The sequence below is a fragment of the Arthrobacter sp. S39 genome, assembly GCF_004320525.1.
Classification (GTDB): Bacteria; Actinomycetota; Actinomycetes; order Actinomycetales; family Micrococcaceae; genus Arthrobacter.
The window spans coordinates 1-40,649 of record NZ_SIHX01000021.1 but is presented as its reverse complement, the minus strand read 5'-3'; the positions used below and the strand labels follow the sequence as shown (position 1 = coordinate 40,649).

Sequence of the window (40,649 nt, the reverse complement as noted above, 5' to 3'; positions counted from 1 at the left end):
ACCCGTTCGCCACTAATCCACCCACAAGTGGGCATCATCGTTCGACTTGCATGTGTTAAGCACGCCGCCAGCGTTCATCCTGAGCCAGGATCAAACTCTCCGTTGAAGTAAAACAAAAACAGACACAACACGCGCCCCCCGGGAAAACGGGAAACACACACTGCAAAATTTGAAACCAGCTGTAAAAACCAGACCACACCACGGGGTGGCGGACCTGGTCAATTCAACCAATTCAATACAATAAATTGGTATCAACAAACTTGGCACACTATTGAGTTCTCAAACAACAGACACACCCGGCACCACCACAACCATTTCAAACGGCCGTAGATCGCTCCGGAGCAACCTCTCAAACTTACCCGGTTTCCCGCTCCGATGCAAATCCGTATTTCAGGATCTTCATCGGCAGGAAACGCGTCCCCACCGAATTGAGGCGCTCTAATGAGCTACCAGAATTTGGTCTTGAATTTGGGGGTTTGGCCGCCCGTGGTAACCAGCTCTTCGCTGTCTCCCTCGCGGCGACTTAGAAAACAATACACCCACTCAACCCCCACCGCAAATCCACCCCGACGAGGGCCACTAACGCCGTCGCCCCGGGCCCAAAGCCGTCATCGGCACCCAAAGCCGGGTGCCGCCGTCGTAAATGGTTTCTGTGTGCTGCCGCACAACGGCCGGGAGGGGATCTCGACAGGCTCGATCACCGACCAGGGCCCGATCCCCGGACGAGACGGATCCCCTGTGGCCTTAAAAGCAGAAGGGCCGGCAACCAAATGGTTGCCGGCCCTTCTCAAGCAGCTGGAATCAGCGGTGCTGGATTACCAGGAAGACTTGGTGATGCCCGGGAGCTCACCGCGGTGAGCCATGTCGCGGAAGCGAACACGGGAGATACCGAACTTCTGGAAGGTACCGCGGGGACGGCCGTCGATGATGTCGCGGTTACGCAGACGGATCGGGGACGCGTTGCGGGGCAGCTTCTGCAGGCCGAGGCGTGCAGCTTCGCGTGCTTCGTCGGTAGCGTTGGCGTCGACGAGGGTCTTCTTCAGTTCGAGGCGCTTGGCAGCGTAACGCTCAACGATGACCTTGCGCTGCTCGTTGCGAGCAATCTTGGACTTCTTAGCCATGGTTTAGCGCTCCTCTCGGAATTCGACGTGCTGGCGGATCTTGGGGTCGTACTTCTTCAGAACCATGCGGTCCGGATCGTTACGACGGTTCTTGCGGGTTACGTAGGTGTAACCCGTGCCCGCGGTCGACTTGAGCTTGATGATCGGACGTACGTCCTTGTCCTTAGCCATTAGAGCTTCACTCCCCGAGCAAGGATGGCGGCGACGACTACGTCGATGCCGCGCACGTCGATGGTCTTGATGCCCTTTGCAGAAAGCTGCAGAGTGACGTTACGGCGCAGGGACGGAACCCAGTAGCGCTTCTTCTGGATGTTCGGATCGAACCGACGCTTGTTGCGACGGTGCGAGTGCGAAATGCTGTGCCCAAAGCCCGGCTCGGCCCCGGTCACTTGGCAGTGTGCTGCCATGACTTCTCCTCAAGAATTGAATGTAATGATCCGCATATCTGCTGCAGGATCATGCGTCTAAGTGCGACCCAAAGTGATCAGGGTGAACGGTTAGTCACGCAACTTGAGCCCCTAACTACCGGCTACCCTGGAGAAAATTACCGGGCCACCGGAGCAATTGCGCACGCTCCGCGCACTTAGCGCCTACCAAGTCTACGAGTTCAGGCAATTAAAGACCAATCCGGCCGCAGATGGTGTATAGGCGCCGGCGTTGCGGATGGTCCGATTCATTGCTTCCGGGCGGATAATTTCACAGCTGAATGAAAGCTTCGGCCCGCATCTTTGAATCATGAACACACAACTTTTGCCGGCTCCTACGGCGCACAAGGGACCTGATGGCGCCGGGCCGCGTGCGGGTTCCGGCGAGCGCGCCGGATCTGGCCGCTTCGCCGGCCAGCACCGGCTGCGCATGCTCCGGACGGACCTCCTGACTGTCGCCGCCTGGGCGTCGATGGCCGCCGCCGTCGCCCTTTGGCTGGCCGACGGCGGCGCTGCCAGCATCAGTTCACCCGCCTCCGCAGTGACGGCGGCCGGGATCGTGGCCGGCCTGGTGGGCATGGACCTGGTCCTGCTGATGCTGCTCCTGGCGGCCCGCATTCCGCTCATCGACCGGACAATCGGCCACGACCGCGCCCTGGAGTTCCACCGGGTGCTTGGCAAGCCGTCCCTGTACCTGCTCCTGGCCCACGGGCTCCTGGTAGCCGTGGGTTACGGGATGGCGGAGGGCCTGGACCCTGTCAGCGAGTCGGTTGCCCTGTGGGTGCTCGTGCCGGACATGTGGCTCGCGTTCGTGTCGATGGGACTGTTCATCGCCGTGGTGGTGACCTCTCTGGTGGCGGTCCGCCGGCGCTTCCCCTACGAGTTCTGGTACGCCGTTCACCTCCTGACCTACGTTGCCGTGGGCACCTCGATCCCGCACCAGTTCAGTGTTGGCGGCCTCTTCGCCGAGGGCACGTGGCAGCGCTGGTACTGGCTGGCCATCTGCGCTGTCACAGGCGCCGCACTGCTGTATTTCCGGGTGGTCCAGCCGCTGGCCGCCACCTCGCGGCACCGGCTGACGGTGAGCCGGGTGTGGAGCATTGCACCGGGCGTGGTGAACATCGAAATGACAGGGCGCCAGCTCAATCGGCTGACCGGGAACGGGGGCAGGTTCTTCGTCTGGCGGTTCCTGGCCCGCGGGCTGTGGTGGCACTCCCACCCGTTCAGTCTCTCCGCCGAGCCGCTCGCAACGGGCCCGGACGGTGCGGGCACGCTCCGCATCACGGTCCGCAACCTCGGCCGGGGTTCGGCCCAGCTGGCCAGTCTCCGGCCAGGAACAAAAGTGGCCGTGGAAGGGCCATACGGATTGTTCGGCACGGCGGCACGGAGCCGGGACAAAGTGGTGTTGATCGGCGCCGGTATCGGAATCACCCCGCTGCGTGCGCTGCTGGAAACTACCCCGTTTGCCCACGGTGACGCCACGGTCCTGCTCCGCGGGAGCACGAAGCAGGAGTTGTACCTCAGCGACGAGCTCCTGGAGATCTGCCGCCGCCGCGGTGTGCGCCTCTTCCACCTCATCGGCCCCCGCGCCCGCTGGGACTCCCGCAGCTGGTTGCCCGCAGACGCAGTCCGGAGCGGATACAGCCTGGCCGCGTACGCACCGGACATCGCGGAGGCAGACGTCTATATCTGTGGCCCAAACCGGTGGGCCGGCAACGTCATCGCCGAGGCCCGGGCTGCCGGGGCCGGGGCCGAACAGATCCATCACGAAAGGTTTGACTGGTGAAAGCACGAGGAGCAGTTTCTGCGGCCCTGGCTTCGGCGGGCATCCTCCTGGCCGGCTGGCAGGCCGGGGCCCAGGTGGTCGAAACCAGCAGCGCCGTCGCGGCATCCGCAGGTACAACAGGCACCGGGACCGGGACCACGGGGGCAGCCGGCACCGGTTCCGCGGGAACCGGCGCCTCCGGTGCGGCCGGGTCCGCGTCGAGTTCCGGCGCGGCAGCTTCCTCCGGCGCCTCCGGCTCATCCGGCGCGGCGGCAGCGTCTGCCACGTACAAGGGCGCCTTAGTCCAGACCCGGTTTGGCGCCGTCCAGGTGCAGATCACCGTCAGCGCCGGCAAAGTCACCGACGTAACGGCCCTCCAGCTCACCGATGACGACCGCAAGTCCGTCCAGATCAGCAACCGCGCCGCCCCGCTGCTGCGGAGCGAGGTGCTGGAGGCGCAGTCCGCCGACGTCCAGACCATCGGCGGTGCGACCGTCACCAGCGACGCCTACCTCTCGTCCCTCCAGGCAGCCCTCGATGCCGCGAATCTCTGACGCAGCAGCTCCCCGGCACCTCCGGACCGCGCTGAAGGCAAGCACCTTCCGCTGCATGGGCACGGTCATCAGCCTGACGCTGCCGTCCGGACGCGCTGCAAAAGGAACCGCTTTGGAAGGGCACAGCACGGAAGGGCACCTGGCGGAGGACGAGCTGGCGGCCACCGCCGCCGTCGTCGAACGCCTCTTCCGGGAACTGGACCAAACCTTCAGCCTGTACCGGCCGGATTCGGAGGCGAGCCGCCTGGCCCGGGGCGAAATCACCCTGCGCGGCGCCTCGGACGCGATGCGCGAACGGTACGCCGAGGCGCTGGAATGGCGGCTCCGCACAGAAGGGGCGTTCACGCCGGAGCGGGCAGACGGCGTGCTGGATCTTTCAGGACTGATCAAAGGGCATGCCATTCGGGAGGCCGGGACCTCGCTTCTGGCGCTGGGGCGGGAGGACTGGTGCCTGAACGCCGGCGGCGACGTGCTGGTCAGCGGCTCCCCGGTTCCCGGCACCGGGCAGCCGTGGCAGGCCGGGATTGTGGATCCGGCGGACCGCCACACGCTGCTGGCCGGCTATCCGCTCGGCAATGGACGACGGCGGCGCCGCGCCTTGGCGACGTCCGGTTCCGCAGAGCGGGGAGACCACATCTGGTCCCCGGCAGGTGCGGCCCCGGCGTTTGTGCAGGTATCGGTTGCGGCTGCCGACATCGTGACCGCGGACGTGTTGGCGACCGCCATCATTGCCGGCGGACTGCCCATGCTTGACCGGGCCACGGACGGCTGGGACGTGGACGTCCTCGCCGTCAGGGCCGACGGGACACTGCTGGCGACCCCCGGCTTTCGGGGCCAAGGGATTACAGCTATAGCCGTGTGAGCTGGGCGTACTTCGGCGCCAGGCCGTCGCCGGAGGACTTGCCGGTCACGCGGCGGACCACCCACGGGCCGGCGAATTCCTTGACCCAGCGGGCGTTGGCCCGGAGGGCATCCACGCGGCCGAGCTCCGGCACCGGCGTCATGGGAGGGACCTCGATGGAGTGGTCGTGCTCCAGCACATCGAGGACCCGCTTTGCCATGTTCGCGTGCCCGGCAGCCGACATGTGCATCCGGTCCTGGGCCCACATGCCCCAGTCGTAGTACTCGTTGAAGCGCCAGTAATCCACCAGCAGCGCGCCGTGGTCCCCCGCGATTCCGCGGACCAGCTCGTTGTAGATGGCGGTGCGTCCCCGCATGGTGCTGAAGACTTTGGAGCCGCGGGCGTCGAACCCGGTGAACAGGACCACCGTGGCGCCGGTCGCGCTCAGTTTGCGGATTCCGTCGTCGTACTCCGCCAGCAGATCGTCAATGTCGATCCGGGGGCGGAGGATGTCATTGGCTCCGGCGTAAACGGTCACCAGGGTGGGTTTAAGTTCGACGGCGGCATCCACCTGTTCGGCCATGATCTGGCGGAGCTTCCTGCCGCGGATGGCAAGGTTGGCGTAGCCGAAGCCCGGGTCTGCTGCCCCCAGCTGTTCTGCCACCCGGTCTGCCCAGCCGCGGACACCGTTGGGACGGGCAGCGTCGTCGTCCCCGACGCCTTCCGTGAAGGAGTCACCAAGGGCTACGTACCGGGCCGAAAAATCCATAGCGCCAGTGTGTCATCTGTTGCTGGGAGCAACCAAGTGCCGTTCCCGCACGCGGTCACGGCGTGCCTGGCGCCGGCTCAGGTCTCGCGGAGGATCCAGTGGTCGTCGTCAAGGCGGGCCACGATCTTCTCGCCGATCCTCGCCAGGTCCGCCACGTCCCGTTCCGTCAGGGCATCGAGGAACTTCGCGCGCACCGCCTCCACGTGCCCCGGCGCGAGGGCCACCAAAGTGGCCATGCCGGCGTCGGCCAGGTGTGCAGTGGTGACGCGCGCGTCACCCGGGTGTGGCCTCCGCTCCAGCCAGCCGCGCTTCTCCAGCTTGGTGACCACGTGCGACAGCCGCGACAGCGAGGAACTGGTGCGGGCGGCCAGTTCACTCATGGCGAGGAAGCGTCCCTCGGCCTCGGAGAGCATGGCCATGACGTTGTAGTCGAACAGCGACACCTTGCCTGCGGTGTGCAGCTGGTTGTCCAGGGCTGCCGGAAGCATGGTGTTGATGCTCAGGAGGGCCAGCCAGGCACGGCGTTCATCGGCGTTGAGCCAGCGCGGTTCGGTCATGGATTCATTCTAGGAGCAGGCCGTGGTTGAGCGTTCAAGTGACGCACCGGACGCGGCGGGCCCGTCCCGGTAGGCTGAGTCCATGTTTGTTGTGTCGTTGACCTACAAGGTGCCCGAAGACATTGTGGACTTCCACCGCCCCGCGCATATGGCCTGGGTCAAGGAAGAGTTCGACGCCGGCGTGTTCCTCGCGTCCGGACGCAGGGTTCCGGCGGTGGGCGGCGTCCTGCTGTCAGGCGCCGACCGCGCCACCCTGGATGCTTCGTTGGCCCGGGACCCGTTCTTCAGCAACGGCGTGGCAGAGTTCGAGATTATCGAATTCAAGGCCACCAGCGTCGCGGAAGGCTTCGAGAACCTCCTGGACACCTAGGCGCTGCCGGCGTCGGCCCGCCGCGATTCGGCCAGCTTTTTCAGGCCGCCTTTACGCGGCACCTTCACCGGCTCGGGCCAACGCGGACTGAGCGCGTCCCCCAGCGTGATGCCCCTGATTTTCCGGCCGAACAGCGGCAGCACCCAGTCGTTCACCCAGCGCCGCTGCCGCCTCTCCCATTCGCGCAGGCTGAGCCTGGCGGGCGGATCCCAGTCCTTGGGCCTGATCTTGTGTGGAACCCCCAGCTGGTCCAGGACCTGCCCGGCAAGGTACTTATGGCCGGCCTTGGACATGTGCAGCCGGTCCGAATCCCACATCCGCCGGTCGTGGAAAGCGTCCAGGCACCAGTAGTCCACCAGGACGGCGCCGTACTTGGCGGCGATCTCCCGTACGCGCTGGTTGTATGCCGCGTTCCGTTTCTTCAGCGGCTCCAGCAGGGCTGACACCTTGACGTCGAACCCGGTGAACAGCACCACGGTTGCCCCCGTGCCAGCGAGGCTGGCCACCAGGTTTTCGTAGTCGTCCATCAGGGCAGCCATGTCCGTGCCCAGGTCAAGGATGTCGTTCCCGCCGGCGTACAGCGTGACCAGCGTGGGCCTCATGGCCAGAGCCGGCTCAAGCTGTTCAGTGATGACGTGCCGGAGCCGCTTGCTCCGGATGGCCAGATTGGCGTACCTCCAGCCGGGCCGGGCTTTCGCCAGCTTCTCCGCTACCCGGTCAGCCCAGCCCCGCACCCCGTTGGGCAGCCGCTCGTCCCGGTCCCCCACGCCCTCGGTAAACGAATCGCCCAAGGCGACGAATACCCGCCGGCCCTCCAGCTCCGGAAGCAAAGGATTAGCACCCATCCGACGAAAGTAACCGCCCAAAGAGACGCCAAGGTAAACGGACAGCAACCGGCGGAGTCCGCGAATCGGGGCCGGATCGGTCCGATCAGCAGCTACTCAGGCCCTGTCATATTTTTGCGGCCGATGGTCACGATCAGGTAACGTTGGCGGCTGGCCCCAACGCAGGGCCCCGGGCGCCCGATCGATGGACCCCGCTGCGCCCCTTCGGCGCCTGCTAGCTCTGGCCCCGCCAAGGGGCCCAAAGATGCTTTCCGCACTCGTCAACGTCTCAAGTGCGTCAGCCGTTTCTTCCTGCCTAAGCCCGGAGGTATCTTGTTCAAGAAAATAGCCATCGTCATGACCGTGGGTGCTGTGTCCCTGACAGGATGCGGCCTAATCCCTACGACCAACGGGGCGTCTGACTCATCCTCGGCCGACAGCGCGTCTTCCCCTGTCACTCCAGCCCCAACTGCTACGGATACGGCGTCTCCTGCCCCCACGGCTTCGAGCAGCCAGGCCGTCGCTGCGGCCGCGGCAACCGAAGCGACGGCCGTCACCTCGGCGCCGGCGCCTGCCGCGGCCCCTGCGCCCGCGCCTGCGGCCGCCCAGCCGGCCAGCCAGGCTCTCGCGACGACCGGTGACGGTGCGCAGGCAGCTACCGCCTTTGGTTGGGGCCCGGTCCTGACGGGCGACGAATTCTCCTACACCGGGGCACCGGACCGGACGAAATGGAGTGTTTATAACAGTGCAGGGCATGCAGGCAAAGGCGTGCGCAGCCCCCAGGCCTGGTCCGTAGCCAACGGCGTGGCCACCGTTAGTGGAGATGCAGCCGGCACCACTGGCGGCATGTCCGCAAAGTTCGCGGAGCAAAGGTTTGGTCGTTGGGAAACCCGCATGAAAACCAATGCGCGTGACCCGAAATACCACCCGGTCCTGATCCTGAACAACAACAGTGCCCCGAACTGTGCCGAGATCGATTATGCCGAGGGCAGCTCAGTCACTTCCGTGATGAGGTTCTTCCTGCACTACGCCTGTGGTGGAGCGGATTTCCAGACCACAGCGGCGACGCCCGTCGATGGCACCCAGTGGCACAACTACGCGGTGGAGTGGACCCCGGCCGGCATCAGCGGATACGTCGACGGGGTAAAGACCTTCACTGACACGAACCCTGCCCACCAGCCCGCTGCCGTCATGAAGCAGACATTGCAGCTGGATTGGTTCCCGGACGGCTCCGCCACCAAGCCCTCGCAGATGCAGGTCGATTGGGTCCGCGTCTACCAGTAAGACTGGCCTCTCCCGCTGCGAGGCTCGGCGTACGCTACAGCTCGGCCTTGCCCTGCCGCCAGTAACCCATGAACGCAACCTGCTTCCGGTCGATCCCCACGTCCCGGACCAGGTACCGGCGCATGTCCTTGATGACTGCGGCTTCCCCGGCGATCCAGGCGTAGAAGGGCATGGCGCCGGCCGGCATGTCGGGGTTCTTGGTGGCCTCGATTTCGGCTGTTTCCATCCGCGCGGGGGTCTCCCAGAGGATGTCCACGTCCACGTTGACGTCTTCGGGCTCGGGGCCGGCGCCGCCGTCGGACGCTTTGATGCCAACCCAGCCGGGTTCAGGAACCGCCGAGCGCACTGCCTGCTGGAGCAGCTCCCCGTGCGGGCGTGAGCGTCCGATCGCCGCGCCGCGGGCCAGCCAGGTGATTTCGACGTCGGCCGGCGAGGTGAGTTCCAGGAAGTCACCGGCCTCGGGGACCTCCAGGAACGCGTGGCCGGTCATGTAGGACGGCAGGCTTTCCAGGATGGCGGAGATGGCCGGGACGGCCGTTTCGTCGCCGGCAAGCAGGATGCGCTGTGCCATTCCGGGCCGCCATTCGATGCCGCCGTAGATCTCGGCGGTGTAGCACTGGGCGTGGCGGTTGTTGGGGCCGATGATGGTGATCGCATCCCCCGGTTTGGCGTTCCGGGCCCAGTTAGCGGCCGGACCGCCGTGGCCATCGGCGTCGAAATGCATCACGAAGTCGACGTCGATCTCCGGGTAGACCGAATCCAGCCGCGACTGGCGGACCGTGTAGGTCCGCATGGAACCCCGTTCGGCGGGGTCCATGGCCAGCCACTCCCGGTACCAGCCGGACTGCGTCATTTCGAAGACCGGCAGCGGAAGCTCCGCGCCGTCCTCCGCCAGTGAGGGGATCATCAGCTTGATCCGCAGGTCACGGGTGTCTCCGTTCACGCCGAAGTCGCGCAGGCAGTAGCCGCCGAACGTGATGCGGCGGAAGTTGGGACTCAGCTCCTGCACGGAGGAGACGGTGACCTCAAAGGCCAGGGTCATGGGCTCGGTGGCGGCGATGTCGCGGGTTTTCATGAAACGAGCTCCAGTTCGGTGGCGGTGGTGTGGTGGCGGCCGATGGGAATGATCAGGGGCGTGCCCGAGACCGGGTCGGGTATCACCCGGGACTCAAGGCCGAAGACGGTGCGGACCAGCTTTTCGGTGACAACGGTGGTCGGGTGGCCCAGGGCCACCACTTCCCCGCCCTTCATCGCGATGACGTGGTCCGCGTAGCGGGCGGCCAGGTTGAGGTCGTGCAGGACGATGGCCACGGTGGTGCCGCGCTTGCGGTTCAGGTCAGTGATCAGGTCCAGGACTTCCACCTGGTGTGCCAGGTCCAGGTACGTAGTGGGTTCATCCAGCAACAGGACGTCGGTCTCCTGGGCCAATGCCATGGCGATCCACACCCGCTGGCGCTGGCCGCCGGAGAGTTCGTCGACGTTCCGCTCAGCGAGTTCCAGCGTTTCCGTCGCTTCCAGCGCGCGCTGCACCGCGGCGTCGTCCTCGGTGCTCCAGCTGCGGAAGAAGCCCTGGTGCGGGTAGCGCCCCCGGCCCACGAGGTCGCGGACGGCGATGCCGTCCGGCGCGGTGGGGTGCTGCGGGAGGAGGCCGAGGGTCCGGGCCAGTACCCGGGCCGGGCGGGAGTGGATGTCCTTGCCGTCCAGCGTCACCACGCCGGCCGCCGGTTTGAGGAGGCGGGACAGGCCGCGGAGGAGCGTGGACTTGCCACAGGCATTGGCGCCCACGATCATGGTCACCTTGCCCTCCGGGATTTCAGCCGTGAGGCCGTCCACCACGCAGCGCTGGTCATATTTCAGAGTGAGGTCCTGGGCCCTGAGAACGGCCATGTCAGGCATCCTTTCGGTTGGCTGTGACCAGGAGCCACAGCAGGAACGGGGCACCGAGCGCGCCGGTGATCACGCCGACGGGCAGCACGGTGCCGTCCAGCAGCAGGGGCGCCAGGTTGGCCGCGAAGTAGTCGGCCGCGAGGACGATCAGGGCGCCCACCAGGGCCGACGCCGGGAGGCTGGCCTTCCGGGTGAAGCGCCGAGCAATGGGGCCCGCCAGGAAGGCGACGAACGAGACGGGGCCGGCCGCCGCCGTCGCCACCGCGGCGAGTCCGACTGCCGTGATCACCACAGCGAGGCGGGTGAACCCGACGCGGATGCCCAGCCCGGCTGCGGCGTCGTCGCCGAGTTCCAGGATGCGCAGCGGCCCCGCGAGGGCGATGACGGCTGGGACCAGGACCAGGAGCGCCAGGGCCAGCATGCCGGCGCGGTCCCAGTTGGCGGAGTTGAGGGAGCCATTGAGCCACACGAGCGCGTCGGCCGCCGTACGGATGTCCGCGCGGGTCATCATGAAGTTGACCACCGCGTGCAGGGCGGCGGCGATGCCCACCCCGGCCAGAATGAGCCGATTGCCTGCGGCGTTCCCCCGGTTGCCGCCGCCCGAGCCCAGGGACGGTCCGCGCGAGATGGCGTAGATGAGGGCTGCGATGCCCAGCGCACCGCCCAGTGCCGCGCCGGACACGGCCGGACCGGTGGCGCCGAAGACCACGATGGCGGTGACCGCGGCCGCGCTGGCGCCGTAGCTGATGCCGATCACGTCGGGGCTGGCCAGCGGGTTGCGGAGCATGGTCTGGAACAGGCCGCCGGACAGGCCGAAGGCCACGCCAATCATGATGCCGATCACCGCCCGGGGCAGCTTGTTCTCCATCACGATGAAGCTGGCGCCCGGAATTTTCTCGCCGCCAGTGAGGTGCGCGATCAGGATCTTGAAAAAGTCCGGGATGGTCACCGTGTAGCTGCCCAGCAGGACGCCCGCGGCAAAGAGGAGAACGACGCCGAGGGCCAGGACTGCGGTCCGCCACTGTTGCGCTATCAGTTTTGGTCGTTTAGACCCGGTTTTGGCAACCGGAAGTGATAGGTCAACGGGGGGTTTGGTTTCGACGCGGCTCACAGCCCTGCTCCCTTGCCGCGGCGGATCAGCCAGACGAAGACCGGCGCGCCCACCAGCGCCGTCATGATGCCGGCCGGCACCTCGCCGGGAAGCAGCACCACGCGACCGATGATGTCCGCGCCGAGAAGCAGCGCCGGGGCCAGCACCAGGGAGAACGGCAGGATCCAGCGGTAGTCCGGGCCGGTGAGTGACCGGACCGCGTGCGGAATAACCAGGCCCACGAACCCGATGGGACCTGCCAGCGCCGTCGCGGAACCGCAGAGCAGCACAATGCCGAGGGCCGTCACGCCGCGGGTCAGGCCAACGCGCTGGCCGAGGCCGCGGGCGATGTCGTCACCGAGGGCAAGGCTGTTGAGGATGCGGCCGGTGGCCAGGATGATCAGCGCGCCAACGGCGAGGAACGGCAGGCCCGGCAGCACCACGGCCCAGTCGCGGCCGGCGATCCCGCCCACCTGCCAGAAGCGGAAGCGGTCCAGGGTGTCCTGGCTGGAGACGAGGATGACGCTCATCAGGGAATACAGTCCGGCGCTGAGCGCGGCCCCGGCGAGGGCCAGCTTGACCGGCGTCGCCCCGTCCCTGCCCATCGAAGCGATGAGGTAAACCACGACGGCGGCAGCTCCGGCGCCGATGAAGGCGAACCAGATGTAGCCGCTGAGGGAGGTAATGCCAAAGAGATAAATGCCGGTCACCACGGCCAGCGCGGCTCCGGCGTTGACGCCCATGATGCCCGGATCGGCCAGCGGGTTGCGGGCGACGCCCTGCATGGCGGCGCCGGCGAGTCCCAGGGCACCGCCAACGAGGATTCCGAGGACGGTGCGGGGGATGCGGGCGTGGACCACGGCGTGGTCGCCGTTGGCGGGGTCGAACTGGGTCAGGGCCTGCCATACGGTGGCCAGGGAGAGGCCCCTGGCGCCGATGGCCAGGGAAGCGGCAGCTAACAAAGCAAGTACGACGACGGCGGCCAGCAGCCAGGCAGCCTGCCTGGTCCTGGGTTTCCCGCCAGCGCGAACGTTTCCCCCGGCGCGAACGTACACTTGAGGCCCTTCATGCGACCCGTTTAGGGCCCCAAGTGTACGTTCGCGCTGTCCGGCGGGTGCCGCCGTCGTACTTTCCGTCATGAAACGGTGCTTACTTCACTGCATCCGCTGCGGTGGCCAGCTGCGGCAGGAACGTGTCCAGTGACCACGGCAGGCTCAGCGGGGAGGAAGCCGAGATGGACAGCGTCAGGGTGTTGTCCGAATCGGCAACCAGGGCGCCGGTCTTGATGGCCGGGATCTGGCCGAGCAGCGGGTCCGACTTGATGGAATCGGTGGTGGCGGCGTCCGGAACCCAGGTGACGAAGATGTCGGATTCGAGTTCATTGGCCTTCTCAGCGGACCACTGGATGAAGAACTCCTTGGAACCCTTCGAGTTGTCCTCCACAACGGACGCGAGCTTCATGCCGATCTCGCTGAGGAAGCGGGGGCGGTTGTCGTTGGCGGTGTAGACGTTGACGCCGTCAGCCGATGCGGGCTCCAGGTTGCCGTAGATGAAGCTCTTGCCTGCAATCTGCGGGTACTTGGCGACCTTTTCCTTGATGGTGGCCTCGGTGTCGGAGATGAGCTTGGTGGCTTCGGCTTCCTTGCCCAGCGCCTTGCCGATGATGGACGTTGAATCCTGCCATGAGGTTCCGTAGGCAACCTCAGGGTGGGCCACCACCGGTGCGATCTCGTTGAGCTTCTTGTAGTCCTCTTCGGTCAGGCCGGAGTAGGCGGCCAGGATGACGTCCGGGGTGAGCTTGGCGATCTCGGTGAAGTTGATGCCATCGGCCTCGGAGAACTGGACCGGAGCCTTGTCCGAGCCGAAGCCTGCGCCGAGATCCTTCAGCGCTGCGTCCTTCCACGGCGTGGAGCCCTGCTCGTTGCCGCCCCATTCGTTCTTGGGGACGCCCACCGGGACCACTCCGAGGGCGATGGCAACGTCGTCGTTGACCCAGGAGACGGTGACGACGCGCTTGGGCTGTTCCTTGATGGTGGTCTCACCGAAGACGTGCTTGATGGTGACCGGGAACTGCGAGCTGCTGGAGCTGGAAGTGCTGGCGTCCGACGTGGTGGACGCGGGTCCCGTGGAGCAGGCGGAGAGGGTGAGTGCCGCTGCGGCCAGCACGGCCGTTGCCTTGCCGGCTGACTTGAACAGCGTGCGGCGGGTGGCACTCGGGCCGGAGAAGAGGGGGGAAGTCACGGAACTCCTTAGGTGAATGATGCGAACCTAAGTAAGGCTAGCCTACCCTCCGGTGCATTACGCAAGGTTTGCGTATCTTAATTCCCCGACGTGACGAAGCACACAGCCCGCCACCCCACCGGGTCAGCGGAGCACGATGTCCACGGGGTTGGCCTCGGACCGCCACTCACCCTCCTGGCCCGGCCGGGGCCGGATCACCGGGGCGGTCAGCACGCCGGAGCGGTTGGTGCGCTTGTCCCGCAGGATTTCGGTCACCGAGCCCAGGTGCCGGGACAGGTCGATCACGTTCTCCGGCGCGGCCAGCAGCAGCTGGAACCCGAATTCGTGCAGCGCCTTGATGCCGGCACCCGCGAACTCCTCCGACGCCAGCACAAACGCCTCATCCATCATCACCGTGCCGTACGTGGTGAACCCCTGTTCAGCGATGCCCAGCTGGTAGCTCAGCGCCGCGGCCATGATGAACGCGGTGAAGCGCTGCCGCTCGCCGCCGGACATGGAGCCGGTGTCGGCATGCATGTAGACGTCGGTCCGCTTGCCGCCGCGCGGGCCGGTCACCTCGCGGTGCTCCTTGCACTGGATAAACAGGTGCCCGCGGACGTCCAGAACCTCGGCACGCCAGCGCCGATCCTCCGGGGTCTGCGAGCCGAGCCGCTTCACGAGCGTTTCCAGGGTTTTGTACCGGGCGGTGAGCTCGGCGTCGTCAGTTTCGGCATTTTCCGTCCTGCCGTGCCGGGTGTGCCGGGCCTTCAGCGCGTTCTGGATGGCGTCCTTGAACTGCTTTGCCGTGGCCGGCAGGGTCTGCTTGATGTCCAGTTCCAGGAAGCTGCCCTCATGGAAGTTGACCTCGGACAGGATGCCGTTCAGCGGCAGGATCCGGCTGGTGATGGACCGCCGTTCCTCGTCCAGCAGGTGCAGCAGCGTGCTGAACGACTCGTGTGTGCGCTGGTTGAAGAACTGCCGGAACTCGGTCTCCTGCGCGGGAAGGCCGTCGCTGACGATGGCGTGGTACCGGGATTCGAACTCCCCCGCGGCGCCGACCGAGGTGCCGTGGTCCGCGGAAATGGCGGTTCCCCACTCCCGGACGAAGCCTTCAAAGATGCGCGTCAGCCGCTCGGAGGTTGCCTGTCCGCGTGTCTCGGCAGCGTGCAGCTCCCCCAGCAGCGCCGTCCGGACGCGGTTGGCCAGGTTGTCCAGCTCGTGCATCTCGCTGACGTCGCCGAATTCAGTGAAGTACGGTTCCAGCGCTGTAACGGTGGCGTCCGACGGCGGCGCCTGCTCCAGGCGGGCCCGCGCGGCTTCCAGCAGCGAATCCGCGTTGCTCAGCTGCCGGTCGAGTGCCTTGTATTCACTCTGCAGGACGGCCGCGGCTTCGGTGCTTGCCTGGTGCTTCTGCCGCGCCGCCTCGATGTTGGCGCGCAGCGGTTCCAGGTCGGCCTGGGCAGCCAGGGCGTCCTTGAGCCGCTGCTCGATCCTGGCAAGTTCCTCCGCGGCAACCGCGGCCGATACCTGCTCCCAGGGGCGGTGATCCTCCGCAATCAGCCGCAGCGCATCGAGCTGCCGGCTCATGCCCTGGTGGGACGCTTCGCGGCTTTGGGCCAGCTCGGCAGCCTTGGCCAGCTCCTGTTGCAGGTCCTCCACCTGGGCGGCCACGAGCTCCAGCTTGGCGGCGTTGTCGAACCCGAGCACGTAGTCCTGGCGGCCCGTGAAACGGTCGTCCTTCTCTACCGTGTGGCGGTTTCGCTTGACCACCCCGCCCAGGCTCAGGCCTTTGTCCAGCGTGGCCAGCTCGTCGGGGTCCGCAACGCACGGGTAGGCGAAATCGAGCGCGATCCGCTCCCGGATCCATTCCCCGGCGTCCGTCACCGCGCCGCTGGCGAGGATGTCCAGCTTGGTGAGGAGGTCGCCGTCGCGCACGTCCTCCACGGCCAGCGCGCCGCCGGCGAGCGGCTTGGACACGTCCACGGCGCGCAGGGCCCCGCGGACCTTGTTGTCGTTCAGGTAGCGGGTCACCGCGGCGAAATGTTCGCCCGGGACCAGCAGCGTGGTGGCGAGGTTCCGGAGCGCCCGTTCTGCGGCGGGACGCCACTGCTCCTCCCCCTCGGCGAGGTCGATCAGCTCACCGCCGAACGGCATCCGGTCCTCCGGGACGCCGGTGGCCGCGGCAATTGCCGCACGGTTTTCAATGCTCGACGGCGGCAGCAGGGACTTGCGTGTCTTCAGCGACACAAGCTCCTGCTGGGCAGCCGCCAGCTCGCGTTTTTTGGTGGCGTGGCCGTCGAACGCCTCGAAGCGGAGTTCCTGCAGGGCCTGCGAGTCATCCTTGAGCTCGGCCGACCGGGCGGCCGCCTGCTCGTGCGCCTGTTCCCAACCGTCGGCGGTCCACTCAAGCTGCAGGCCGGCGTCGGACAGTGCCTTGCGGGCCGCTTCCTCCACCTGCTGCCCGAGCCTCAGGCCAACCCTGGCGTTCTCCAGCGACTGCTCGATCGCGGAGATCGCGTTGCCACCCTGGTTGTTGTAGTCGGTCTCCAGCTGGCGCAGTTCCTTGGCCAGCCCGTCCCGGACCGAGCGTTCCGCCCCCAGCTCCTTGGCCTTGACCTGGGCCAGCTCCTTGAACCGGGCAAGGGTCTTTTGGTGGACGGTGACCGCGAGCCGCTGCCTGTAGGCCTCGAACTCCTCGCCCGCCAGCTCCCGGAGCCGATTCGCGTCCAGCAGCGACTGCGCGTAGTCCTTGTTCAGCCCGGGCACCGGGGCCAGCTGGTCCCGCTGCTGCCGCACATCCTCCAGCCGCTGCCGGATGGACATGAGGTTGCTGAATTCCTCCACCACGTCGTCAGCAGCGGCGAGCGTGGCCGGGGCGTCCAGGACCTGGTCGCGGAAGAAAGTATTGACGCTGCCGCCCAGGCCCTTTCCGGCCTGGATCACGCGGAGCAGCGGCAGGGCCTGGTCCGAGCTGATGCCAAGGAGCCGGCGGAAACGCTCCGCAAAAGCCTTGTGCACGTCGAAGACCTGGGCGTCCGGGAAAATCGTCTCCAACGCGGCCTTGGTGAAGCGCTTCTCAGCGATGTCCTCGATGGCCGGGAGATCCAGCGGCTTGGTGTCGATCAGGTAGAAGCGCCCCACACTGGATTCCGTGCCGTTCTTGGGCAGGTCGAACAGTGCCGACACCGTGACGCGGGTGCCCGCGGCGTTATCAAACGTCAGCGCGACGGCGGACCACGTGGCACCCGGGCGCTGGAACGCACTGGCCGAGCCCTCGCCCACCGCCTTGTCGCCCACCTTGCCGCGCATGTACGTGAACGTGGTCCGCTTGTCCTCCACGGCACCGCCGACCCGCTGCGCCGCCGCCTCGTTGGAGCGCGGCCTCGCATCGAACACGCGCAGCATGGCATCAAACAGCGTCGACTTGCCCACGCCCGAGTTGCCCGTCAGCAGGGTTCCATTGCGGTCCACGTGCATCGTATGGGCCCCATGGAACGTACCCCAGTTGACCACCTGCACCAGCGCAAGGCGCATCTGGCCCGGGTTCGTGAGCTCGCCCATCGGCAGCATGGTTGCGATGCTCATGCTTCTGCACCCTCGGTTCCGTTCGCAGCGCCACCGGACACATGCTCTGCGTGCTCGCTCGTTCCTCGCTTAGACGCACGCTGCCGCATGTCCCCGGTGTCACCGCTCGTGCCCGGAACCTGCGCGCCCACGGACGACGACGCCGATGCCGCCCAGGGAGTGGCATCGGGCCTGTCGGAGCCGGGCGACTCGCTGCTTGCAGCGGAGTCGCCCGGCGGAGGGGCGGGGGCGGCATCGGCGTCGTCGTCCTCCGCACCGTCGTCCGCACCCGTGTCGCCGTCGAGCTCTATCAGGGGTTCTGTTCCTGTGGGGTCTGTTGTTGCTGCTACCAGGGCTTCGATTTGGGCCGGGATGTCGCCGATGTTTTCGAACGGGAGGGCCAGCGGGAGGGCGTTGGAGATGGTGTAGATGTCGTCCAGGCCTGTGGTGAGAAGGAGCTGGCGGGCCAGGAGCTTGGTGATGGCGCGGGTGACCACGTCCGAATCCCTCAGCGCGTCCTGCTGGCCGGCGGGCTGGTAGTGGGCCACGAGGTCGGCGATTTCCTCGCGCGTGATGGTGGGATCGGTCTGTGCGGTGACGTGGCGGTCCAGCAGCAGGCGCAGGCGGAGCAACACGATGGTCTCCACCCGGCTCAGCGCACGCTGCTGGCGCAGGATGCTTGAGCGTGAACTGCCGCCGATCGCCTCCGGATCCACCGGGCGCAGGACCGCGATCTTGCGTTCGTGGTCCAGCTGGAGCGTCAGGAACAGCTCGGACAGGCGGCTGCGCAGGATCAGCTGGTTGTCCAGGAGCGTGGTCCACAGCTTTTCGTCGCGGCCGCCGTCGACATACGGGCCCTTGAGCAGCTTCACCAGGGCCTGGCGCACCTTCATGGGGAGCACGCCGGTATCGCCGGGGAACAGCGCCGCACCGTCCACGAAGGTGTCCCGGGGTGTGACGCTGAAGGGTCGTTCAGCGTGCGCAGGCGCCTCGGCAAGTGGCGCGTCCTCGTCAACGCGAGCTGCCGCCGTCGTGGTTTCTTCAGTCATCGTCAATCCTTCTTGAGGGTGACCACCGGCAGGAATGCCTTGCGGGTGGTGCCGTCTATCTGTTCGAAGTCGAGGCCGTCCCAGGCGTCGCGGTCAAAGTCCGCGCCTTCCTGGAGGGCGTGCGACAGGAGTGCCCGGATGGAGTTGATGTGCTGTTCGTCGGGCGGCAGCTGGGCCCAGGCCTCGGCCAGGGTGGACGCACCGGCGACGGCCGCCTTGATGGCTTCGGGCCGGGCCTTGCCCGTCCTCGGCGAGCGCACGCGGTCGGAATCGCTGAAGGCGATGGGGTCCGCGAGCCTGGGCGGAACGGCGAACTCGTCGGGATCGTAGAGCTTGACCATGGCCAGGGATTCGAACCCGGCGTTGAACAGCACCGGACCGCGGATCAGGCCCGGCCGTTCCCGTTCATAGGGCAGCGACCGGATGGCCTGCTCGGCCGCGCGCAACACTTTCCGGAGGCGGACGGACTGGCGGAAGTCGTCGCTCTGGACGTAGGTGTTCAGGCTTTCGCTGAGCTTGCCGTAGATCCGCTGGATCTGGCTGTGCTGGTGGCGGAGCTCAGCCACCAGGTTCTTCAGGGTTTCGCGGTCCTCGGGCGAGAGGTCGTCGGCGAACTGCCGGCTGAGGACTTCGCCGATCGCGGAACGGAACCGCATCTGCTGCTGCGGGTCCTCCAGGAACGCGGTGAATGACCGGAATGTCCTGCCCTCGGGGCTCTGGCGGAGCCGTTTGTCCGCTTCGAGCACCTGCGCCATGGTGGCGCCCTTGCTGAGCGATTCCTCGATGATCTGGTTGCGCAGCTCGCCCACCAGTTCCTCGATCCGGTCTCGCATCTTTTTGTAGTCCGCGGGCAGGCTCGCGGCCAGGTCCAGGATGTTGCCGGCGGCTTCCACGGCTTCGTCGTCATCGAGCAGGCCGTCAAAGTCGCCCGAGCTGATGTCCTGGATCAGCTGCTGCCGCTCCCCAATCTCTTCGGCCAGGGATTCCAGCCGGGCACTCTGGTCCGGGTTCGTCTCGTTGGCCAGCTTCTCCACGTCCCCCAGGAGCGTGCCCAGCCGGGAGCCGTTCAACGTGGAACGCTCGCTGGAGAGGCTGTCCAGGAAGGCGAGCACACGGGCTGCCGGCTCGGTAACCTCATAGACAATCTGGCCCGACTGGTTGCGGCGGGTCAGGAAGTGTTTACGCGTCCACTCGTCGCCGAAGGACTTCCCGTTGGCCGCGCCGCCCAGCCCGGGTTCGTCCCGGCGGAGCTGCTCCAGGAAGGAGTCGACGTCGGCATGGAACTCCTCGAGCGGAAGCTGCGGGCGGGTGCGGGTGAAGGACGCCTGCAGCACTGCGATGACCCAGGGAGCCGAGCGGGTCAGCGCCCACGCCGGTCCCTTGGTAAGGAGTTCGAGGTCCCTGAGCCGGGCGCTGATCGCGTCAGCGGATGACCTGGCGGAGCGGGGCACGCACTCTCCTTCAGCTGCTGGGATGGTTGGGCAGCGCGGATCGCGAAAACTGCCAACTACAAGGTTAACGCAGGCCCCGCCACCGATTAATCGTTGTAGCTTGCTGGCCGCGGGAGCACACTGTTTAAATCACCTGAGAGGAGTTTGACATGCGCGAGAAAGCTGCACTGGTCACGGTACTGGCGGCTGCGGCGGTGATTCTGGGTGGCGCGACAGTGGCGGTCGCTGCGAGCACCCGTACAGGTGGAGATCAGGACCTGGGCAGCATCGGAGTCAACGTCGACCGGTCTTCGCAGTTGTCCGCCACCACGGGGTCCAGGCAGGACAACGACGACGACACCAACCTCGCACCCCTGAACACTGCGGACCGGGACCAGGCCGCGAACGCCGCACTGGCAAGGGTGGGCCAAGGCACTGTCGCCGAGGTCGAACGGGAAAATGACGGGAACGTCGCCTACGAGGTTGAGGTCAGGCTGGACAACGGTTCTGAGGTTGAAGTGGGGCTCGGCGCCGACTTCGCGGTCCTGAACCAGGCCGCCCCGGAGTTCGACGACGATTAGCGCAAGCAGGACAGTGACTTCCGCGACCGCTCCGTGACCTACGGGCCGGTAGCATTGCGATCCCATATCAACCAGCTGCGCCGGCGTGCCGGGTCTGGCTGGCGGTGGCCGGCAACCCCTACGCTCATGCTACTGATTCAACTGAAGCAACGGCGCAGCAGGGGGAAGCATGCAGTTCGACCTAAGTGCAGTGGAGACGGCCACCATGGTTTTTGTGGGAACCCTGGTGTTTGCCCTTGTCCTGGCAGCCTTCGTCCTGACGGCGGGGTTCATTGCCCTGGTCCTGGTAGGCGTGGGCAAGCTGGGCTGGTTCCTCCTCTCCACCACGCTGCTGGCATTGGTCCACGGAATCAACCATGGGTGGGACAGGCTGGTACATCACGCGTCCACAGTGGAAATACCCGGGGACTTCCAGGGCCAGCCCTCCCCTAGCACCGGAAGCTACCCGCGGGTAATATTGAGAGACAGCTAAAGGGTTCTCCAACCCGGCGGATCCATGGCTTGAACCGGCCATCCCGGGCAGAGGAGATACCCCATGAGCTCCGCCACTGACAGTCCCGCCGCCAGCTCGCCACTCACCGACGCTCCGGACGAAGATGTTCCCGTCGCTGCGGGCAACATCGGGTCCGAGGCCACTGCCGCCGACGCCCGCGCCATCACCGAAGCGGCCCGCCAGACCGACTGGGACCGGCCCAGCTTCGCCAAGGGACTGTACCTGGGCAATTTCGACCTCAGCCTCGTCCACCCGTGGCCCACCGCCAAACCCGATGACGTGGAACGCGGCGAAGCTTTCATGGCCCGCATCGAGGCGTACGCCCGCACCATGTCCGGCCGCGTTATAGAACGTGATGCCAGGATCCCGGACGAATATCTCAGGGGCCTTGCTGACCTCGGCGTCTTCGGCATGAAGATTCCGCAGGAGTATGGCGGCCTGGGGCTGTCCCTGGTGTACTACGGCCGGGCCCTGGCCTTGCTGGGCAGCGTGCATCCCAGCCTTGGCGCCCTGCTGTCCGCCCACCAGTCCATCGGCGTGCCCGAACCTGTGAAAGTGTTCGGAACCCCGGAGCAGAAAAAGGAATACCTGCCCCGCTGCGCCGCCGGCGCCATCACCGCCTTCCTGCTCACGGAACCTGACGTGGGCAGTGATCCGGCCCGGATGGGCAGCACGGCAGTCCCCACGGACGACGGCGGGTCCTACCTTTTGGACGGCGTGAAACTTTGGACCACCAACGGCGTCATCGCCGAACTGGTGGTGGTGATGGCCCTGGTCCCTGCCCACACTGACGCGGACGGCACAAAGCACAAGGGCGGCATCAGCGCCTTTGTGGTGGAGATGGATTCCCCGGGCATCACCGTGGAGAACCGCAACACGTTCATGGGGCTGCGCGGCATCGAAAACGGCGTGACCCGGTTCCACCGGGTCCGGGTCCCCGCCGCCAACCGCCTGGGGCGCGAAGGCCAGGGCCTGAAGATCGCGCTCACCACGCTGAACACGGGCCGGCTGTCCATTCCGGCGCTGTGCGTCGCGTCCGGCCGCTGGAGCCTGAAGATCGCCCGCGAATGGTCCAACGCCCGCACCCAGTGGGGCCAGCCGGTGGGCAAGCATGAGGCCGTGGGCAAGAAAATCGCCTTCATCGCAGCGTCCGCGTTCGCCCTGGATGCCGTGTTCGAGCTGTCCGCCGAGCTCGCCGACGCCGGGCAGAAGGACGTCCGGATTGAAGCCGCCCTGGCCAAGCTGTGGTCCACCGAGATCAGCTACCGGATCGCCGACGAACTGGTGCAGATCCGCGGCGGCCGGGGCTTCGAGACGGCGGAGTCCCTTCAGGCGCGCGGTGAACGCGCGGTTCCGGCCGAGCAGCAGTTGCGCGATCTCCGGATCAACCGGATCTTTGAGGGTTCGTCGGAAATCATGAAGCTCCTGATCGCCCGTGAAGCGGTGGACGCCCACCTGGCGGCCGCCGGCGACCTCGCAATCGTGGACGCAAGCCTTCAGGACAAGGCGAGGGCCGCCGTCGGGGCTTCAGGGTTCTACGCCAGATGGCTGCCGAAACTGGTGGCCGGCGCCGGCATGGACCCCCGCTCGTACAGTGACTTCGGCCGCCTGGCCAAACAGCTGCGCTTTGTGGAGCGGTCCTCGCGAAAGCTGGCCCGCCAGACCTTCTATGGGATGGGCCGCTGGCAGGCCAGGCTCGAGTACAAGCAGGCGTTCCTGGGCCGGGTGGTTGATATCGGCGCTGAGCTCTATGCGATGGCCGCGTGCTGTTCCCGGGCCGAGATGATGCTCCACACCGCGCCGGAACAGGCGGCCGGCGCCTACGAACTCGCTGAGGCGTACTGCGAGCAGGCCCGGGTCCGCGTCGAGGAGTACTTCGACCAGCTCTGGCGCAACACCGACGACGGCGACCACGACCTCTCCCGCAAGGTCCTGGCCGGCGACTACACCTGGCTTGAGGCCGGGGTCCTTGACCAGTCGGAGGGCACCGGGCCGTGGATCGCGGACGCGACTCCGGGTGCTTCAACGAAGGAAAACCTGCACCGCAACTACCGCTAGCAATTGATAAGCATCCTTGTTATCGCTGGTCACCAGTGGTTGAGTTGACCCATGAGCAACCAAACAGGCCCAGAGGACAGCTTTCCGCGGCGAGCCCGGAATGAGAATCTACGGAGTGAGACTGCTCGTGACGAAGCCTTCGCCGGAGGCGAGCCCACACGCGCCTTCGACCGGACGCTGTCGCCCTCCGCCGAGCGGGAGTACCGGGCGGACACTCCGCTGACGGATCCTGCCCTGCCGGACCCGAACGTGACGGACCGGCAGACGGCCGTGGCCCGGGAAAAGGAGCAGTTCGGCGGGATCAAGGTGGGCTCCGCCTTCTTCGGCTGGCTGGCCGCCACGGGCATGGCCGTCCTGCTCACCGCCTTCGTGGCCGCGGCAGGGACCGCTGTGGGGCTGGCCAACAACACCGACGTCAACGACGCCGTCAACCAGGTGGCCACGAACGGCACCGTCGGGCTGGTGGGCATCATCGTCCTGCTGGTGATCCTGTTCGTCTCCTACTATTCGGGCGGCTACGTTGCGGGCCGGATGGCACGGTTCAACGGCGCCAAGCAGGGATTCATGGTGTGGATCTGGGCGCTGATCGCAGCGGTGGTCATCGCCATCGTGGGCCTCATCGCCGGCCAGCAGTTCAACGTCCTGGCCAACCTGAACAGCTTCCCGCGGATCCCCATCAACGAAGGCGAACTGACCATCACCAGCATCATTGCCGCTGTTGTGGTGGCCCTGGTTGCGCTTGTCGGCGCCGTCCTGGGCGGGCTCGCGGGCATGCACTTCCACCGCAAGGTGGACCGGGCCGGCTTCACTCCGGGCGAAACGTACAGCGAAGGCTAGGCGAGGAGTACGGCGTCCACGTAGTACCAGCGGCGGTCCTCGCGGACGAAACGGCTGGTTTCGTGGTGGACTCCGCGGCCGCCGTCGTGCCGGAAGTGGGCTTTGAACTCCACGGTCCCCTCGGTGTCCAGCGGCCCGCCGCGGCTGGTGGACAGGATATCCAGGCGCCGCCATTCCATGGCAGGGTCCAGTTCCAGCTCCGATGGTGCGGTGTCCGGGTGCCACGTGCGCAGCAGGTACCCGGCGTCGAGCAGGACAAATGCGCTGTACCGGGACCGCATCAGCTGCTCAGCCGTCGCGGCGTCGGACTGCCCGCTGTGGAACCGTCCGCAGCACTGCGCGTACGCCTCCCCGGACAGGCAGAAGCAACTGCGCGGCGTGGCTGGATTCTCGGGCATGGCGCTCCTGTCAGGGTGGTCCGGGGCCGCATGCGGGGCTCCTTCGGGATCTCCGTCCGACTATAGGCGGCCCCGGCGTTGTCATATCCGGTAACAGGTTCGAAACAACCCCGGACGCACCCCGCCAAGGGTCGGCGGGGCCCAAAAATAGTCCGTAAGGTAGTGGAGGGGCTGTTGCCCGTGGTGATGGGTGCCGGCACGGACTCCGCTGCTGGCAGATTGGAGAGGTGACGTGGGAGATTCAACGACCATCGCTCTTAACCTGACCTTTTTCGGAACCCTCGGCCTGGCGTTCCTGATGTTTTTTGGCCTGTTCCTGCTGGTGGTCGCAACGCTGGTCCTGGCCGGCGTCGGCCGCCTGGTCGCCCTGACAGTCATGGCCGTGTTCGGCAGGCTTCACCGGCAGGAAACCCTTCCCCTGGTCCGCCTGACCGGCCACCCCGCGGGTGCCTCATCGGCTCCGGCCGCCGGCACCGCTCCGGCAGGGCCCGACGACGGCGCTGTCGCCCCCTCTCCCGCGATACAGCGCGCCGGGGTGCTCCGCGCGAGAGCCGCTGCCGCGCGTGCAAACGTGCAGACCAAAACCGGCGCCGCCCTGACCACTGTTCGCGCCCACGGCAGCGCCGCCGTCGCCAGCCTGACGGCACCGCGCGACTGGCGCAAGGCCCTGCGCGACGGCCGCGACGCGCTGAAACCGTCTGAATTCAAGCCGCGGTTCCGGTGCGCCGTCGAGCACCACCCCCTGCTCACGGCGGCACGCCGTGAACCACCCGTGCTGGCTGAAGGCTGGGCCGCCGCCGTGGCGGAAGCCGATGCCCGGGCCGTGGCGCGTGCACGGGCCGCCGCACCGGAGATCAGGATCTCCGTGCGGGACCTGCCCGATCCCGGCGTGCCCGCGGAGAAGGTGGTGGCAGTCGCCCCGCTGGTTGAGTCGGCGCTGCACGAGGACCACCCGGTGCGGGACGTACCGCGGTCCTTCAAGAAACCCTCCGCTCCGGCCCCCCTGTCCCCGCTGGACACAGGCTCACTGGTGTCCCTCTCCGGACACGCCAAAGTCCTCAAAGGCAAACTGCCCGCCGACCGGCGCTGACCTTCACAAACCGTCATCACCGGCCGCTGCGTTACCCCGTACTACGAAAAGCGAAGCACTGTGGCGCTTTCCTGCAGGGCATCGCCGAATTTGTGTAGCGTCGTGACGATCCACAGCAATCCGCGTGGGAAATCGATTTGTGAGGAGCCGGGGATGAGCCTCAGCGAACTTCGTGTGTTCGGGCGGTCCGGCACGCCCATCAGCCCACTCACGCTGGGCACCATGAACTTTGGCGAAGGAACTGGCGGCGCATCCAGCGGAGCCCCCACCGGAGCGGACGAAAGCATCCGCATCATCCAGGCCGCCCTTGATTCCGGCATCACCGCGGTGGACACTGCCGACGTCTATTCGCAGGGTGAGTCCGAGCAGGTGGTGGGCCGTGCGCTGCGCGGCCGCCGCGACGACGTCTTCCTGGCCACCAAGTTCCACGGCCAGATGAGCGCCAACCCGGCCCACTCGGGAAACTCCCGGCGCTGGATCATGCAGGCGGTGGAGGGCAGCCTCCGGCGGCTGCAGACGGACCGGATCGACCTGTACCAGGCGCACCGTCCGGACTACAACACCGACGTGCTTGAGACCATCACCGCCCTGAACGACCTCATCCGGCAGGGCAAGATCCTCTACTACGGCACCTCGGTGTTCACCCCAGCGCAGCTCGTGGAGGCGCAGTGGCTTGCCACCACCAACCACCTGATCCCGCCCGTTGGCAACCAGGTCCCCTATTCCATGCTGGTGCGCGCCAATGAACGCGACGTCCTGCCCATCTCCCAGCAGTACGGGCTCGGCGTGCTTGCCTACGGGCCCCTGGCCGGCGGCTGGCTCTCCGGTGACTTCGTCCTGGACGCCGGGAAACCGCCTGTACGCGTGCACTCCCTGCCGGGCCGGTACGACATTTCCGGGCCTGCCAGCGAGCGGAAGCTGCTGGCGTCGGATTCCCTCGCCCGGCTCGCGGACAAGCTGGAGATCTCCCTGGTGGACCTCGCAGTGGGGTTCGCGTTGAACCACCCATCCATCAGCAGCGTGATCGTTGGCCCGCGCACCGAGGAACACCTGAACGCCTACGTCAAGGCGGCGGACACGCTCCTGGGCGAAACCGTGCTGGATGCGATCGACGAACTCGTGCCGCCCGGGACCAACTTCGTGGAACGCGATGCCGGGGCGATCGTCCCGTCCCTGGAGTACGCAGAGCTCCGCCGGCGCTGAGCGCAGGAGCCCGCTGCCGCCGTCGTGGTTTCGGAAAGCCCTTACCGTGAGCCGGCATCTCCGCTAGCGTGAAAACCATGGAATTCAGATACCTCGGAAACAGTGGCTTCAAAGTCTCGGAAATCACGTTCGGCAACTGGCTGACGCACGGCTCGCAGGTGGAGAACGACGTCGCCACCCAGTGCGTGCGGGCCGCGCTCGACGCCGGCATCAGCACCTTCGACACGGCGGACGTCTACGCCAACACGGCCGCCGAGACAGTCCTCGGTGAAGCGCTGAAGGGTGAGCGCCGCGAGTCCCTGGAGATCTTCACCAAGGTCTACGGCCCCACCGGGCCCAAGGGCAAAAACGATCTGGGCCTGTCCCGCAAGCACATCATGGACTCGATCAACGGCTCACTCCGCAGGCTGCAGACGGACTATGTGGACCTCTACCAGGCCCACCGGTACGACTTCGAGACGCCGCTGGAGGAGACCATGCAGGCGTTCGCGGACATTGTCCGGCAGGGCAAGGCGCTGTACATCGGCGTCAGCGAGTGGACCGCGGAGCAGCTGCGCGAAGGCCACGCCCTGTCCAAGGAACTGGGCTTCCAGCTGATCTCCAACCAGCCGCAGTACTCCATGCTGTGGCGCGTCATCGAGGCCGAGGTTGTGCCGGCGTCGGAGGAGCTGGGCGTGTCCCAGATCGTCTGGTCCCCCATGGCACAGGGCGTGCTCAGCGGAAAGTACCTGCCCGGCCAGCCAGCGCCCGAGGGCAGCCGCGCCACGGATGACAAGGGCGGCGCCAAGATGATCCAGCGCTGGATGCGCGACGACGTGCTCGCCGGTGTCCAGGACCTCAAGCCGATCGCCGCGGAAGCTGGGCTCACCATGCCGCAGCTCGCCGTGGCCTGGGTCCTGCAGAACCCGAACGTGGCCTCGGCCATCGTGGGCGCGTCACGCCCCGGGCAGATCGCGGACAGCGTAGCCGCCGCCGGTGTGGTCCTGGAACCGCAGGTCCTGAAGAAGATCGACGACGCGATCGGTTCCCTCGCCGAGCGCGATCCGGCGCAGACCAAGTCGCCCGCCGCCCGCGAAGCCTAGGAGCGCCGCACACCAATTCCACCCATCAAGCGCGAGCGTACAGTTGAGGCCCTGTTTTCGACGGAAAACGGGGCCTCAACTGTACGTTCGCGCCGTTGACGGGGGCGTGCACCGCGGCGTAAACCTGTCAGGAGGAAGACCCTCCAGCGTCATCGAGCAGAATCGCAGCCGCCATGAAGCAGATTTACAGGCAACGCCAGTCAGCCCGCACCGCCCCGCCCGCAGGTGTTCCCACGTCGGGGCCCTTGACCCCGGAGGAGCTGCAGCTGGCTGCCCGGAACCATGCCATGCCGCTGGAGGCGCTGCGCCGGGACATCACGCCGCCCGGGCTCCACTACGTCCTCACGCACTTCGACATCCCGGACATTGACGCGTCGTCCTGGCGCCTGCAGGTCAAGGGGGCCGTGGAGCGGTCGCTGGAGCTGAGCCTGGCAGCGCTCAGGAAGGACCCGGCCATCACCATCCCCGTCACCCTTGAATGTGCGGGCAATGGCCGGTCCCTGCTCAAACCGCGGCCGCTGAGCCAGCCCTGGATCCAGGAAGGGGTGGGGACGGCGGAATGGACCGGAGTGCCGCTGGCCTACCTCCTCGCGAAGTCCGGCGTCCTGCCCGAAGCCGCCGAGGTGGTCTTCACGGGCGCCGACGCTGGAATCCAGGGCGGCATCCGGCATCGCTATGCGCGGAGCCTGCCCATCCGCGAGGCGATGCGGCCCGACGTCGTGCTGGCCTACCGGATGAACGGCAGCGAGCTGCCACCGCAGCACGGCTACCCCGTCCGCCTGGTGGTGCCGGGCTGGTACGGCATGACCAGCGTCAAGTGGCTGGAGTCCATCGACGTGGTGACGCACCCGTTCACAGGGTTCCAGCAGCAGCATGCCTACCGGTACCAGGACAGCGCGGACGACGCCGGCACCCCGGTTTCGCGGATCAGGGTCCGTTCGCTGATGGTTCCGCCGGGCATTCCGGACTTCTTCACGCGCAACCGGGTGCTGCAAACCGGGCCGGTGATGCTCCAGGGCAGGGCCTGGTCCGGCCACGGCGGGGTGACCGGCGTGGAGGTGGGGATCGACGGCGAGTGGGTGGCGGCCCAGCTGGAAAAGCCTGCCGGACCGTTCGCCTGGTGCAAATGGACACTGCCGTGGGTGGCCGATCCGGGCGAGCATGAGCTGGCCTGCCGCGCCACGGACGCCACCGGCGCTGCCCAGCCCCTGGAGCAGAACTGGAATTACCAGGGGATGGGCAACAACATGGTGCAGCGGGTCCGCGTCACCGTCGAATAGGCGCCGGCAAACCGGGACGGCCGAACAGGTCCGTCAGGACGCTGACGCGGACAGGAGCACTGACCGGGAGCGTGAGTCTGGGACTGCGGCGGCGAGAATCAGTTCGGCCGCCTTCTCGGCGATCATGATCGCCGGGGCGTTGGTGTTGCCGCTGGGTACTGACGGGATGATGGACGCGTCCGCCACGCGCAGGCCCTGAATGCCGTGGACCCGCAGCTGCGGGTCCACCACGGACAAGTCGTCAATGCCCATCTTGCAGGTGCCGACCTGGTGGTGGTAGGTCCCGGCCGCCTGCCGGACGAACTCGCGCAGGCTGTCGCGGCCGGTGACGCCCGACGGCGTGAACTCGGATTTCCGGAACGGCGCGAAGGTGTCCTGCTGCCCGATCCCGCGGCAGAGTTCCACCGCGTCCACCAGGGCTTCGACGTCGTAGTCGTCGGCGAGGATATTGGGGTCAACCAGCGGCGCCGCCGACGGGTCGGCCGAGGCGAGCCGCAACGAGCCGCGGGAGCGGGGACGGACGATCCCCGGCGCGATGGTGTAGCCGTGTTCCGGGGCCGCGCCGCCGTCGGTCGGGTAGGGAAGATGCAGGAACAGCGGCTGGAGGTCCGGGGCTTCCTCGTCGGTCTGGTTGCTGTACGCGTAAAGCTGGCTTTCGAGCAGGTTGTGCCGGCCTGCCGCGAGCGGCCGCCTGGCTTCGTAGATGTTGCCGGCCAGGAGGTGGTCGTGCAGGTTTTCGCCGACGCCGGGGAGGTCGGCCACGGGGACGATGCCGAGCTGCTGCAGCTGGTCCTGGGGTCCGATGCCGGAGAGCAGGAGAATCTTCGGCGACCCGATGGCCCCGGCCGAGACGATGATCTCGGCGTCGGCAGATGCGCGGCGGGCACCGCCGTCGGACTGATATTCGACGGCGACGGCACGGCCACCCTCCACCACGATCCTGGTGACCAGGGCGCCGGTGGTGACCGTCAGCCGCGGGTGGCGCTGCACCGGCGCCATAAAGCTCTGCCACGCGCTGGCACGTTTCCCGTCCCGGGTGGTGGTGTGGTTGAAGCCGACGCCGGCCATCCGGCTGCCGTTGAAATCATCCGTTTCCTGGTGGCCCAGTGCCTTGGCCGCATCCACGAAGGCCTGCGCGGCCGGGTGGCGGTTCTCAATGCGCTCCACGTGAAGGGGACCGCCCTGGCCGTGGAACTCGCTGGCGCCGTCCACGTGGTCCTCGGAACGTTTGAACAGCGGCAACACCTCGTCCCAGGACCAGCCCGTTGCGCCGTTGGCTGCCCAGGCGTCGTAGTCGCTGCGGTGGCCGCGGATGTAGATCATGCCGTTGAGGGAGCTGCTGCCGCCAAGGACCTTTCCGCGCGGCCAGTACAGGACGCGGTTGTTGGCGTGCTTCTGCGGGGTGGTCATGACGGCCCAGTCGTTGGCGCCGGTCAGCAGCAGCGGCCAGCCCTGTGGGCTGTGGATGTTCGGATCGGTGTCGGCCGAACCTGCCTCCAGGACGTGGACGGAATAGCCGGCGTCGAGCAGGCGGCGGGCAACGACACTTCCGGACGAGCCTGCTCCGATGACGATGTAATCGCTGGACACGGTGGTGGATGAATTGATGGTAGCCATGGGTTCCTCCTTGAACGCGGCGTGGGGGCAAGCGGTATGCCTAGAACTCTGCTCCGCCGGGCGCCGCTCCGCGTTGGCCGGATGCGCACGGCGCTGTGCGCGATGCGCAGGATGGTGATGCGGATCACGCGGGGCAGGGGCGCTGTGCCACACTGGAATGAGCCCATCAAGGAGGATCGCGGTGTCTGAACTTGTCCTCTCGCCACGGCGCGAGGTCTTTGATGCGTCCCTGCTGGCGAGAACTGAGCGGTTCGATGCCTGGAAGGACGCGGTGAACGCGGCGTTTGTGCCGCTCTCTGTCGCGAGCCCTGAGCCGGGCACCTTCAACGGCTCGCTGATCTGCCAGGGCATGGGCACCACCCACGTCAGCGAAGTCTCCGGATCGGCCAGCCAGGTGCGGCGGACGTCCCGTGAGATCGCGGACAACGATCCCGGCCTGATCAAGCTCGGGCTGCAGCTGCGCGGCTACTCCGTGGTGGCGCAGGACGGCCGGGAAGCGGCGCTCACCCCGGGCGACTTCGCCATTTACGACACCAGCCGGCCCTACGACCTCTACTTCGACGACAGCTTCCGGATGCTCGTGGTGATGTTCCCGCCCGAGGCACTGCAGCTGAGCCGCCGAGACATCGCCTCGCTGACGGCGTCCCGTGTTTCGGGGCGGCAGGGCCTGGGATCGCTGACATCCACCCTGCTCGGCGCCATGGGCCAGCAGCTGCACGACGGGCAGGTGCCGGGCGCAGCTACCGTCTCTGATGCACTGCTGAGCCTGGTGTCGGCGGTGTTCGCTGAACGGATCGACCCCGGCTCACCATTGAACTCGCAGCGCCTGGTGCTGCTGGCCCGCGTGCAGGCGTACATCTCATCACACCTGGGCGACCCCGACCTGACGGTGACGGAAGTGGCCGCGGCCCACCACGTTTCCGTGCGGTACCTGCAGAAACTTTTCGAGGAGCACGGGGAGACGGCGAGCGCCTGGATCCGGCGCAAACGGCTGGAGAAGTGCAGGCTTGACCTGCAGAACCCACAGCTGCGGGACCGCCCGGTGTCCGCCGTCGGAATGCATTGGGGCTTCACGGACGCGTCCAGTTTTTCGAGGGCGTTCAAGTCGGCGTTTGGGCAGGCCCCTGCGGAGTACCGCTATTCGTTCAGCCCCGCCGGGGTTTCCGCGTAGCAGCTGCGCGGGCCTGCCAGAGGGCGCAGCCGCGCAGGGCGTTGACGCATCGTGGCCAATACGCACGCCGTATACTCGGTGCCAGCCATGAGCATCCTTCCGTCCTCCCCCGCCAGCGTCCGCATTGATGCGTGGCTGTGGGCGATCCGCGCCTACAAGACACGTTCCGCGGCCACTGCCGCGTGCCGTGCAGGCCACGTCCGGCTGAACGGCAGCCCGGCCAAGGCCTCTGCCACCCTGGTCACAGGTGACACGGTCACCGTCCGGATGTCCGGCTACGAACGGATCCTTGAGGTCCGGCGCCTGATCGCCAAACGTGTCGGCGCGGAGCCTGCCTCCCATTGCTTTACCGATCACACTCCGCCGCGTCCTATTGCACCTGCTTTGGGCCTCCCGCAGCGCGACCGCGGTACCGGGCGTCCCACCAAGAAGGACCGCCGCGAGACGGAGCGGCTCCGCGGACCCGCACTTTAGGCCGTCCGGGGAAGCCGGTGCGCTGTTCGCACGCCTGAACTATCAGAATTGGAACCGTGAATAACATCATCCTGGCATCCGTCCGGCAGCCCGGCGAGGTTGCCGTCTCGGACCTGCACATTGTTGATGGCGTCGTGGCGCGGATCAGCGCCGGCGGCGGAATCCCGGATAACGCCAGAGTCATCAGCCTGGACGGACGCTACGTCATTCCAGGGCTTTGGGACGAACACGTCCACATGACCCAGTGGGCACTGCATTCAAACAGGCTGGACCTGTCCGCCGCGGGCACCGCGCGCGAGGCTGCTGCCGCCGTCGGACATCATGTTCACAACGCCGATCCCTCGGTCACGTCCGTGGGCGTTGGCTTCCGCGACGCCCTGTGGCCGGACGCCCCCACCCTGGAAATACTCGACGCCGCCACCGGCAACCAGCCCACCGCCCTGATCAGCCACGATCTTCATTGCGTGTGGGTGAACAGCGCGGCGGCCCGGCGGTACGGGGTGGAGGTTGGCGCCAGCGGCCTGCTCCGGGAGGAACCTGCTTTCGCCCTGACCCGTGAGCTGGGCAAGCTGCCGGACTCCGTGGTGGACGGCTGGGTCCGCGCTGTCGCCCAGGCGGCCGCCGCACGGGGCATCGTGGGCATCGTTGATTTCGAGATGACCTGGAACCGTGACGTCTGGCTGCGGCGCATCGACGGTGGCTTCGATGCCCTCCGGGTGGACTCCGGCGTCTACCCCGGGGACCTGGAACGGGCACGCCACGAGGGAATGAGCACGGGCTTGGAGCTCGACGGCGGCAAGGGGCTTCTGCGCGTCGGCCCGCTGAAGGTGCTCATTGACGGTTCGCTGAACACCCGGACGGCGTTTTGTTCGGATCCGTACCCCGACGGCAGCCATGGGCTGCTGACCGTAAGCGAAGGCGAGCTGCTGGCGCTGCTTGAACAGGCGAAGGCCGCGGGATTTGTCCCGGCAGTCCACGCCATTGGCGACGCCGCCAACCACGTAGCGCTGGACGCGTTTGCACGTGCCGGGATCAGCGGCCGGATTGAACACGCCCAGTTTGTCCGGACAGGGGACTTCGGCCGCTTTGGTCCACTGGGCATCACCGCCAGCGTGCAGCCGGTCCATGCCTTGGACGACCGCGACGCCGCGGAGTCCAACTGGAGCGGCCGCACTCACCGGGCATTTCCGCTGAGGTCACTGTTGGACGCCGGTGCCACCTTGGCGCTGGGTTCGGACGCACCGGTGGCGCCGCTGGATCCGTGGGCTGCGATGTCGGCGGCCACCACCAGGTCCCGGGAGGACGGCAGAGGGCCCTGGCATCCAGAGGAATGCATCAGCCGGGGGCAGGCGCTGGCCTCTTCGGCACGGGGCCGGAGCAGTATCCGGGTGGGGGATCCGGCGGACCTGGTGGTGCTCGATGCCGACCCGTTGGCCGTTCCGGATGCGGTGTTCGCCGCCATGCCGGTTGCGGCAACGCTGGTGGCCGGCCGCTTCACGTACGACGGTGGCCTGGCTTAGTTCCGCACTTTGGCCTGTACGAGGTTCGCGAACGGCAGCTTGCCGTGGTCCGCGACGAAGGCAGCGTGGTACGCGGCCTCAGCTAGGCTCACTTCCTCGGCAGGGAGCTCTTTCCACGCCAGAATCAGTTCGTCCGTGTGGGTCAGTTGCCAGATCAGCCGGCTGTCCCAATGGCCTGGCGGCAGGCCCCTCCCGAAGTTCAGGACCTCCTTGATCTGAATTCTGAGGCCGCGGTTGCCCTTGCTGCCGGGCCCGGCCTTGCCGATGTAGAGAATGTCCGCGCCGTCCACCCATTCAGCCCATATGGCGTCCGCCGGCAGGGTGGGATTCTTTTTCTTGAAGGTCCCGGCGGTGCTGATCTTCAGGAAGTGCGGCTCGAACTCATTCGGCCGGAGAATGGCGAACACCCCGGTGCCCTGCGGAACCCGGATGATCTCAAGGATGTCGAAGGCCCGGAAACCGGCAAAGCCGTCGGACTTGAGCGTTTTCCTGTTCATCATGATGACGTTACCGGCCCGGCGCCGGTCCGGGTGATCGGATGTTGCCTCGGCGCCGCCCTAGCCCAATCGCGGTCCGGCGACTGCAGGGTCTCCCCTCCCCCATACAATGCAAAGCAAATACATGGCCGATACAGGAGTAGCCCATAGGATTCTGGGCGGACTTGTTTTGAGGAACGGTAGTCGTGATCACAAACAACGGGTTCGGACCCAGAGCGAGGGGAGTCTTCCACAATGGATCCCTCATCTGACGATCCGTTCCGGCGGCTCGACCTCAAGAGCTGGACACCTGACCAGGATGAGCCTTCGGGAGAAAACGAAAAATCGTGGTTCCGTGATCCCTCGCAATCCGACAAACGCTGGATCTTCAAACCCAACCGATCTGACCGGAGTGAGTACGAGGATCGATCAGAGCTCGTTGCCAGTCTCTTGGCTGAGCAACTGGGTGTGCCAGCCGCGCATATCCGCCTTGCGATGCATGGCGAGGCTGAAGGCTGCATCTCGAAAAACGTCGTCGCCGACGAAAAGAACCAACTAGAGCACGCTTCACTCTTCCTCACCGAGTACGTTGAGGATTTTGATCCTCGAGATCGAAGATCACGCGGCCACAACGTGGAATGGATAACGGACATCCTGAAACAGATCGAGCCGCCTATCTTGATGGTCGGATCAGGCTTGAATGCCCTTGATTGCTTTGGCGGCTACTTGCTTTTCGACGCACTCATTGGAAACACCGATCGACACAGTGAAAACTGGGCCATAGAAATAACACCGAAGGGCAAGATGCATCTTGCCCCGTCCTATGATCATGCAACTTCATTGGGCGTCACTACTCGAGGCACCAAGCTTGAGACGCTCGTTGCGGATGAAACAAAAATATCCACGTTCCTGTGCAAGGCCAGAGCTCACCGATTTGAAGGCGGTTCAAAGACAAGCCTGGTGGACTTCGCTGCGGCGTTTTTGGCAACGTGCAGTTCAAGGGCGATTACTCACTGGACTGATCAGTTGGCCAGCCTAAATCTAGAGACGGCAGCCAACATCATCACGGACGCTAGAATGTCAGCATCGGCATGTAGCCTCGCTATCAACACGGTCCAGATCAATCGGGAAAGGTTGCTGCGGTGTCTCAACTACTAGATCGCCAGTCTCTCTGGGCTTCGTTCTCGGAGCCGACCGCTCTCCTCGTGGCATGGCAGAACCCAGACACTCGGACGTACGTACTGTTGGGCCGCGCGTATGCATACCCAAACGGAGGATACGAGTTCAAATACCTCCCAGAAGTCTCAAACAATGCGAACTTCCGCCCGATTCCCGGCTTCTCCGACGTGACCAAGGTCTACACATCGAAGGTCCTCTTCCCCTTTTTCGCTGGGCGTGTAATGAGCAGCAAACGGCCTGATCGAAAGGAGTGGCTGGACAAGCTGAACCTCCCTGAAAATGCAGCTCCGTTTGAAATACTGCGCCGTTCGTTTGGGAAGCGTGTTGCAGACACATACGAAATGTTCGCCGAACCGGATATTGATCGCGTAACCGGATCGCTAACCTTCCTAGTACCGACCCACGGGCTGCGGTACATGACTGACGAGGCCCGGGCATATGTCGACCGAGACCTGGACGTCGGCGAACCTGTAGGTGTCGTAGCCGAGCCGGCCAATGCCGCCGACCCTCGGGCTCAGGGGATATGGACGGCTGGGGGCCACAAGATTGGATTCGTCCCGGCGCCTGTATTGGACTATGTTGCGCTGCAGGGGGTCTACGGTAAGTTCCAAGCGCATGTGGCCCACATAAACCGGCGCTCGGATGGCCTTCACCTGCGAGTCCTCATCCGCCTCACGTGGGCACCTGCCGAAATCCAGCCAGGCTAGTCTCCGAAGCCATAACCGAACCGGCCGGTACTGGGTCCGATCTCGATAAGCCATCTTGCCCCTGCACTGCGCAGCCCCACCTCCAAAAGCGTAGAGTGGCCTAAGACGCCTGATTCTGGACGCCGTGCTGCTGAGGGAGAGATCGTGACGATTGACTGGGACGAAAAAAAGGCCCTGCTACAGGAACCAAACATCGCGGCGGTAACGCAGCTCTGTGACGAACTGATGGAAAAGAAGCCAGGGTCTGTCGTCCCGTACATCGATCCCGTGCACGACGAGGATGAATGCCGGATCGTCAGCCTCCAGGTCAGTCCCGGCAAGGGCACCGAATCCGGGTTCGTCTCCCATAACAACGACGACGAAGCCGCCCGCCGCGCCACCCAGATCTACGAACTCGCCGAACTCGATCCCCGTTACGTGATGCCATGGAACGCGTACCCGTGGGTCCGCGACCCCGATCTCCCCACCGCGCTCAACGTCCAGGAAAAGACCGACGGCCTGCGCCCCTTCCGCCAGTTCCTGAAGATCAATTCCCGCGTTTCGGCCATCATCGCCCACGGCACCGACGCTTCAACGTTCCTTACCCTCTTCGAGAAGACCTACCATTCCTCCCTGAAGAACAGCGGCATCAAAATCTACAAGGCCAGCGCGCTCGGCGGGCGGGCCTTTGCTGTTTCTGAAGCCAAGCAGGAAGAACTGCTCGCAAAGAGCGTCGAAGTCTACAAAGACGCCATGCAGCGCGCAGGTATCCAGCACCTCTAGCCTCCCCGGCCTGGCAGCCCGCGGGGTCAGCCTTCCAGCAGCCTCCTCCGGTGCTTCAGCTCCTTGACCCATGCCCGGGTGACCATCTCCGGAAACGGTGAGCCGCCGTCGTCGCTCCTTCCGGAACCTGCCACGCCCGCAAAGGCGGCGCCCGCTTCCAGGTCATTGATCAGCGGACCGGACGCCTTCAGGGCCAGCTCCACCACCTGGGCAGCCGTGCGGTCGGTGAGTCCCAGCTCCTGCGCCCAGCCCAGGAAGTGCCGGCGCGAAATTCCGCTGCGCTTTCCCGCCAGCGTCAGCGCCAGGGTTTTGTCGCCGTAGACCACTGTGGAGGGGATGTCGTAGACCGGGGCGATGGTCCATTCCCCGTGCGGCTGCTGGACCATGGAGACATTCTTGGCGTGCAGGTCGCCGTTGCCGCTCAGCCACGCAAACGCCCCCTGGATGGCCAGGTTCCTGAGTGCCGGCAAGGGCGCCGAACAGTAATCCGCCAGTGCATGGCACACCTGCCCGTAGCCCACGTTGTACTTGTCCGCCGGGTAGAGCCTGAGCACCTGCGCCCCGTCCTCCACAGCCAGGCGCCCTACATCGTCCGGGCCTGCGGCCGGGACGGGCACCCGGTCGAAGCGCTCGACGAGAAGGCCCGGCCGGCCCGCCACATCCCGGATCAGCTGGACCCGGCTCAGCGGGATCCGCAATTTGGCGGCGTACCGGAACATCACCAGCTCGTTTTCCACCACATGCGGAAATTCGGGGGCATTGAGTTTGAGGATGAACCGCCTCCCTGCGCTGGCCACAGGCAGCGAGATCATGCCGGCTGACAGCTTGTCCTGTACCCCTGCCAGTGCCACGGGGTCGATCAGGTCCGGGTCCCCCAGGAGCTGGTCGAAATCCACCGGCAGCTTGGGATCCAGCTGGACGGCGTGCTCGTCCGGGTCCAGCGGTTCGCCATGGCCCACAATCTGCACGTCGCCCACCGGATTGCCGCCGGCCGCGATGAGCAGGGACAGGTCGTCGTCGGCGCTTGTTTTGATGGAACGGCGCAGCGCGTTGAGCCGGCGGCCTTCCGGCAGCAGCCCGGTGAAATAGGGCGGCGCCGCGCCCGCTGCCGAGAGGACCGGTCCGCCGGTGAACGGCAGGGAACTTGCGACGGCGGGTCCCCCGGCAGCAAGGTACGCCGGGAGGTAGCTGAATCGGGTGCCGCCGTCGTGCCGTTCAAGGCGCGCGGCCAGGACGCCGGCTTTGTAGATGTCGGCGATGCGGTGTTTCATGGCGCTGGTTCGTGTTCGCTTGCGATGCCGCTGAGTGCGCGCGCAGCATGGCTGGTTCTGGTGGCCAGCTGCAGCTCCAGTCCCAGTGTTTCCAGCAGCGCGGTCAGCGAGTCCAGCTGGACGCTCGGTTTGCCCCGCTCAACGAACCTGACGAAGCGTTCCGAAACGCCGGCCATGTCCGCCAGGTCCTGCTGGGTGAGGCGCAGCGCGGACCTGCGTGTGCGCACCTCGGTCGCCAGGCGGTCGCTGATGCTTTGGGTCATGACGCTCCCATAGGTACGTTCGTGCCGATTCTTCCGCACTCATGAGCTTACGCCGCTTCATCATTCACAGGAAGGGTCAGAACGGAACGAACGTGCCGATTGCCAGCAGCACACCGGTGGCCGCATCTCACTCCGGGTCCACGACAGCAACCAGTGGTTGACACCGCCTGTGACCCGTGCCATATTTTAAGCGTGAACCTGTCAGACAGCCGGACAGCAGGACAGCCTGCCGAGTCCGCAGCGGAGCCAATGGCCCAAGGCCCAAGCGCCACCCAGCGCATGCCCCAGCCTCTCGCCCGGCTCAGCGCTGCCGAAGCAGTGTTCAACGCCATCCGGACCGACATCGAATCCGGGCAGGTCCCCGTCGGCGGCAAACTCAGCTCCGAGGCCATGCTCTCCCAGCAGTACGGCGTAAGCCGCTCTGTCATCCGCGAAGCCCTGCGCTCCTGCACCGCCCTGGGCCTGACCGTCACCAAGACCGGCAAGGGCACGTTCGTGGTGGCCGACAAGGTAGCCAACGACCTCACACTGGGCCAGTACTCAGCCCGCGACCTCACGGAGGCGCGTCCCCACATCGAGGTCCCCGCAGCAGGATTGGCCGCGGAGCGCCGGACCGACGAGGAACTGGAGACCCTGCGCCACATCGTCGCCGCCATGACCACGGAAACGGACCCCGAATCCTGGGTGGCCCTGGACTCGAGCTTCCACGCCGCCATTGCCCGCGCCAGCGGCAACAAAGTGTTCGCCAGCGTGGTCGCGGATATCCGGGGCGCGCTGGCGTTCCAGTCGGAAACCCTGAACATGGTGGCGGACCGCCAGCACGCGTCGGACATCGAGCACCAGCAGATCCTCGCCGCCATCGAAGCCGGTTCCGCTGACGCCGCGAGCAACGCCATGGCGGAGCACCTGCGAGCCGTCGGCGTCGCCCTCGATTCCATCCTCAACAAGTAACCGCACCAACAAGTACCCGACACTCCAAGGACTTCATGCCAGCCCCTGCCATGCCCGCTGCCCAGACGGGTGCCCCCGGCACCGCCGCAACCGTAGCCGGCGCACTTCCGCAGCACGCACCCCTGGTGGTCGCCACCCGCGACGGACTGGTGGAAAGCGTCCATTACGGTTCTGCCATCGCGACGGCACCGGACGGCTCAACCCTGGCAACGGCCGGCGATCCGCTGGCTCCGTTCTACCCGCGCTCTTCACTCAAGCCCCTGCAGGCCGTGGCCATGGTCCGCGCCGGCCTGAACCTTCCCGCCGATCTGCTGGCACTGACCGCCGCAAGCCACTCCGGCGGAGCCAAACACCGCGGCGGCACCGAGCGCATCCTCGCCATGCACGGCCTCACTGCCGCCGATCTCGAAAACAGCACCGATCTCCCCTACGGCACCGCCGAGCGCGAGGACTGGCTGCGCTCCGGTTTCCATGCCACCCAGGTGACCCAGAACTGTTCCGGCAAGCACGCCGCCATGGCTGCCACGTGCGTCATCAACGGCTGGCCGGTCAAGGGTTACCTCGACCCGTCACACCCGCTGCAGCAGCTCGTTGCCGCCACCATCACCGAGCTGACGGGTGAGGAAGCCTGTGCCCGCAGCACGGACGGCTGCGGAACACCCCTCTTCGCCCACACCCTGCGCGGCATGGCCCGCGCCTTCGGCCGGATAGCCTTCGCCGCCGGGAACGCCGCCGGAAGCACCTCCGACGACGCCGGCACCGTCCCTCCGGCCGCGGAAGCCGCCGTCGGACTGGCCATGCGGCAGCACCCTGACATGGTGGCCGGCGAACGCCGGGACGTCACCGACCTGATGCGGCTCCTCCCCGGAGCCGTGGCGAAGGACGGCTTTGAGGGTGTGCAGCTCTTGGGCCTCCCTGACGGCCGCGCCGTAGCCGTCAAGATTTCCGACGGCGGGGACCGCGCCCGGATGCCCGCTACCGTCCGCTTGCTTGAGGCGCTCGGCCTCGACACCGCGCCGCTGGCCGGCATCGGCACCGCCCCCGTTCTGGGCGGCGGCCACAAAGTCGGCCTGCTCCAACCCACAGACTTCCTGTCCACACCCAACGAAATCCTGCGGGAAGCCGGTGACCACCGGCCTGACCGCCCCTGATGCCGTACCGCGGACCCGGTCCGAGCACGACCTGCCACCACCACTTCCGAACATCTCCGGATCATGGTGGAACAAATCCATCGGCCTGGCATCGCCCTGAACATCCATCCGGGCTGCGCCAACCTCAGCAAGTAATCCCCAACCGCCCCTGGCCCCGCAAGCTCGGCCAGGGATCCCCGCGGTCGTGGGCCCACCAACCGCTCTCCCGAAGGACACCCCCATGACGAATTCCCCCATACCCGACCACCTCATCGATGGCGGCCATGCGCACGCCAGCGAGTCGGCGCTGCATGCGGAGGACAAGGGCTATCACAAGAACCTGAAGCCGCGGCAGA

General features: G+C 66.4%; 39 protein-coding genes, 1 rRNA gene and 1 pseudogene. 21 read left to right on the top strand and 20 right to left on the bottom strand.

What is annotated here, in order from left to right:
- The 4 genes from EYS21_RS22445 to rpmB all read right to left on the bottom strand — a co-directional run.
- Positions 1 to 106: ribosomal RNA gene (locus EYS21_RS22445) — 16S ribosomal RNA — on the bottom strand; the annotation flags it as partial.
- Positions 107 to 815: 709 nt separating this feature from the next.
- A complete protein-coding gene (gene rpsN, locus EYS21_RS22440; RefSeq protein WP_050687445.1) occupies positions 816 to 1,121 on the bottom strand; it encodes a 30S ribosomal protein S14 in 306 nt (101 codons plus the stop codon).
- Between the two features lie 3 nt (positions 1,122 to 1,124).
- Positions 1,125 to 1,292, bottom strand: coding sequence for a 50S ribosomal protein L33 (gene rpmG / locus EYS21_RS22435; RefSeq protein ID WP_013602737.1), 168 nt, complete (start codon positions 1,290 to 1,292; stop codon positions 1,125 to 1,127).
- A complete protein-coding gene (gene rpmB / locus EYS21_RS22430) occupies positions 1,292 to 1,528 on the bottom strand; it encodes a 50S ribosomal protein L28 (protein ID WP_056342125.1) in 237 nt (78 codons plus the stop codon). Before rpmB ends, rpmG begins: the two co-directional genes overlap by 1 nt.
- A gap of 328 nt (positions 1,529 to 1,856) precedes the next feature.
- Between rpmB and EYS21_RS22425 the strand changes: the two genes are divergently transcribed.
- The 3 genes from EYS21_RS22425 to EYS21_RS22415 are packed head-to-tail and all read left to right on the top strand — an operon-like array spanning position 1,857 to position 4,727.
- Complete coding sequence (locus EYS21_RS22425) at positions 1,857 to 3,332, top strand: ferredoxin reductase family protein (protein WP_131135454.1); 1,476 nt, start codon at positions 1,857 to 1,859, stop codon at positions 3,330 to 3,332.
- On the top strand, positions 3,329 to 3,865 hold the full coding sequence (locus EYS21_RS22420; protein ID WP_131135453.1) for an FMN-binding protein: 537 nt from the start codon (positions 3,329 to 3,331) through the stop codon (positions 3,863 to 3,865). The genes EYS21_RS22425 and EYS21_RS22420 overlap by 4 nt, the downstream gene beginning before the upstream one ends.
- Positions 3,849 to 4,727 carry an FAD:protein FMN transferase gene (locus tag EYS21_RS22415; protein WP_242633570.1) on the top strand — a complete coding sequence of 293 codons (879 nt, stop codon included), beginning with the start codon at positions 3,849 to 3,851 and terminating at the stop codon, positions 4,725 to 4,727. The genes EYS21_RS22420 and EYS21_RS22415 overlap by 17 nt, the downstream gene beginning before the upstream one ends.
- Here the strand turns inward: EYS21_RS22415 and EYS21_RS22410 are convergent.
- Positions 4,714 to 5,475 (bottom strand): SGNH/GDSL hydrolase family protein, encoded by a 762-nt coding sequence (locus tag EYS21_RS22410; RefSeq protein ID WP_131135452.1) that lies wholly within the window; start codon positions 5,473 to 5,475, stop codon positions 4,714 to 4,716. The two genes, EYS21_RS22415 and EYS21_RS22410, sit on opposite strands and share 14 nt — an antisense overlap.
- Before the next feature lie 77 nt (positions 5,476 to 5,552).
- Positions 5,553 to 6,032: a MarR family transcriptional regulator gene (locus EYS21_RS22405; RefSeq protein ID WP_131135451.1), complete on the bottom strand. Its 480-nt coding sequence runs from the start codon at positions 6,030 to 6,032 to the stop codon at positions 5,553 to 5,555.
- A gap of 82 nt (positions 6,033 to 6,114) precedes the next feature.
- Here EYS21_RS22405 and EYS21_RS22400 point away from each other — a divergent pair, with 82 nt between their 5' ends.
- A complete protein-coding gene (locus EYS21_RS22400) occupies positions 6,115 to 6,402 on the top strand; it encodes a YciI family protein (protein ID WP_131135450.1) in 288 nt (95 codons plus the stop codon).
- Here EYS21_RS22400 and EYS21_RS22395 read toward each other — a convergent pair.
- A complete protein-coding gene (locus EYS21_RS22395; protein WP_131135449.1) occupies positions 6,399 to 7,247 on the bottom strand; it encodes an SGNH/GDSL hydrolase family protein in 849 nt (282 codons plus the stop codon). The two genes, EYS21_RS22400 and EYS21_RS22395, sit on opposite strands and share 4 nt — an antisense overlap.
- Positions 7,248 to 7,559: 312 nt before the next feature.
- On the opposite strand from EYS21_RS22395, the gene EYS21_RS22385 reads away from it, so the two are divergent.
- Entirely contained in the window at positions 7,560 to 8,510 is a 951-nt protein-coding gene (locus EYS21_RS22385; protein WP_242633569.1) for a glycoside hydrolase family 16 protein, read from the top strand.
- A gap of 34 nt (positions 8,511 to 8,544) precedes the next feature.
- On the opposite strand, the gene EYS21_RS22380 is transcribed toward EYS21_RS22385, so the two are convergent.
- The 8 genes and pseudogenes from EYS21_RS22380 to EYS21_RS22345 form a co-directional block, all read right to left on the bottom strand.
- A complete protein-coding gene (locus EYS21_RS22380) occupies positions 8,545 to 9,585 on the bottom strand; it encodes a siderophore-interacting protein (protein WP_131135448.1) in 1,041 nt (346 codons plus the stop codon).
- Positions 9,582 to 10,397, bottom strand: coding sequence for an ABC transporter ATP-binding protein (locus EYS21_RS22375; RefSeq protein ID WP_242633568.1), 816 nt, complete (start codon positions 10,395 to 10,397; stop codon positions 9,582 to 9,584). Before EYS21_RS22375 ends, EYS21_RS22380 begins: the two co-directional genes overlap by 4 nt.
- Position 10,398: 1 nt before the next feature.
- Positions 10,399 to 11,433 (bottom strand): iron chelate uptake ABC transporter family permease subunit, encoded by a 1,035-nt coding sequence (locus EYS21_RS22370; RefSeq protein ID WP_242633571.1) that lies wholly within the window; start codon positions 11,431 to 11,433, stop codon positions 10,399 to 10,401.
- Between the two features lie 71 nt (positions 11,434 to 11,504).
- A complete protein-coding gene (locus EYS21_RS22365; protein WP_131135445.1) occupies positions 11,505 to 12,626 on the bottom strand; it encodes an iron chelate uptake ABC transporter family permease subunit in 1,122 nt (373 codons plus the stop codon).
- 10 nt (positions 12,627 to 12,636) lie between these two features.
- Complete coding sequence (locus EYS21_RS22360; RefSeq protein ID WP_131135444.1) at positions 12,637 to 13,728, bottom strand: iron-siderophore ABC transporter substrate-binding protein; 1,092 nt, start codon at positions 13,726 to 13,728, stop codon at positions 12,637 to 12,639.
- Between the two features lie 123 nt (positions 13,729 to 13,851).
- Positions 13,852 to 17,292, bottom strand: coding sequence for an ATP-binding protein (locus EYS21_RS22355; RefSeq protein WP_131135443.1), 3,441 nt, complete (start codon positions 17,290 to 17,292; stop codon positions 13,852 to 13,854).
- A 233-nt stretch (positions 17,293 to 17,525) separates the two neighbouring features.
- Positions 17,526 to 18,320 (bottom strand): annotated as a pseudogene (locus tag EYS21_RS22350) (DUF4194 domain-containing protein); the annotation flags it as partial.
- Positions 18,321 to 18,322: 2 nt separating this feature from the next.
- Entirely contained in the window at positions 18,323 to 19,771 is a 1,449-nt protein-coding gene (locus EYS21_RS22345; protein ID WP_131135442.1) for a DUF3375 family protein, read from the bottom strand.
- A 149-nt stretch (positions 19,772 to 19,920) separates the two neighbouring features.
- Here EYS21_RS22345 and EYS21_RS22340 point away from each other — a divergent pair, with 149 nt between their 5' ends.
- The 4 genes from EYS21_RS22340 to EYS21_RS22325 all read left to right on the top strand — a co-directional run bounded on the left by EYS21_RS22340 (position 19,921) and on the right by EYS21_RS22325 (position 23,719).
- Positions 19,921 to 20,331, top strand: coding sequence for a PepSY domain-containing protein (locus tag EYS21_RS22340; RefSeq protein WP_131135441.1), 411 nt, complete (start codon positions 19,921 to 19,923; stop codon positions 20,329 to 20,331).
- A gap of 169 nt (positions 20,332 to 20,500) precedes the next feature.
- Positions 20,501 to 20,803 (top strand): hypothetical protein, encoded by a 303-nt coding sequence (locus EYS21_RS22335; protein WP_131135440.1) that lies wholly within the window; start codon positions 20,501 to 20,503, stop codon positions 20,801 to 20,803.
- 63 nt (positions 20,804 to 20,866) lie between these two features.
- Entirely contained in the window at positions 20,867 to 22,882 is a 2,016-nt protein-coding gene (locus tag EYS21_RS22330) for an acyl-CoA dehydrogenase family protein (RefSeq protein ID WP_131135439.1), read from the top strand.
- 51 nt (positions 22,883 to 22,933) lie between these two features.
- Positions 22,934 to 23,719, top strand: a complete 786-nt coding sequence (locus tag EYS21_RS22325) for a hypothetical protein (RefSeq protein ID WP_131135438.1) — start codon at positions 22,934 to 22,936, stop codon at positions 23,717 to 23,719.
- On the opposite strand, the gene EYS21_RS22320 is transcribed toward EYS21_RS22325, so the two are convergent.
- Entirely contained in the window at positions 23,716 to 24,117 is a 402-nt protein-coding gene (locus EYS21_RS22320; RefSeq protein ID WP_131135437.1) for a YchJ family protein, read from the bottom strand. The genes EYS21_RS22325 and EYS21_RS22320 overlap by 4 nt on opposite strands.
- A gap of 232 nt (positions 24,118 to 24,349) precedes the next feature.
- Here EYS21_RS22320 and EYS21_RS22315 point away from each other — a divergent pair, with 232 nt between their 5' ends.
- The 4 genes from EYS21_RS22315 (at position 24,350) to EYS21_RS22300 (ending at position 28,772) form a co-directional block, all read left to right on the top strand.
- On the top strand, positions 24,350 to 25,207 hold the full coding sequence (locus EYS21_RS22315) for a hypothetical protein (protein ID WP_131135436.1): 858 nt from the start codon (positions 24,350 to 24,352) through the stop codon (positions 25,205 to 25,207).
- Between the two features lie 153 nt (positions 25,208 to 25,360).
- Positions 25,361 to 26,410, top strand: a complete 1,050-nt coding sequence (locus tag EYS21_RS22310) for an aldo/keto reductase (protein ID WP_131135435.1) — start codon at positions 25,361 to 25,363, stop codon at positions 26,408 to 26,410.
- Positions 26,411 to 26,487: 77 nt separating this feature from the next.
- Positions 26,488 to 27,492, top strand: coding sequence for an aldo/keto reductase family protein (locus tag EYS21_RS22305; protein ID WP_131135434.1), 1,005 nt, complete (start codon positions 26,488 to 26,490; stop codon positions 27,490 to 27,492).
- 173 nt (positions 27,493 to 27,665) lie between these two features.
- Complete coding sequence (locus EYS21_RS22300; protein ID WP_131135433.1) at positions 27,666 to 28,772, top strand: sulfite oxidase; 1,107 nt, start codon at positions 27,666 to 27,668, stop codon at positions 28,770 to 28,772.
- Positions 28,773 to 28,805: 33 nt separating this feature from the next.
- On the opposite strand, the gene EYS21_RS22295 is transcribed toward EYS21_RS22300, so the two are convergent.
- Positions 28,806 to 30,389: a GMC family oxidoreductase N-terminal domain-containing protein gene (locus EYS21_RS22295; RefSeq protein WP_131135432.1), complete on the bottom strand. Its 1,584-nt coding sequence runs from the start codon at positions 30,387 to 30,389 to the stop codon at positions 28,806 to 28,808.
- 181 nt (positions 30,390 to 30,570) lie between these two features.
- Here EYS21_RS22295 and EYS21_RS22290 point away from each other — a divergent pair, with 181 nt between their 5' ends.
- From EYS21_RS22290 to EYS21_RS22280, 3 genes are all read left to right on the top strand, one after another.
- On the top strand, positions 30,571 to 31,560 hold the full coding sequence (locus tag EYS21_RS22290; RefSeq protein ID WP_207307861.1) for a helix-turn-helix domain-containing protein: 990 nt from the start codon (positions 30,571 to 30,573) through the stop codon (positions 31,558 to 31,560).
- 87 nt (positions 31,561 to 31,647) lie between these two features.
- Positions 31,648 to 32,034 (top strand): RNA-binding S4 domain-containing protein, encoded by a 387-nt coding sequence (locus tag EYS21_RS22285; RefSeq protein WP_131135430.1) that lies wholly within the window; start codon positions 31,648 to 31,650, stop codon positions 32,032 to 32,034.
- 56 nt (positions 32,035 to 32,090) lie between these two features.
- Positions 32,091 to 33,554 (top strand): amidohydrolase family protein, encoded by a 1,464-nt coding sequence (locus EYS21_RS22280; RefSeq protein ID WP_131135429.1) that lies wholly within the window; start codon positions 32,091 to 32,093, stop codon positions 33,552 to 33,554.
- Here the strand turns inward: EYS21_RS22280 and EYS21_RS22275 are convergent.
- Positions 33,551 to 34,057 carry a hypothetical protein gene (locus tag EYS21_RS22275; RefSeq protein ID WP_131135428.1) on the bottom strand — a complete coding sequence of 169 codons (507 nt, stop codon included), beginning with the start codon at positions 34,055 to 34,057 and terminating at the stop codon, positions 33,551 to 33,553. The genes EYS21_RS22280 and EYS21_RS22275 overlap by 4 nt on opposite strands.
- A 228-nt stretch (positions 34,058 to 34,285) precedes the next feature.
- Between EYS21_RS22275 and EYS21_RS22270 the strand changes: the two genes are divergently transcribed.
- The 3 genes from EYS21_RS22270 (at position 34,286) to EYS21_RS22260 (ending at position 36,678) form a co-directional block, all read left to right on the top strand.
- Complete coding sequence (locus EYS21_RS22270; RefSeq protein WP_131135427.1) at positions 34,286 to 35,188, top strand: HipA domain-containing protein; 903 nt, start codon at positions 34,286 to 34,288, stop codon at positions 35,186 to 35,188.
- Between the two features lie 47 nt (positions 35,189 to 35,235).
- Positions 35,236 to 35,916: an HIRAN domain-containing protein gene (locus tag EYS21_RS22265; protein WP_165478383.1), complete on the top strand. Its 681-nt coding sequence runs from the start codon at positions 35,236 to 35,238 to the stop codon at positions 35,914 to 35,916.
- 144 nt (positions 35,917 to 36,060) lie between these two features.
- A complete protein-coding gene (locus EYS21_RS22260; protein ID WP_131135425.1) occupies positions 36,061 to 36,678 on the top strand; it encodes a uracil-DNA glycosylase in 618 nt (205 codons plus the stop codon).
- A gap of 26 nt (positions 36,679 to 36,704) precedes the next feature.
- Here EYS21_RS22260 and EYS21_RS22255 read toward each other — a convergent pair whose 3' ends face one another.
- A complete protein-coding gene (locus EYS21_RS22255) occupies positions 36,705 to 37,949 on the bottom strand; it encodes a HipA domain-containing protein (protein ID WP_131135424.1) in 1,245 nt (414 codons plus the stop codon).
- Positions 37,946 to 38,212 carry a helix-turn-helix transcriptional regulator gene (locus EYS21_RS22250; RefSeq protein WP_131135423.1) on the bottom strand — a complete coding sequence of 89 codons (267 nt, stop codon included), beginning with the start codon at positions 38,210 to 38,212 and terminating at the stop codon, positions 37,946 to 37,948. The genes EYS21_RS22255 and EYS21_RS22250 overlap by 4 nt, the downstream gene beginning before the upstream one ends.
- Before the next feature lie 249 nt (positions 38,213 to 38,461).
- Here EYS21_RS22250 and EYS21_RS22245 point away from each other — a divergent pair, with 249 nt between their 5' ends.
- Complete coding sequence (locus EYS21_RS22245) at positions 38,462 to 39,163, top strand: FadR/GntR family transcriptional regulator (RefSeq protein ID WP_131135455.1); 702 nt, start codon at positions 38,462 to 38,464, stop codon at positions 39,161 to 39,163.
- Between the two features lie 35 nt (positions 39,164 to 39,198).
- A complete protein-coding gene (locus tag EYS21_RS22240) occupies positions 39,199 to 40,314 on the top strand; it encodes an asparaginase (RefSeq protein WP_131135422.1) in 1,116 nt (371 codons plus the stop codon).
- Positions 40,315 to 40,649 lie beyond the last annotated feature (335 nt).

Bases quoted from the DNA above. Each gene is read 5' to 3' on its own strand.
- rpsN (WP_050687445.1), bottom strand. From the start codon at position 1,121: ATGGCTAAGAAGTCCAAGATTGCTCGCAACGAGCAGCGCAAGGTCATC.
- rpmG (WP_013602737.1), bottom strand. From the start codon at position 1,292: ATGGCTAAGGACAAGGACGTACGTCCGATCATCAAGCTCAAGTCGACC.
- rpmB (WP_056342125.1), bottom strand. From the start codon at position 1,528: ATGGCAGCACACTGCCAAGTGACCGGGGCCGAGCCGGGCTTTGGGCAC.
- EYS21_RS22425 (WP_131135454.1), top strand. From the start codon at position 1,857: ATGAACACACAACTTTTGCCGGCTCCTACGGCGCACAAGGGACCTGAT.
- EYS21_RS22415 (WP_242633570.1), top strand. From the start codon at position 3,849: ATGCCGCGAATCTCTGACGCAGCAGCTCCCCGGCACCTCCGGACCGCG.
- EYS21_RS22410 (WP_131135452.1), bottom strand. From the start codon at position 5,475: ATGGATTTTTCGGCCCGGTACGTAGCCCTTGGTGACTCCTTCACGGAA.
- EYS21_RS22405 (WP_131135451.1), bottom strand. From the start codon at position 6,032: ATGACCGAACCGCGCTGGCTCAACGCCGATGAACGCCGTGCCTGGCTG.
- EYS21_RS22400 (WP_131135450.1), top strand. From the start codon at position 6,115: ATGTTTGTTGTGTCGTTGACCTACAAGGTGCCCGAAGACATTGTGGAC.
- EYS21_RS22395 (WP_131135449.1), bottom strand. From the start codon at position 7,247: ATGGGTGCTAATCCTTTGCTTCCGGAGCTGGAGGGCCGGCGGGTATTC.
- EYS21_RS22380 (WP_131135448.1), bottom strand. From the start codon at position 9,585: ATGAAAACCCGCGACATCGCCGCCACCGAGCCCATGACCCTGGCCTTT.
- EYS21_RS22375 (WP_242633568.1), bottom strand. From the start codon at position 10,397: ATGGCCGTTCTCAGGGCCCAGGACCTCACTCTGAAATATGACCAGCGC.
- EYS21_RS22365 (WP_131135445.1), bottom strand. From the start codon at position 12,626: ATGACGGAAAGTACGACGGCGGCACCCGCCGGACAGCGCGAACGTACA.
- EYS21_RS22355 (WP_131135443.1), bottom strand. From the start codon at position 17,292: ATGAGCATCGCAACCATGCTGCCGATGGGCGAGCTCACGAACCCGGGC.
- EYS21_RS22340 (WP_131135441.1), top strand. From the start codon at position 19,921: ATGCGCGAGAAAGCTGCACTGGTCACGGTACTGGCGGCTGCGGCGGTG.
- EYS21_RS22335 (WP_131135440.1), top strand. From the start codon at position 20,501: ATGCAGTTCGACCTAAGTGCAGTGGAGACGGCCACCATGGTTTTTGTG.
- EYS21_RS22330 (WP_131135439.1), top strand. From the start codon at position 20,867: ATGAGCTCCGCCACTGACAGTCCCGCCGCCAGCTCGCCACTCACCGAC.
- EYS21_RS22325 (WP_131135438.1), top strand. From the start codon at position 22,934: ATGAGCAACCAAACAGGCCCAGAGGACAGCTTTCCGCGGCGAGCCCGG.
- EYS21_RS22320 (WP_131135437.1), bottom strand. From the start codon at position 24,117: ATGCCCGAGAATCCAGCCACGCCGCGCAGTTGCTTCTGCCTGTCCGGG.
- EYS21_RS22310 (WP_131135435.1), top strand. From the start codon at position 25,361: ATGAGCCTCAGCGAACTTCGTGTGTTCGGGCGGTCCGGCACGCCCATC.
- EYS21_RS22305 (WP_131135434.1), top strand. From the start codon at position 26,488: ATGGAATTCAGATACCTCGGAAACAGTGGCTTCAAAGTCTCGGAAATC.
- EYS21_RS22300 (WP_131135433.1), top strand. From the start codon at position 27,666: ATGAAGCAGATTTACAGGCAACGCCAGTCAGCCCGCACCGCCCCGCCC.
- EYS21_RS22295 (WP_131135432.1), bottom strand. From the start codon at position 30,389: ATGGCTACCATCAATTCATCCACCACCGTGTCCAGCGATTACATCGTC.
- EYS21_RS22285 (WP_131135430.1), top strand. From the start codon at position 31,648: ATGAGCATCCTTCCGTCCTCCCCCGCCAGCGTCCGCATTGATGCGTGG.
- EYS21_RS22270 (WP_131135427.1), top strand. From the start codon at position 34,286: ATGGATCCCTCATCTGACGATCCGTTCCGGCGGCTCGACCTCAAGAGC.
- EYS21_RS22255 (WP_131135424.1), bottom strand. From the start codon at position 37,949: ATGAAACACCGCATCGCCGACATCTACAAAGCCGGCGTCCTGGCCGCG.
- EYS21_RS22250 (WP_131135423.1), bottom strand. From the start codon at position 38,212: ATGACCCAAAGCATCAGCGACCGCCTGGCGACCGAGGTGCGCACACGC.
- EYS21_RS22245 (WP_131135455.1), top strand. From the start codon at position 38,462: ATGGCCCAAGGCCCAAGCGCCACCCAGCGCATGCCCCAGCCTCTCGCC.
- EYS21_RS22240 (WP_131135422.1), top strand. From the start codon at position 39,199: ATGCCAGCCCCTGCCATGCCCGCTGCCCAGACGGGTGCCCCCGGCACC.